The organism is Bradyrhizobium frederickii (assembly GCF_004570865.1).
In the GTDB taxonomy this organism is placed as follows: domain Bacteria; phylum Pseudomonadota; class Alphaproteobacteria; order Rhizobiales; family Xanthobacteraceae; genus Bradyrhizobium; species Bradyrhizobium frederickii.
On record NZ_SPQS01000002.1, the window covers coordinates 1 to 54,646 of the forward strand.

Below are 54,646 nucleotides of genomic sequence, written 5' to 3' on the forward strand. Positions count from 1 at the left end.
TACGGCAAAACCGTGTGGTCCTGGCCGTCGTTGCTACGGTCAAGCCGGATCGAAGATGCGCGCGAGCCCAACCGGGTGGACGGCATCGCCAATTCGACCGGCGAGGGAGGCCAGAAGGAAAGTTCGGCTCCCGGGAGAGCACGGCATAAGCCGTCCGACCACCGCGCAGGGAAGGCCGAGTGATTGGCCACACCTGTATGCTGCTGTGCGGTTCTTTCTGCGTGTGCATTTCGCGCAGCGGACCGCGGGTGCGAGCTGGCACCCGGCCTTCCCTGCGCCCTCTTGGCTTTGAGAGGGTAGCGAGACGAAGCAAAGCTCGGGCGAATTGCGCCGCGAGAATGCGAAGGCATGTCTTCTCTAAAAATCTCAAAAATTGATGATGCGAGCCCAAACTCATGACCGTCACCCTGAGGCGCGCGCTCTGCTGCGCGCAGCGCTGCAGAGCAAGCCTCGAAGGGCGACGGCCCGGCTACATCGGGGCCGCTCATCCTTCGAGGCTCCCCATGGGACGCGTTGCGTCCCATGCCTCGCACCTCAGGATGACGGATTTTGTAGTGTCGTCATCGCGAGCAGCCATTGCGACGCTCGCGATGGCGTCGTGCGCCACCCTCCGCTCGTGCCCCGGACGCAGCGCAGCGCCGCTTTGGCGGTGCGCTGCAGAGCCGGAGCCCATGTCGCGGCATTGTACCGTGCCGCCCTGGGTCCCGGCTCTGCGCCGCAACGCCAAGAGGCGTTGCAGCTTGTCCGGGACACGCGCATCCCAGTCAGCCTGCAAGCCTCCCCGAGCGGTGCTTTGCGGCTTGTTTACCAATCCCGTCGCGCTGCAATTTCCATCTCGCGGTCTGCTTGCGGCCGTAGTACTTTCGTCTCAAGCACGGTTAACGGGCGGCAGGGGGAGGCTGATGAGGCGTGCGGGGCTGCTTGGCGTACCCTGGGTACGGCCATGGTCGTGGCAGGCGTTTCTGCTCGCTTGCATCGTTATCGCAATATCGGCTGTGTTTCAGGGCATCTGCGTCGCGCTCGGCGCGAAATTCTATTTTGCAGCGTTCCTGCCCAGCCTGTTCGTGCTCGGCCTCGTGGCGGGCACGCCGGCGGCGGGGTTCGCCGCGCTGTTCACCATTCCGCTGGTGTGGTGGGCGTTCATTCCGCCCGTCTTCGAGTTCAACGCGCTATCCGCCGCGAATGCCGATTCCATCAACCTGTTCTGCCTGCTGGCGGTGCTGCTGATCGGCCTTGCCGATCTCTGCCGCGAGACGATGAAGATCGTCAGCCGCGGCGGGCTGAAGCCCCCGGGCGAGAGCGCGGCAACGAATCCGCAATAAATCGCTCTCGACCTCGTCCCGGCACCACGAGGCGCGTTGCCTGCGCGCAACAATCCGGCAACCATCCGCGAGCTTGCCGCGCGCCGCTAACTTTTCGAAAAAGATTTGGCCGCAATTTCTCTCCCGGGAATGACGAGGGAGTTTTCGGACATGAACGGTCACGCCATCTTGGAGAACGTGCGACGCTATCGCGGCATCGCATCGCTCTATCGCCAGACCGCTGCATTCCGCCCGGGCCAGAGCTGGTCGCTGTTGGAGCAGGCAAGGGAGTGGGAAGCGCGGGCCCTGTCGGAGCTGGAAGCCTATTTCGCGACGCGCATGGACCACGCCGCGCCGCTCGCGGCCTGACCGCTAGCGACCGGCGCGGCCGCGAATCGGCCCGCCGCAGGCGCGATCGCGCTCGTGGCAATTACGGAGTTGTCTCGCCGCCCGCCTGTGCTAGCAACGGGCCGATCGAAATCTCCTCCACGCCGGCCGGGGCAAGCAATGACCACCTTCAACCGCATCTTCACGACGCAGCGCCTGCTCCAGATCATCGCGATCCTGGCGGCCACCGTTGCCATGAAGCTGATGAGCTGAGCGCCGGCGGCTCAGCGTCCTTCGAGCTCGGGCAGGTCGGGCAGGTAGTTCGACCCTTCCGAGCCCAGAAAATCGAACATCGCCTGCGCCGGCGGCAGCAGCACCTTGTCGCTGCGGCGAATCACGTACCATTGCCGCACGATCGGCAGGCCCGCGACGTCGAGCACGACGAGCCGGCCCTCGGCGAGCTCATGCGCCACCGTGTGGGCCGAGATGAAGGCGATGCCGAGCCCGGCGATCACCGCCTGCTTGATGGTCTCGTTGCTGCTCATCTCCATGCCGATGATCGGCTCGAGGTCGGATTTCTGGAACATGCCCTCCATCAGCGTCCGCGTGCCCGAGCCGGGTTCGCGGGTGAGGAAGGTCTCGTGCACGAGATCGGTCAGGCTGAGGCCGGAATCCTGCTCGAGCCAGTGCCCCTTGCGCGCGACGATGATGTGCGGATTGCGCCCGAGCTGACGGACGTCGACGGAGACGTCGGCCGGCGGCCGACCCATCACCGCGAAATCGAGGTCGTAGCCGTGCATGGCCCCGCGGATCTCCTCGCGATTGCCGATCGTCAGCTTGATCTCGATCTTGGGATAGCGCTTGGAGAACGCCGCGATCGCGTGCGGCACGAAATATTTCGCGGTCGAGACCGCGCCGAGATGCACCGTGCCGCCGGTCCGTCCCGCCAGCAGGTCGAGCGCGCCCTGGCAGTCCATGATGGCGGCCTCGACCCGTTCGGCCAGCGTCAGCACCTCCTTGCCCGCCTCCGTCAGCAGCATGCCGTCGCCGGTCCGCTGCACCAGCGGCAGGCCGGCGAGGTCCTGAAGCTGCCGCAGCTGCTGGGTCACGGCCGGCTGGGTCAGCCCGAGATGGCCGGACGCCGCCGTCACGCTGCCCTTGGCCGAGAGCGCCGCAAGGGAGCGCAGCTGCCGGATCGTCAGATGCCGGAGCTGAGCCGCCGCATGGCCGGGACCATTATAAGAAAATTCTTTGAGGCTCATTATGATTAGAAATTTTCCTTATTAAGCTGCCCCTGTCAATCTCCTGATGCCGGGACTGACCGCACCAACCTCCAGCGGGGAGGCAATTGGAGCGGCGCCGGCAAAGGGGATGGACGCAGATGACCGGGCAACTCAGGCTGGACGATCACCTTCAACGGTATTCTGAGACCGCGCCGCACGCGCTGGCCGTGGCAGCCGCGGTCGATGCCATCGCGGCGGCGGCCATCGAGATCGCCGACCTCATCGCCACCGGCGATCTCGCCGACGCCTCCGGCCTGACCACCGGCCGCAACAGCGACGGCGACCTCCAGCGCGATCTCGACGTGCAGGCGGATGCGATCCTGCGCCGTTGCCTCAGCCAGCTGCCGATCGCAGCGCTCGCCTCGGAAGAGATGCGCGAGGCCCAGATCGGCGACCGCGAGGGCCGCATCTGCGTCGCGATCGATCCGCTCGACGGCTCCTCCAACATCGACATCAACATGACGGTGGGCACGATCTTCTCGATCCTGCCCGCCCCGGACGACCTTACGCTCGCCTTCCACCAGCGCGGCTCGGCGCAGCTTGCGGCGGGCTTCGTCACCTACGGTCCGCAGACCTCCCTGGTGCTGACGCTCGGCGAGGGCGTCGACATCTTCACGCTCGACCGCAAGGCGGGCTGCTTCCGCCTCGCGCGCGGCGGCGCGCAGATCGCCGAGACCGGCGAGGAATTCGCGATCAACGCGTCGAACCGCCGGCACTGGGACCCGCCGGTGCGCGCCTTCATCGACGAATGTCTCGCCGGCGTCGAAGGGCCCGCCAATCACGATTTCAACATGCGCTGGGTCGGCTCGCTGGTCGCCGAGGCCTATCGCATCCTCACCCGCGGCGGCGTCTTCCTCTACCCTTCCGACGCGCGTCCCGGTTACGGCGACGGCCGCCTGCGCCTCGTCTACGAGGCGCACCCGATGGCCATGATCATCGAGCAGGCCGGCGGCTCCGCCACGACGGGACGCGAGCGCATCCTCGACCTCTCGGCGCAGAGCCTGCACCAGCGCGCGCCGCTGATCATGGGCTCGAGCAACGAGGTGCGCCGCGTCGAGGAGCTGCATTGCGATCCCCTGCTGGTCGCCAGCGTCTCCGCACCGCTGTTCGCGCGGCGCGGATTCTTCCGGCTCTGAGCGAGGCGTCCCATGTCCAGGAAGCACCCGATCATCTCCATCACCGGCTCCTCCGGCGCCGGCACCACCTCGGTGAAGAAGACGTTCGAGCAGATATTTTTCCGCGAGAAGGTCAACGCCGCCTATATCGAAGGCGACGCGTTTCATCGCTACGACCGCGCCGAGATGCGCGCGCAGATGGCCAAGGAAGCCGATCGCGGCAACAAGCATTTCAGCCATTTCAGCCCCGAGACCAACCTGTTCGAGGAGCTGGAGCGCGCCTTCCGCGACTACGGCGAGACCGGCACGGCGGTGACGCGGCACTACGTCCACGACGCCGAGGAATCGGCGCTGCACGGCGCGGCGCCCGGCACCTTCACCGATTGGGAGAAGCTGCCGGAGAACTCGGACCTGCTGTTCTACGAGGGCCTGCACGGCGCCGTGGTCACCGACAAGGTCAATGTCGCGCGCTATGCCGACCTCAAGATCGGCGTCGTCCCGGTCATCAATCTCGAATGGATCCAGAAGCTGCACCGCGATCGCAGCGCGCGCGGCTATTCGACCGAGGCGGTCACCGACACCATCCTGCGGCGGATGCCCGACTACATCCACTACATCTGCCCGCAATTCACCGAGACCGACATCAACTTCCAGCGCGTGCCGACGGTGGACACCTCCAATCCGTTCATCGCGCGCTGGATTCCGACGCCGGACGAATCGATGGTGGTGATCCGCTTCAAGAACCCGCGCGGCATCGACTTCCCTTATCTGCTGTCGATGCTGCCGCAGAGCTGGATGTCGCGCGCCAATTCCATCGTCTGCCCCGGCGCGAAGCTCGACCTGGCGATGCAGCTGATCCTGACGCCGCTGATCATGCAGCTCATCGAGCGCAAGCGGAACCTGAAGTGACGCACACCAACGACAATGGGAGGATCCGATGAACATCTCGGTTCATGCCGAAGCCGACCTCAATGCGGTCTCGCACAATGATCTCGCCAACGCCGTCCGCTTCCTCGCGGTCGATGCCATCGAGACGTCGCAGTCGGGCCATCCCGGCCTGCCCATGGGCATGGCGGATGTCGCAACCGTACTGTTCTCGCGGTTCCTGAAATTCGACTCGGCGCATCCCAATTGGCCGGACCGCGATCGCTTCGTGCTGTCGGCCGGCCATGGCTCGATGCTGCTCTATGCATTGCTGCATCTGACCGGCGGCGACGTCAGCCTCGACGACATCAAGGCCTTCCGGCAATGGGGCTCGAAGACGCCGGGCCATCCGGAATACGGCCATACGCCGGGCGTGGAGACCACGACGGGGCCGCTGGGGCAGGGGATCGCGACCGCGGTCGGGATGGCGCTCGCCGAGCGCATGGCCAATGCGCGGCATGGCGACGGCCTTGTCGACCACTTCACCTATGTCATCGCGGGCGACGGCTGCCTGATGGAAGGCATCAGCCAGGAGGCGATCTCGCTTGCCGGCCATCTCGGGCTCGGCCGACTGATCGTGCTGTTCGACGACAACGGCATCTCGATCGACGGACCGACCTCGCTGGCCACGTCCGACGATCAGCTCGCGCGCTTCGCCGCCTCTGGCTGGTCGGTGCGCAGCATCGACGGGCACGATCCCGAAGCCGTGGCACAGGCGATCGCAGAGGAGCGGGAGACTGCAAAACCGTCGCTGATCGCCTGCCGCACCATCATCGGCTACGGTGCGCCAGATCGACAAGGCACTGAGAAGGCGCATGGCGCGCCGCTCGGCACTGAGCAGACGGCCGCGGCGCGGCGGGCTCTCGGTTGGGACTATCAACCCTTCGTGGTGCCGATGCCGGTGCTCAAGGCCTGGCGGATGATCGGGCAGCGCGGGCAGGTCGACCGCCTCTCCTGGCTCGACCGCTATGAATGCGCGAGGCCGGAGCAGCGCGATCTGTTCGTCGAGGGCAAGGCCGTCGCTCTGCCTGCCGCCTATGCGCTGGCCGCCGCGAAATTGCGCGAGCGCTTTGCCAGCGAGCGTCCGAAGCTCGCGACGCGGCAGGCCTCGCAACAGGTGCTCGACGGTATCGCCGGGACCATCCCCGGCCTGGTCGGCGGCTCCGCGGACCTCACGCATTCGAACCTGACGCATGCCAAGGCGCAGGCTCCCGTCAAGCGCGGGGCGTTCGCCGGCGACTACATCCACTACGGCATTCGCGAGCACGGCATGGCCGCCGCGATGAACGGCCTCGCGCTGCATGGCGGCTTCATTCCCTATGGCGGTACGTTCCTGGCGTTCTCCGACTACAGCCGGCCGGCGATCCGCCTTGCGGCGCTGATGCGGCTACGCGTGATCCATGTGATGACGCACGACTCCATCGGACTAGGAGAGGATGGCCCGACGCACCAGCCGGTCGAGCATCTGCCGGCGCTGCGCGTCATTCCCAACCTGCTCGTGTTCCGGCCGGCTGATGCCGTGGAGACGCTGGAGGCCTGGGACTGTGCGCTTACGGCGGAGCATCGTCCGTCCGTGCTGTGCCTGTCGCGGCAGGCGCTGCCGACCTTCCGCAGCGATGCGCGCGGCAGAAACCGTGTCTCACGCGGCGCCTATCTCGTCGTCTCGCCGGACGGCGGCCGCGACGTGACATTGATGGCAACCGGCTCGGAAGTCTCGATCGCGCTGGAAGCAGCCCGCCTGCTTGCGACCGAGCACGTCCGTGCGGCGGTGGTGTCGGCGCCCTGCTTCGCCCTCTTCGAGGAGCAGCCGGACGATTACCGCGCCACCGTGCTCGGCACGGCGCCGCGCGTCGGTGTCGAGGCAGCCGTCGCCGGCGACTGGCATCGCTGGATCGGCCCGGACGGCGAATTCGTCGGCATGCGCGGCTTCGGCGCCTCGGCGCCGGCACCGGTGCTGTACCGGGAATTCGGCATCACGCCGCAAAGCATTGCGGAAGCGGCCCGCCGGGCGATCGCCCGCAAGCGTCAATAAGGAGGACCAATCGTGGCTCGTATCACCCTTCGCCAACTGCTCGATCACGCGGCCAGCCACGGCTACGCGGTGCCGGCATTCAACATCAACAATATGGAGCAGGGCATCGCGATCATGCAGGCGGCGGCTGAGGTCGACGCGCCCGTGATCATCCAGGCCTCGCGCGGCGCGCGCAGCTATGCCGGCGATCTCATGCTCTCGCACATGATCGACGCGCTGGAGCGGACCTATCCGGACATCCCGCTCTGCATGCACCAGGATCACGGCAATGACGAAGCGACCTGCGCATCCGCGATCGCCCATGGCTTCACCTCCGTCATGATGGACGGCTCGCTCAAGGCCGATGCCAAGACGGCGGCCGATTACGACTACAATGTCGCGATCACCCGCCGTGTCGTCGATCTCGCCCATTGGGTCGGTGCTTCCGTCGAAGGCGAGCTCGGCGTGCTCGGCTCGCTGGAGCACGGGGGCGGCGAGCAGGAAGACGGCCACGGCGTCGAGGGCAAGGTCAGCCACGACCAGCTGTTGACCGACCCTGATCAGGCCGTCGATTTCGTCCGTGCCACCAAGGTCGATGCGCTCGCCATCGCGATGGGTACCTCGCACGGAGCCTACAAGTTCAGCCGCAAGCCGGACGGCGATATCCTGGCGATGCGGGTGGTCGAGGAGATCCACCGCCGGCTGCCGAACACGCATCTCGTCATGCACGGCTCCTCCTCGGTGCCGCAGCCGCTGCAGGACATGTTCAACCAGTTCGGCGGCGAGATGCCGCAGACCTGGGGTGTGCCGGTCGAGGAGATCGTCCGCGGCATCAAGAGCGGCGTGCGCAAGGTCAATATCGACACCGACTGCCGGCTGGCGATGACCGCGATATTCCGCAAGGTCGCGGCCCAAAATCGCAATGAGTTCGATCCACGCAAATTCCTCAAGCCCGCGATGGACGCGATGCGCGAGCTCTGCCGCGAGCGCTTCGAGCAGTTCGGCACCGCAGGCCATGCCAGCAGGATCAAGGCGGTCCCGATGAGCGAGATGGCGCGGCGCTATCGCGCCGGCGAGCTCGATCCGCGCGTCGACGCCCGCGAGTGCGTGGCTGCCTAGTCAATCAGAAGAGCAGAGAAAAGAGCAGGAGAGAGACATGAACGCACATGCAGGCACCGTCCGCGGCAAAGAGCGCTATCGCTCGGGTGTGATGGAATACAAGCGCATGGGCTATTGGGAGCCCGACTACACGCCGAAGGACACCGACGTCATCGCGCTGTTCCGCGTGACGCCGCAGGAAGGCGTCGATCCGATCGAGGCCTCTGCGGCGGTGGCCGGTGAATCCTCGACCGCGACCTGGACCGTGGTGTGGACTGATCGCCTCACGGCCGCCGAGAAGTATCGCGCGAAATGCTACCGCGTCGATCCGGTGCCGGGCACGCCGGGCTCGTATTTCGCCTATATCGCCTATGACCTCGACCTGTTCGAGCCGGGCTCGATCGCGAACCTCTCGGCCTCGATCATCGGCAACGTGTTCGGCTTCAAGCCGCTCAAGGCGTTGCGGCTGGAGGACGTGCGCTTCCCCGTCGCCTATGTGAAGACGTTCCAGGGGCCGGCGACCGGCATCGTGGTCGAGCGCGAACGCCTCGACAAGTTCGGCCGGCCGCTGCTGGGCGCGACGGTGAAGCCGAAGCTCGGGCTTTCGGGCCGCAATTACGGCCGCGTGGTTTATGAGGCGCTGAAGGGCGGGCTCGATTTCACCAAGGACGACGAGAACATCAACTCGCAGCCCTTCATGCATTGGCGCGATCGTTTCCTCTACTGCATGGAAGCTGTGAACCGCGCGCAGGCCGCCTCCGGCGAAGTGAAGGGCACGTACCTGAACATCACCGCGGGCACGATGGAGGACATGTACGAGCGTGCCGAGTTCGCCAAGGAGCTGGGGTCGTGCATCGTCATGATCGACCTCGTGATCGGTTACACCGCGATCCAGTCGATGGCCAAATGGGCACGGCGCAACGACATGATCCTGCATCTGCACCGCGCCGGGCACTCGACCTATACGCGGCAGAAGAGCCACGGCGTGTCGTTCCGCGTCATCGCGAAGTGGATGCGGCTTGCCGGCGTCGACCACATCCATGCCGGCACGGTGGTCGGCAAGCTCGAAGGCGACCCCAACACCACGCGCGGCTATTACGACGTCTGCCGCGAGGACTTCAATCCGGCCAAGCTCGAGCATGGCCTGTTTTTCGACCAGTCCTGGGCGAGCCTCAACAAGATGATGCCGGTTGCGTCCGGCGGCATCCATGCCGGCCAGATGCATCAGCTGCTCGACCTCCTGGGCGAAGACGTGGTGCTGCAATTCGGCGGCGGCACCATCGGCCATCCCATGGGCATTGCCGCCGGCGCGATCGCCAACCGCGTGGCGCTGGAAGCGATGATCCTCGCTCGCAACGAGGGCCGCGACTACGTCCACGAGGGCCCGGAGATCCTGGCCAGGGCGGCCGAGACCTGCACGCCGCTGAAGGCGGCGCTCGAAGTCTGGAAGGACGTGACCTTCAATTATCAATCCACCGACACGCCGGACTTCGTGCCGACCGCGCTCGAAACCGTTTGAGGAGATTTGACATGAAGCTGACTCAAGGCTGCTTCTCGTTCCTGCCCGATCTCACCGACGATCAGATCACCAAGCAGGTGCAATATTGTCTGACCAAGGGTTGGGCGGTGAATATCGAGTTCACCGACGATCCCCATCCCCGCAACACCTATTGGGAGATGTGGGGCCTGCCGATGTTCGACCTTCAGGACGCCGCCGGCGTGATGATGGAGCTCGCCGAATGCCGCAGGGTGTACGGCGACCGCTACATCCGCATCAGCGGCTTCGATTCCAGCCATGGCTGGGAATCGGTGCGGATCTCCTTCCTCGTCAACCGGCCGCCGCAAGAGGCGGAGTTCGAGCTGGTGCGGCAGGAAGTCGGCGGCCGCGCGATCCGTTACACCACGGTGCGCAAGCCGGCCGCCCACGCCACTCAATAACCATTCTCCTCCGCGCGGAGCTCTCCCTGCTCCGTATCCTTGGCGGACCACTGCTTCGCCGCTCCCCGCGGCGAAGCTCCTTTCTTCGAGGGTAGCTATGCTGGATGTTCCCCACGCAGCCACGACCGAGCCCGGCGAGACCCATTTCGATCTCCGCAAGGAGGCCGAAGCGGCTGGGATCACCGACACGCTGCAGCAGCTCGAGCAGGAGTTGATCGGATTGAAGCCGGTCAAAAGCCGCGTGCGCCAGATCGCGTCATTGCTGCTGATCGAGCGCATCCGGCAGCGTGCGGGGCTGGCGTCCGCGCCACCGACGCTGCACATGTCGTTTACCGGCAATCCCGGCACCGGCAAGACCACGGTGGCGCTGCGCATGGCCAAGATCCTGCACGGTCTCGGCTTCGTGCGGCGCGGGCAGGTGATCTCCGTGACGCGCGACGATCTCGTCGGCCAATATATCGGCCACACCGCGCCGAAGACCAAGGAGATCCTGAAGAAGGCGATGGGCGGCGTGCTGTTCATCGACGAAGCCTATTACCTGCATCGGCCCGACAACGAGCGCGACTACGGTCAGGAAGCCATCGAGATCCTGCTCCAGGTGATGGAGAACCAGCGCGAGGACCTCGTCGTGATCCTCGCCGGCTATGGCGAGCGCATGACGAACTTCTTCGCCTCCAATCCCGGCTTCCGCTCGCGCATCGCCCACCACATCGAATTTCCCGACTATGCGGAGGCCGAGCTGCTCGTCATTGCCGAGCTGATGCTGAAGGAGCGGGGTTATCGCTTCTCGGCGGCGGCGCGCGAGGCGTTCGAGAAATACATCGCGCTGCGCCGGACCCAGCCGTTCTTCTCCAATGCACGCTCGATCCGCAACGCCGTCGACCGCATCCGGCTGCGGCAGGCCGATCGCCTGGTGTCCGATCTCGACCGCATGCTCGATGTCGCCGACCTCGAAACCATCGATCCCATGGACATCCTGGCGAGCCGCGTCTTCAGCGGCGGCGCCGATGCGCGGAGTGCAAAGCCATGACCGGAGAGATCGTCATTGCGCCCTCGATCCTGGCTGCGGATTTCGCGCGTCTCGGCGAGGAGGTCGCGGCAATCGACACCGCCGGCGCCGATTGGATCCATTGCGACGTCATGGATGGACACTTCGTGCCGAACATCAGCTTTGGCGCCGATGTCATCAAGGCGATCCGGCCGACGACGAAGAAAATCTTCGACGTGCATCTCATGATCGCGCCTGTCGATCCTTATCTCGAAGCGTTCGCAAGGGCCGGAGCGGACGTCATCACGGTGCACGTTGAAGCCGGCCCGCATCTCGACCGTTCACTCCAGGCGATCCGTGCGCTTGGCAAGAAGGCCGGCGCCAGCCTGTGTCCCGCCACGCCCGAGAGCGCCATCGCCTACGTGCTCGATCGGATCGATCTCGTGCTGGTGATGACGGTCAATCCGGGATTTGGCGGCCAGTCGTTCCTCGAATCCCAGCTCGAGAAGATCGAGCGGATCAAGGCCATGATCGGCGACCGGCCGATCCGGCTCCAGGTCGACGGCGGTATCACGCGCGACAATGCCGCTGCCGTGGCGGCGGCGGGCGCGGATACGCTGGTAGCGGGTTCCGCGGTGTTTCGCGGCAACAGCGTTGCCGACTATGCCGCAAATATCCGGGCCATCCGCACCGCCGCCGAGACGGGACGGGTTGCAAAGCGGCAAGATAATGGTGTCCAGCCGATGCGCCTCGGCGAAGGCGCGCGCACCCGGTAGATTACGGGCTGGCACATAAGTTGACGGCTCGGCGCGGGAACTTCCCGGAGTCTTACGGAGAATCTTGGCGCGACTCGGCAATACGCTTCATGCCGGGGTAACCAACGGTGTCGAACGACGCGCGCGATTAACAGCGACGCAATGCGCCGTCTCACAATCTGTGGTTCAAGGCTGCAGAGGGCGTGGGATGCAGATTCAATACCTTCACTGGAATGCTGCCCATGGCTGGCGCCGAGCGGACGCCTTTCGCGAGCCTCCCCAGCTCGTGCTCTATTTCGGCAGCCGTGAGCAGCTGCTGGACGGCCAACGTTATCGCGAGTTGCGCGGCCTCTATCCCGATAGCCATATCGTCGGTTGCAGCACCGGCGGACAGATCCATGGCGACGACATCCGCGATGATGAAGTGGTCGCGGTCGCCCTGCGCTTCGCCCACACGCAAGTCCGGCTGGTGCAGGAAGTCGTCGAAACGCGCGATGCGTCGCGGGCCTGCGGCGCGCGTCTTGCCCGGCAGGTACTGGCGGTGGATCTGGCCGGCCTGTTCGTCCTGTCGGATGGATTGGCGGTGAATGGGGGCGAACTGCTTGCCGGACTCACTGAAGTCCTGGGGCCGGATTTGCCCGTCACCGGGGGGCTCGCCGGCGATGGAACCCGATTTGAACAGACGATCGTCGGAGCCGACGCGGAGCCGTCGCCGAACCGCGTCGCCGCGATCGCATTCTATGGGGCTTCGTTCCGTTTCGCGCACGGCTGCGCCGGCGGCTGGGATGTGTTCGGGCCCCGCCGCAAGGTCACGAAGGCGCTGGGATCGGTGGTCGTGGAGCTCGACGGCGAGCCGCCGCTGGAGCTCTACACCCGCTATCTCGGCGAGGAGGAGGCCGAGGCGATGCCGGGTTCGGGTCTGGCATTCCCCTTGCGCATTCACGACGAGGCTGAGCCGAACCGGCAGATCGTGCGCTCGGTGTTCGCGGTGGACCGCAATGCCCGCACCCTGACGTTCGCCGCCGACATTCCGGAAGGATGCACCGCGCAATTGATGCGCGCCAATTTCGACAGCCTCGCCGCCGGTGCAGGCGAGGCCGGCAGGCAGGCGCGCAGCGCACTCTCGGACGGGGTCGACGGCGACAAGCTGGCGATCCTGGTGAGCTGTACCGGCCGCCGCAGGGTGATGGGGCAGCGCACGCAGGACGAGCTGGATGCCGTTGCCGCCGAACTCGGCGAGGATTTCGTCCGGATCGGATTCTACTCCTACGGCGAGTTCGCCCCGCCGACCGGGTCCGGCCGCTGCGAACTGCATAACCAGACCATGACGGTCACCGTCATCGGGGAGGCGGCAGCTTGACCACGCATCGGCTGCTCGCAAGACAGATCCGCCAGGCGACGGACGAATCCGGACAGGTCGATCTGACCAGGCTCGGTGAACTCGTCAGCGCGGCCTATGAGGAGAGCGATCGCGACCGCCGCCGCACCGACCGTGCGATCAAGCTGATGATCGAGGAGCTCGAGCAGACGCATAAGCGCGCCGAACAGGATCTGCTGCGGGCGCGCGAATTCCTCGACAGCATCATCGAGAATATCCCGATCGCGGTATTCGCCAAGGATGCGAAGGACTCCCGCTACGTTCTGCTCAACCGCGCCGGCGAAGAATATTACGGAATGCCGCGCGAGGCGATGTTGGGCAAGACTCCGGCGGAGATCTTCCCGGAGAATATCGCCCGCCTCGTCAACGAGCAGGATCGCGGCGTCGTCGATAGCGGTACGCCGCTGTTCCTGGAGGGGCATCTGCTCGATGTCGGCGGCAAGGGCCGCGATCGTCTCGTCAATTCGCGCAAGCTGCTGATCAGGGACGGTGCTGGTGCGCCGCAATATCTGGTCGGCGTGATCGAGGACGTTACCGAGAGGATCACGAACGAGGCGCGGATCAGCCATCTTGCGCATCATGATGCGTTGACCGACCTGCCGAACCGCAGCGCCTTCAACGCCGCGCTCGGCGAGCGATTGGAGCTGGCCCAGGAGGCGGCGACCAGTTTTGCCGTGCTCAGCCTCGATCTCGACCGCTTCAAGGAGGTCAACGACGTGTTCGGCCATCCCGTCGGCGACATGCTGATGCGGTCGGTGGCGGACCGGCTCGCCGCGGAAGCCGACGGCGCCTTCGTCGCCCGTATCGGCGGCGACGAGTTCATGATCCTGATGCCTGACCACGTCAGCCGAGAGGACGTTCAGGCGCTCGCCGAGCGCCTAATCGAGACGATCGGCAAGGAGCTCGAGGTCGACGATTATCTCCTCCATGTCGGCCTCAGCGTCGGCATTGCGTTTTATCCGGACGACGGCGTCAATGCCGCCACGCTGCTCGCCAACGCCGATTCGGCCCTCTATCGTGCCAAGCGCGAGGGCAGGGGGCGGGTCCGCTTCTTCGAATCCGAGATGGACCAGGAGCTGCGCGACCGCAGGCTGTTGCAGCACGATCTGCGACAGGCGCTGGAGCAGAACCAGTTCGTGGTCTACTTCCAGCCGCAGGCGCGGATCGATGGCGAGGTCATCGGCTTCGAGGCTCTGCTGCGCTGGAATCATCCGACGCGTGGCTTCGTGCCGCCGGACCGGTTCATTCCGCTTGCGGAGGAGAACGGCCTGATCGTCGAGATCGGCGAATGGGTCTTGCGCGAAGCGTGTCGCGAGGCGGCATCCTGGCCGCGGCCGCTGCAGGTCGCGGTCAATCTGTCGCCGGTCCAGTTTCAGGCCGGCGATCTCGAGCGTTCGATTCACCAGATCCTGCTCGAGACGGGGCTGACGCCGACGCGGCTCGAAGTCGAGATCACCGAGGGGGTGCTGATCGGCGATTTCACCGGCGCGCTCCATCTGCTGCGGCGGCTGAAGGCGCTCGGCATCCGCATTGCGATGGACGATTTCGGCACCGGCTATTCCTCGCTGTCCTATCTCCAGTCGTTCCCGTTCGACAAGATCAAGATCGATCGCGGTTTCATCTCCAATCTGGAGGCCTCGCCGCAATCGGCCGAGATCGTCCGCGCGGTCCTGAGCCTCGCGCACGCCCTGAATATCCCGGTCATTGCCGAAGGGGTGGAGACGGAAGCGCAGCGTGCCTTCCTGGCGCGCGAGGCCTGCGAGGAGATGCAGGGCTATCTGGTCGGCCGGCCCGACCTGATCGAGCGCTATCTCGACCTGGTCGGAATGACTGTAGAGCGCCGGCACTATGCCTAAAGCGTGATGCGATCAGGATGAATCGTCATCGCGCTTTAGGGTGTTGTTCAGCATGATCTTCTCGGAAAACCGCTGCGCACGTTTCCGGATCGTGCTTTAGTCCTCAGGTCCGGCGACGCGGTTCCGGGCGTCAGCCGGCACCGTTTGGAACTTTGGCCCGGACATATATTTCCTACCAGCGAGGCCAGGCGCGCGGTGGGCGCAGCAAATCTTTTGCATAGCCGCCATCGGCCTGACGCAAATAAGGGCAATAAGCTCTGCAAATGCGAGGGAGGGTCTCATGGAGAACGTACGTCGCTACCGGGCGCTGGCGTCCCTCTGTCGTCAGCAGGCAGCCTACCGGCCGCTTCAGAACTGGGAACTCCTCGGCCAGGCCGAACATTTCGAATATCTCGCCGAGGTCGAGCTCAAGGCGCATTTCGACGCGTGCAACGTGCAACATGACGAGGGCGCCGCAACGCCCCCGACATGGAAGACCCCGGTTGCGGCGTGACGGCGCCTGTTGGTCTCAGTGCGACATCAGCGTCGGGACCGTCATGGCTTCCAGCATGGCGCGGGTGACGCCGCCGAGAACGCGTTCCTGCAGTCGCGAATGGCCGTAGCCGCCCATCACCAGGAGATCGAGCCCCTCGTCGGCCGCCAGCGACAGGATGGTCGGCTGGATGTCGGCGCGCGTCGCCGACAGGGCGACCGTGCGGGTCGACAGTCCACGCCGGCCGAGATGTCTTGCCAGACTGCTCGCTGAAGCTTCGTCGGAGACCGCGTTCGACTCGTTGATGGTGATGATCACGATCTCATCGGCGCGCGCCAGGAACGGTGCTGCGTCGTGCACGGCGCGGGCGGCGACGCGGCTGCCGTCCCAGCAGATGCCGACCCGCTCCGCCTTGAACGCTCCGTGGAAAGTGTAAGGCAGGAACAGCACCGGGCCGCCCGACTGGAACAGGATCTCGCCCGGCACGTCGTTGTCGAACGCGCCCTGCGCCGGATCGGGCTGAAGCACGACGCTGAGGTCGTGCAGCCGCGCCATTTCGCCGAGCGAGCCGGCTGCGTCCACCGGGATCGCGCCGAGCGGGCGGCAGGCGTAGGAGATGCCGGCATTCGCCGCTTCGATTTCGAAGACTGAGAGCGCGGCCTCGGCCCGCTCCACGGCGCGCTCGCGTTCCAGTTCGAACACGGCCGCTACCGCGGCGCCGCCCTCCATCACGTAGGCTGCACTGGTCGCGACATAACCGACCGCGACCGCGTCGAGATGGGCGTTGAACTGCGCCGCGAGCGAAATCGAGCCATCGATCGCGGGACGCATGGGACGTTCGGTGGGGATGTGGACGAGAATGTCTGTGTACATGGGGCGCCTCCGATGGCCATCATCCGGTGGCCGCAGTCTTTCACTGCCCGGCAGACCCGCGTTGAGCTGCATCAAATGCGAGGGACGACCTCGCCGCAGCCATCGCTTGTTCTTTGCCAAGATTTAATCGGATGGACGGGACGTCGTAAGGTGACGACGTCCATGTTGGACGCAAGGCGACAATTACCCAACATGGACATTACGACATGAACGATCGCGCCAATTCCGACAACCCGACATCCCGCAAGATATTGAGGCCGCGCCGGCTCGCGCTGCTCGGCACCGTGGCCGCGCTCGGCGTAGCCGTGCTGGCGGCTTCTCCCGGCTCTTCAAAGTTCGGTCCGAGCTCCTTCATCGCGCCGGCCCAGGCCGCCGAATCCGCCGCGACGCCGCCGGGCTTCGGTGACCTGGTCAGCAAGGTCAAGCCCGCCGTCATCTCGGTGCGGGTCAGGATCGACCAGGACAACGACAAGAGCGCCATGCTGCAACAGAACCGGATGGATCAGGACGGGGAGACGCCGTTCGACCAGTTCTCGCGGCAGTTGGGCTTCCGCTTCCCTGGCGGCCCGAACGGCATGCCGCGCCAGCGCCATCAGATGGTCACCGGCGAAGGCTCCGGCTTCTTCATCTCCGCCGATGGCTATGCCGTGACCAACAACCACGTCGTCGACCAGGCCGCGTCGGTGCAGGTGACGATGGATGACGGCACGAGCTACACCGCGAGGGTCGTCGGCACCGACCCGAAGACCGATCTCGCGCTGATCAAGGTCGACGGCAAGACAGACTTTCCGTTCGTCACATTCTCCGACCAGAAGCCGCGCATCGGCGACTGGGTGGTCGCGGTCGGCAATCCCTTCGGTCTCGGCGGCACGGTGACCGCCGGCATCGTCTCGGCCAGCGGCCGCGACATCGGCAACGGTCCCTATGACGACTTCATCCAGATCGACGCGCCCATCAACAAGGGCAATTCCGGGGGCCCGGCCTTCGACATGAGCGGCAAAGTGATCGGCGTGAACACCGCGATCTTCTCGCCCTCAGGCGGCTCGGTCGGCATCGGCTTCGACATTCCGGCCTCGACCGCAAAGCTCGTCGTCGCGCAGCTGAAGGACAAGGGCGCGGTGACCCGCGGCTGGCTCGGCGTGCAGGTACAGCCGGTGACGGCCGACATCGCCGACAGCCTTGGCCTGAAGGAGGCGCGCGGCGCCATCGTCGACAATCCGCAGGACGGCAGCCCGGCGGCGAAGGCCGGCATCGCGGCGGGCGACGTCATCACCGCCGTCAACGGCACCGCGATCAAGGACTCCCGCGAGCTCGCCCGCACCATCGCCACCCTGGCCCCGGGCAGCTCGGTGAAGCTCGACGTCTTCCGCAACGGCACGACCAAGACGCTGACGCTCGCCCTCGGCGAGTTGCCGAACGAGCGGCAGGCCAAAGCAAATGGCGGTGCCGACCAGGGCCGAGAGCAGCCGAGCGCCGGCACGCCACGTCTCGGGCTCAGCCTTGCTCCGGCCGGCGAGGTCCAGGGCGCTGGCCAGAAGGGCGTTGTCGTCACCGAGGTCGATCCGCAAGGACCGGCGGCGCAGCGCGGCATCCAGACCGGCGACGTCATCCTCAATGTCGGCGGCAAGGCCGTTGCCAATGTCGGCGACGTCCGCTCGGAGCTGGCGGAGGCCAAATCGTCCGGCAAGCGCAGCGTGCTGTTGCAGGTCAGAAGCGCCGAGGCGACGAGGTTCGTCGCGGTGCCGCTCGCCTGAGGCGAACATCCATCGGCAGAAACCAAAAAGGCGGCCCTCGGGCCGCCTTCTCCGTTCGCCGACAGAATTGCGACGCCAATCGATAACATTCTCGTTAACGGCAGGGATGGTGACCCGGTTCATATGAAAAAGCCGTGTTCGCACATCACACTTCGAACGTGTTCAAGGTTCGCCGCGGCAATGACGCCGCCGAGACCGGGTTGCAAGCGTGGAACTTCGAACCTGCCGCCGCTTTGTGGAACTGGCCGGTGGTTCGGATTTGATCGGTGCCGACATGGATCGATTGAAGCTCTCGCTGAGGGGGGCGCTGCTTGCGGCGCCGTTGCTGCTCTGGGGTGGAACCGCGCTCGGTCGTGACGACGGCCGCTACGCGAACTCGCCGCTCAAGCCGTGGTTCGACAGCCTGCGCAGCCACCTCGGTCCGTGCTGCTCGGACGCCGACGGTTTTGCCGTCGCCGATCCCGACTGGGAATCGCACAACGGACATTATCGCGTGCGTCTCGACGGCGAGTGGATCGAAGTGCCGGACGAAGCCGTCATCACCGAGCCGAACCGCGCCGGCCGCACCATGGTGTGGCCGGTGAAGACCGCTTTCGGGGTCTCGATCCGCTGCTTCATGCCGGGCAGCATGATCTGAGCCGGGACTGCGTCAACGCTTGCTGGATTTGCGCTTCGAGGATTTCTTGGACGATTTCTTGGCCGCCTTCTTGGTCGTCCGCTTCTTGGAGGACTTCTTCTTCGCAGCTTTCTTCGGGACCTTCTTGCCCTTCTTGCGGGCCTTCGACAGCCCGATCGCGATCGCCTGCTTGCGACTCTTCACGCGTCCGCCACGGCCTTTGCGACCGCTCTTGGCCGTGCCCTTCTTGTAGCGGCGCATCTCGCTTTCGACGTCGCTGCCGGAGCTGCGCGAGTAGCGGCGCTTCTTTGCCTTGCGTGCCATGCATGTTCTCCCTTGGCCGGGGAGAACCATTCGACACGGGCATGGTTCCGAGGCGGCGCACGACGTTCCAGGCGAAAGCCTAGAGCGCGATGAGATGAGGAAGAATCGTCATCGCGCTCTAGGTTATTGTTTGCGCATGATCTTTTCGGAAAACCGCTGCGCACTTTTCCGGATCATGCTTTAGAAGGAGTTCGCCAGCTCGATCTCCGCTTCCAGCACCTGGATGCGCCGCGCGGCCTCGGTGGAGGACAGATCGCGCGCATATTGTGCGGGCTGATAGGCCTCTTCGCTCAACCGTTTCAGCCTCAGCCCCTGCGCCCGGGTCATCTGCTCGGCGAGAAAGATCCTGGCGTCGTATTTACCCTGAACCTGCATCCGGCTTCTCCGTCTTCAAATCGTGGCTTGACTATATGTTCTTATTTTGTTCTAACAAGTCATGGACAACAGAATTAATGAAATTCGACGTAAAATCAGCGCCTTGAGGCTGGAGATGGCCGACGTCGAGGCTTCCGTGCGTGATCGCATCAACGGGGATCGCGATTGCACCGAACAGGCTCTGGCGCAGCTGGATCTGCGCCGAAAGATCAACTTGCTGATCGGCGAATGGAAGGCGGCCGGCGGCGGCGATGTCCTGCCCGACGTCCACGACCAGGTGCGCCTTCGCCTCGTGAAGACAGTCGGTATTCCCGGGCGCGCGGCCATGCGCCGCTGATATCTTTGAGGGGGCGCCGTGGATGAGGGCCCGGACACTTACCGGATCTTGAGGTTACGCGCCGAGATTCTCGAATTGGGCTCTGCCATCCGGCAATTGCAGCGCGCGGGTCTCGACGATGCTACGGCCCAACTTCTGATCGGACGCAAGCGTGCCCAGCTCGAGCATCTCGTGAAGACGAATGCTGCGAGCCGCGGGCTCAGCACTGAAACACGCCGGCCGCAATGAGCTGGCGTCCGCCCTGGTCTGATCCGGTGAGTTAAATTGACGCAGGTAGCCAACCGCCACTCAGGCAGGAGTTCCCAGCAAAGGTTCGCTCCGCGCCTCAGGCCCGCTTCAAGATTGCTTGTCCTCGGCGAGGATGAACACGACGCCGGTGAGCGTCGCGCCGATCGCGAAGGTCGTCACCAATGTGAGAGCGAAGACGATTGCGGCCTGGCTTCCGCCGTTATTCAGCAGGCTGGCGACGGCGGGATTGCACAGGATCAGCGCGAGACTGAAGGCGAGGCCGAGGGCGGCACCCATCAATGTATGCGTCATCAGCTTGATGAGGCCGGTCGCAGAAATCAGGTCTGACGATTTCTTTGTGCGCATGGGAACTGCATCCCGATTTGGCATGCAAACGCGGACGACAATTCGCTGGTTCCAGATGAATGAAGGGAATTGTCATCGCCGGCTTCATCCGACGTTCATGCCGGGTTTGCGAGGATAAGGTCCGGCAACATGGGGAGCATCGATATGGGTAAGGTGGTCTTTCTTTACCGCTCGCTGGCCTATCGCAACGCGGCCGCGGACATTCTTCGCAAGGCCCGCAAGCTGCCGCGCGGGGCGGAGCGAAGCGCGGCGCGCCGCTATGCCAGGGCATTACGCGATCTCGCCCAGACGGAAGCCTGGCTCGAGGGACGGGTTGCGCGCGAACCGCGGACGCCGCGACGCATGACGAGCGCCGCGTCCGGCTAGCTAGCCGGATGCGCGCTGCAATTCGGCCGAGCCGGTGTCCTCGAACTTCTCGGATGGGGGCGTCGCCGCCGGCTTGCGGGTCAACGGCACTTCCAGGCGACACAACAGGCCCTCGGCTCGCCAATCGAACCGCGCTTGTCCGCCGAGCTGGGACTCCACGCTCGCCAGCAGGCTCCGCGTGCCGAAGCCGCGCGATTTCGGCGTCATGACGAGCGGACCGCCCGATTCCTCCCAGCTCAGCGTCAGCAATTGGTCCTCGACCTGCCAGCCGATCGTGAGCCGTCCCGACCTGGTCGAGAGGGCTCCGTACTTGGCCGAGTTGGTGAAGAGCTCGTGCAGGGCGAGCGCCAGCGTCTGGGCCGTGGCCGGCAGCAACTGGACCTGCGGACCTGCCAATATGATCTGGCCGCCGAGCGAATAGGGCGCCAGCTCCTCGTCGATCAGCCTGGAGAGCTCGGCACCCTGCCAGCTCGACAGCGACAGGATGGTGTGCACGCGCGCCAGCGCGTTGATGCGTCCCTCGACGGCGTTGACATAGGCCTTGACCTCGTCGGCCCGGGTGAGACGCACGATCGACTGCGCCAGCGCCAGCGCGTTCTTGGCGCGATGATCGACTTCCCGCGCCAGCAGATTCTGCCGTTCCTCGGCACGCTTGCGTTCGGTGATGTCCACGGTGACGCCGCTGACGCGGACGACCCGACCGCTATCGTCCACCGTCGCCGCCGCCGTGCCGACGCACCAGCGCACTTCTCCGTCGGGCCGCATGATGCGGAACTCGGTCTCGTAGGCCCGCGTGCCCCTGTTGAACTCGGCGATCGCCTTGCGCAACTGATCGACGTCGTCGGGATGCAACAGCGCTTGAACGTTGGCCGGGTTGACCTCGAAGCTCTCGGGGCTGACGCCGAAGATGCGATACTGTCCTTCGTCCCACATCCAATCGCCGCTGATCCAGTCCCAATCCCAGGATCCCATCTTGCCGGCCGCGATCGCCATGCTGCGCCGTTGTTCGCTCTCGCGCAGCTTCGCGGTGGAGTTCTCCAGTTCCGCCGTGCGTGCGCGGACGCGATCCTCAAGCTCCTGGTTCAGCCGTTCGAGCTCGCGGGTCTTGCGGTAGAGCTCGGCAAACACCTTGATCTTGGCGCGCAGTACTTCCGGCACGACCGGTACCGGCACGTAGTCGACCGCGCCCATCTCGTAGCCGCGCAACCGGTCGATGTCGCTGACCTGGATGGCGGAGATGAAGATCATCGCGGTCTTCTGGAAGCGTGGATGCTCACGGATCATCGCGGCGAGCTCGAAGCCGTCGAGCTCGGGCATGCAGACGTCGACGAGGATCACCGCGATCTCGGTCTTGAGCAGCACCTCCAGCGCCTCGCGCCCCGACGAGGCGATCACGAGGTTCTCGCCGAGATCCTTCAAGATCACCTCATAGGCGAGCAGCTTGGCGGGCTGGTCGTCGACGAGGAGGATATTGACCTTTTCGTGGTCCATATGCGGATCCAACTCAGCGGTGCAGCCACATGCGGATCGCAAGCAGCAATTGATCGGTGTTGACGGGTTTGGCGAGATAGTCGGACGCGCCGGCCTCCAGACACTTCTCACGATCACCCTTCATCGCCTTGGCGGTCAGCGCGATGATCGGAAGGCGAGCGAAAGCCGGGTTTTCGCGAATGACGCCGATGGTCTGATAGCCATCCATCTGCGGCATCATGATGTCCATCAGCACGATGGCGATTTCCGGATTGGATTCGACCAGCGTCACCGCCTCGCTGCCGGTCGTGGCCGTCAGCACCTTCATGCCGCGCCGTTCCAGCACGCTCGACAGCGCGAAGATGTTGCGGGCGTCGTCGTCGACGAGCAGGGCCGTCTTGCCGATCAGGTCCTCGTCGGAACTGTTCAGCTTCTCCAGCATGCGCTGCTTCTCGACCGGAAGCTCGGTGATCACGCGGTGCAGGAACAGTGCGGTCTCGTCGAGCAGCCGTTCCGGCGATTCCACGCCCTTGACCACGATGCTGCGCGCCATGGTGTGGAGTTCCGCGTCCTCCTCGGCCGAAAGCTCACGGCCGGTGAAGACGACGACCGGAACGTTCGACAGCGCCTCGTCGTTGCGGATCTGATCCAGCACCTCGAAGCCGCTCATGTCGGGCAGGCGGAGGTCCAGCACCACGCAGTCGCAGGGCGTCTGGCGCAACGTCGAGAGCGCACCGGCGCCCGTCTCCGTCGTGACGATCTCGATGTCGTCGTGATGCAGCAGCTCGCGGATCGAGAGCTGCTCGGCCTCGTTGTCCTCGACGATCAACAGCCGCTTGCGCCGCGGCCGGGCATATTCCTTGATCTGAGTCAGCGCCGCGGAAACGCCTTCGGTCGTCGTCGGCTTGTTGACGAAGGAGAACGCGCCACGCGCCAGCGCATGCTGGCGGTCCTCGTCCAGCGTGATGATCTGCACGGGGATGTGGCGGGTCAGCGGATTGTGCTTGAGCTGGCTCAGTACGGTCCAGCCGAGCATGTCAGGCAGGAACACGTCGAGCGAGACGGCTCTCGGCTGGTATTGCTTGGCGAGCTCGAGCGCTTCCGCGCCGCGGGCGGCGACAAGCACCTTGAAGCCCTTGTCGCGGGCCAGATCGACCAGCACGCGGGCGTAGTGCGGATCGTCCTCGACGATCAGGAGGATGGTGTCACCGGGTTCGAGGTTGAGCCGGTCGTCGGGAAGCTGCTCGATGACGCGCTGCTGATCGGGCGCGGCCGTCTGTAGCGCCGGCGGCTGGCTGTGTTGCTGTGGCGCGGGCGCCGCGCGCGGCGCGAGCGTCGGGCCGGAATATTTCAGCGGCAGATAAAGCGTGAAGGACGAGCCCTTGCCCGGCGAGCTGCGCAGATGGATCTCGCCGCCGAGCAGGCTGGCGAGTTCGCGGCTGATCGCAAGTCCGAGACCGGTGCCGCCGTATTTGCGGCTGGTGCCGGCGTCGGCCTGCTGGAACGCCTCGAAGATCAGCTTCTGCTTCTCCAGGGGAATGCCGATGCCGGTATCGGACACTTCGAACGCGATCACGGCCGGTGCGGAGTTCAGCACCGGGTGATCCGTTCCCCAGCCGCCGACCGCGGCGGTGACCTTCAGGCGCACCTCGCCTTCGGCGGTGAACTTGAAAGCGTTGGAGAGCAGGTTCTTCAGCACCTGTTGCAGCCGCTTGGAGTCGGTGACGATGCTGCGCGGAAGGGTCGGATCGACGTCGATCTTGAACGACAGATTGCGGTTGTCCGCCTCGTGCCGGAACGGCCGTCCGACGGTCTCGAGCAGGTTGGCGGTCAGGATTTCCTCGGCGTCGACCGTCACCGTGCCGGATTCGATCTTGGACAGATCCAGAATGTCGCTGATGAGGTTGAGCAGGTCGGTGCCGGCGCCGTGGATGGTGCGGGCGAATTCGACCTGCTTGGCCGTGAGGTTGCCGTCCGGATTGTCGGTGAGCTGCTGTCCCAGGATCAGGATCGAGTTCAGCGGCGTGCGCAGCTCGTGGCTCATATTGGCGAGGAATTCGGACTTGTACTTCGAGGTCAGGGCGAGCTCGGTCGCCTTCTCCTCCAGGGCGCGGCGGGCCTGCTCGATCTCTTGGTTCTTGCGTTCGACCTCGACGTTGCGCTCGGCAAGCTGCTGCGCCTTCTGCTCGAGCTGGTCGTTGGTCTGCTGCAATTCGCGCTGCTGGGTCTGGAGCTCGCCGGCGAGCTGTTGCGACTGCTTGAGCAGGCCTTCGGTCTGCATCGTCGCTTCGATCGAATTGAGCACGATGCCGATGGAGTCGGTGAGCTGCTCCAGGAACGTCATCTGCGAGGTCGTGAAGGAGACGAGCGAGGCGAGCTCGATCACAGCCTTGACCTGGCCTTCGAACAGCACCGGCAGCACGACAAGGTTCTTCGGCGCGACGCGGAACAGCGCCGAGTTGATCGGCACCACATCGGATGGAATCTCGCCGACGACGCGCGGCCGCTTGTCGAGCGCGCACTGGCCGATCAGGCCTTCGCCGAACTGCAGCACGCGGGGATACGGATAGACGCCGTCGCTGGCATAGGAAGCCAGCAGCAGGAGCTGCGGATTGTCCTCGCTCTCGACCTGGTAGATCACGCCGGTATGCGCGTTCACCAGCGGCGACAGCTCGGTGAGCAGCAGCCGGCCGACGGTGGTGAGATCGCGCTGGCCCTGCAGCATGTTGGTGAATTTCGCCAGATTGGTCTTGAGCCAGTCCTGCTCGGTGTTCACGTCCGTGGTGAGACGGAGATTCGTGATCATCGTGTTGATGTTGTCTTTCAGCTCGGCCACCTCGCCGCGGGCGTCGACCTGGATCGACCGCGTCAGGTCGCCCTTGGTGACGGCGGTCGCGACCTCGGCGATCGCGCGCACCTGCGAGGTGAGGTTGGCGGCGAGCAGGTTGACGTTGCCGGTGAGGTCCTTCCAGGTGCCGGCGGCGCCCGGCACGTTGGCCTGACCGCCGAGCCGGCCTTCGACGCCGACTTCGCGCGCCACCGATGTCACCTGGTCGGCGAAGGTCGCGAGCGTCTCGGTCATGTTGTTGATGGTGTCGGCGAGGGCCGCGACCTCGCCCTTCGATTTGACCGTGAGATTCTGCTTCAGATCGCCGTTGGCGACGGCCGTGACGACCTTGACGATGCCGCGCACCTGCTCGGTGAGGTTGGCCGCCATGAAGTTCACGGTGTCGGTGAGGTCCTTCCAGGTGCCGGCGACGCCGGGCACCTGGGCCTGGCCGCCCAGCTTGCCTTCGGTGCCGACCTCGCGCGCCACGCGCGTCACTTCGCCGGCGAAGGCGTTGAGCTGGTCCACCATGGTGTTGATGGTGTTCTTCAGCTCGAGGATTTCGCCCTTGACGTCGACGGTGATCTTGCGGGAGAGGTCGCCGCGCGCGACCGCCGTGGTCACCTCGGCGATGTTGCGGACCTGTGTGGTGAGGTTCGCCGCCAGGAGGTTGACGTTGTCGGTGAGGTCCTTCCAGGTGCCGCCGACGCCGGGCACGACGGCCTGGCCGCCAAGGCGGCCCTCGGTGCCGACCTCGCGGGCGACGCGCGTCACTTCGGCGGCGAAGGAGCGGAGCTGCTCGACCATCGTGTTCAAGGTGTCCTTGAGCAGCAGGATCTCGCCGCGCACGTCCACCGTGATCTTCTTCGACAGGTCGCCGCCTGCGATCGCGGTCGCGACCTCGGCGATGTTGCGGACCTGGGCGGTGAGGTTCGAGGCCATGAAGTTGACGTTGTCGGTGAGGTCCTTCCAGGTGCCGGCGACGCCGGGCACCTCGGCCTGGCCGCCGAGCTTGCCTTCGGTGCCGACCTCGCGCGCCACGCGGGTCACCTCGCCGGCAAAGCCGTTGAGCTGGTCCACCATGGTGTTGATGGTGTTCTTGAGCTCGAGGATTTCGCCCTTCACGTCGACGGTGATCTTGCGCGACAAGTCGCCGCGCGCCACGGCGGTGGTCACTTCGGCGATGTTGCGGACCTGGGCGGTGAGGTTGCCCGCCATCGAGTTCACGCTGTCGGTCAGGTCCTTCCAGGTGCCGGCGACGCCGGGCACGTTGGCCTGACCGCCGAGGCGGCCTTCGGTGCCGACCTCGCGCGCCACGCGCGTCACCTCGCCCGCGAAGCGGTTGAGCTGGTCGACCATCGTGTTCAGCGTGTCCTTGAGCTGAAGGATCTCGCCGCGCACGTCCACGGTGATCTTGCGCGACAGGTCGCCGCCGGCGATCGCGGTCGCCACTTCTGCGATGTTGCGGACCTGGGCGGTGAGGTTGCCCGCCATCGAGTTCACGGAATCGGTCAAGTCCTTCCAGGTGCCGGCGACGCCGGGCACGCCGGCCTGGCCGCCGAGCTTGCCGTCGGTGCCGACCTCGCGGGCGACGCGCGTCACTTCGCCGGCGAAAGCGTTGAGCTGGTCCACCATGGTGTTCAGGGTTTCCTTCAGCTGAAGGATTTCGCCCGATACGTTCACCGTGATCTTCTTCGACAGATCGCCCTTGGCGACCGCGGTCGCGACCTCGGCGATGTTGCGGACCTGGCCGGTCAGGTTGGAGGCCATCGAGTTGACGCTGTCGGTGAGATCCTTCCAGGTTCCGCCGACGCCGCGCACCACCGCCTGGCCACCGAGCTTGCCTTCGGTGCCGACTTCGCGGGCAACGCGCGTGACTTCGCCGGCGAAGGCGTTGAGCTGGTCCACCATGGTGTTGATGGTGTCCTTCAGCTCCAGGATCTCGCCGCGCACGTCCACCGTGATCTTCTTCGACAGGTCGCCGCCGGCGACCGCGGTCGTCACCTCGGCGATGTTGCGGACCTGCGCGGTCAGGTTCGACGCCATCGAGTTGACGCTCTCGGTAAGGTCCTTCCAGGTGCCGGCGACGCCGAGCACGTTGGCCTGTCCGCCGAGCCGGCCCTCGGTGCCGACCTCGCGGGCGACGCGCGTGACTTCGCCGGCGAAGGCGTTGAGCTGGTCGACCATGGTGTTGAGCGTCTCCTTCAGCTGAAGGATTTCGCCCGAGACGTTCACCGTGATCTTCTTCGAGAGGTCGCCGCTCGCGATCGCGGTGGCGACGTCGGCGATGTTGCGGACCTGCGCGGTCAGGTTCGAGGCCATGAAGTTGACGTTGTCGGTGAGGTCCTTCCAGGTGCCGGCGACACCGGGCACCTGGGCCTGGCCGCCGAGCTTGCCTTCGGTGCCGACCTCGCGCGCCACGCGCGTCACTTCCGAAGCGAACGAGTTGAGCTGGTCCACCATGGTGTTGATGGTGTCCTTCAGCTCCAGGATCTCGCCGCGCACGTCCACCGTGATCTTGCGCGACAGGTCGCCGCGCGCCACGGCGGTGGTGACGTTGGCGATGTTGCGCACCTGTGCGGTCAGGTTGCCGCACATCGCGTTGACGGAGTCGGTGAGGTCCTTCCAGGTGCCGGCGACGCCGGGCACGATGGCCTGGCCGCCGAGCTTGCCGTCGGTGCCGACCTCGCGCGCCACGCGCGTCACCTCGGAGGCGAACGACCGGAGCTGGTCGACCATCGTGTTGATGGCTTCCTTGAGCTGCAGGATCTCGCCGCGGACGTCGACCGTGATCTTCTTGGAGAGGTCGCCGTTGGCGACCGCGATCGTCACCTCGGCGATGTTGCGAACCTGGTTGGTCAGGTTGTTCGCCATCGAGTTGACGCTCTCGGTGAGGTCCTTCCAGACGCCGGTCACCTCAGGCACCTGGGCCTGGCCGCCGAGCTTGCCTTCGGTGCCGACCTCGCGCGCCACGCGCGTCACCTCGGAGGTGAACACGCCGAGCTGCTTGATCATGGTGTTGACGATGGTCGCCGACTGCAGGAACTCGCCGCGCAGCGGGCGGCCGTCGACGTCGAGCTTGACGGTCTGGAGCAGGTCGCCCTGCGCGACGGCCGCGACCGCGCGCGTCACCTCGCGCGTCGGCCACAGCAAATCGTCGATCAGCGTGTTGACGGACCCTTCCATGTCGGCCCAGGAGCCCGAGGCGAGGCCGAATTTCACGCGCTGCCGGGTCTTGCCTTCGCGGCCGACCACCTGGCCGACCAGCTCGAGCTGCTGCGCCATGCGCTGGTTGGCGGCGATGATTTCGTTAAAAGTGTCGGCGATCTTGCCGTCGATGCCGAGGTAGTCGCCGCTCATGCGCACCGAGAAATCGCCGCTGCGCATGGCCTGCAGGGCCAGCAGCAATTCGGCCCGGGAATCCGGATCAGACAAACCATTGGTTTTTGGCTTTGGGACGCGACGACCGGAGCGTGATGCAGTTCCGGGATCGAGGTCGCTCATACTTATTTTCCCCCGCAGGCGTCGCCCGAATCCAAGGCAAGACGCAATTGGTCAAAATAGAGCGTCAGCCAAATTCGAAATCAAGCGCCAAGGTTGCGGCGCGAGGAAATGGAACCTGTCTTGCTCAGCCCAACGGCACTAACCGCAAACCCCTGATTTGGTTCCACACGGCTTCGAAAAGAGACGATTCCGGCGGCCTGCGGTGTCACCGGTCCCCCTTCGGAACGGAGCGCCGCGCCTCGCGGTTAGCCCGCGCGCAGAGGGAGAATGGACATGAAAGCAGGACTTGCCGCGATGATCGTCGTGCTGTTTGCCGGGGCGGCCTTGGCCCAGGGCGGCGCCCCCAGCGGTCGCGGGGCGGTGACCGGCGACCCCGCCGCCAGCTCGGCCAACCCCAAGGCGGATTCCCCGACCACGGGGAGGGCAGCCCGCTCCAACCCTAGCGGAAGCGGGACCTCATCTTCGGGCGGCAAGGACGACAATGGCGATGCGGGCCGGGACAAGATGCCGGAGAGCAGCACCGTGCGACCAGAGAGCCAGCAGCATCATCCGAACGACAAATAGGGGGACTACTTGTCCGCCATGGTCCGCTCGGCATCCTTGACCTGCGCGCGCAGCACCGGCAGCAGCTCGCGCGCGAAGGCCGCGAGCGCAATGTTGTCGGGCGCCTTCAGATAGCTTTCGAGCAGCTCGATGGCCGATTCATATTCGGGAATCTGCGAGGCATAGAAGCTTCGGACGTAGCTTGGTCCGTCCGAAGTTTCGGGCTCGATCAGGCTGGCGGCGACGGACGTCGTCTTGCCGACGCGGGGCTCAGCGCCGATCGTCTCCTGAATCTGCTTCAGCGCCTTGTCGCGTTTGGCCGCTTCCTCGGCGCGCAAGGCGGCGAGGTGCTTGACCTCGGCGTTGCCCTTCAGATCGGTGCTCTCCAGCAGACCCTGCTGAAAGCGGCTGAAATTGTAGAGGCCGCTGATGACCTCGGTTGCGCTCGGCGGGCGGTCGAGAGGCTTTCGTTCACCGGTGCTGTCGGCAAGCGCAACAGTGCTGATGAATGCCATCATGATGGCGACGAGAACTCGCATCGATATCAACTGCGGATGGCGGGCGAAGTTCCCTGAACGTTACGATGCGGTAAGGGCATTGCGGCCCGGGAGTTCCGTCCCCACGTCCTTCCCATGAAACAGTCTGACATCTTCAGAGACAATGCCGACAATTGCCTTCAGCTCGCCGAGCGTGCGGAAGGACAACCCGCGCACAAGCGCTATTCGCGTATGGCGGACGCCTGGACGGCCCTGGCTCACGAGCAGGATTGGCTGGATGGCGAGGTCCCGCCCGTTCCGGGTCGCTTCCCTCAACAGCGGGACGCGTAAGCGTTCTCCGCTTGGTGAATCCGCGTGTGAGACCGCTCACGGAATGCAAGCGACCAATCCGGGATGATCGGGAATAGTCAATCGCGTCGGTTTTCGATTCCAGTAGGAGGTTTGCGATGGCTCCACGTCTGGCTCTGCTTTCCCTGATTTTCGCCTTTGGCGTCTCGGTCGCGTTTGCGACGGTGACGACGGTGCGCCAGGTGCATCTGGGGAGTGCATCGGCCGCGGTCCATGCGACGCACAGCTAGGACCAAGCCGGAACATTCGACGCCGCAGTGCGTAAGCGCTTCGAGACATCACGAGAGGCGAAGGCACATCATGGCCCATTCCGACCACGGCATAGTCAAGGACAAGCGCGCGGAGGAGCAGCCCCGCGACAAGCAGCGTGCACAGTCCGTGCACAAGGCGGATCCGAAAGGTTCCCCCTCGCGGGAAGCGACGCGCGATCCGAAGCTGAACGATAACAGCAAGACGCCCGGCTCCGGCATGACGCCGGATGATTCCGGCGGCGCGCCGAGCGGCTAGACCGAACTCCAGCTTTCGCGCGGGGAACGAATCCCCGGGCGTGGAGTCGACAGGTTGCTTCCGGTTTGCATGCCCCCGGTGCACCGGAAGCAATCTCCAAGGACGGCCCTGGCGCCCACCGTGCCGGGGTCGTTTGCTTGTGGCCGGCGTCTACGGCTCAGTCCCGTTGCCGCCCTCGGGATCTCCGTGGGTATGTCCTTCCGGTCCCCGGCCGAATACGCCGAAGCTGCTCGACTTCACGCCAGCCGCCGCCTCGACGCCCGCGGCGGCCAGTCCGAACCTGAGCAGCTCGCGCACCGCTGCCGCCCGGGTGGGCATGCGGTGTTTGAACCGGAAATCGTCAACGGCGGCCAATTCTTCCGGCGAGAGCATGACCTGAAGGCGCTCAGCGCGAAGCTCGTTCATGGTCGATCACACAAATTGAGTAGGTTGAGTAGGTTACTCAACGAACTAACCCGGCGCGGGTTCCATGAGGGGGCGAGAAGGTCTCCAGACGAGTAAAAAATCCGAGTATAATCAATAAGGTAGGCTTGAAACGAGTGACCCGGTGGCGCATTTTCCTGGAAAAGGGAGAGAAGCCATGACGGACGAAGTCAGGTTGCCCCGCAAGCTTTCCGAAGAGCCGGAAGCCTCCAAACCGGTTCGTCCAAGCCACCAGAAGGTCATCGAGCAAGTCGAGCGCTGGGCCAACAGCCCGGGCTGCAACCCCGCGGACGGAGGATGCGAAGACGGTCTGAGCCGAGACGTTGATGCTACGGGACGGTGCCGCGGCGCCTCGCTGAATGCGCGATGCGCTCGGTCTGCGCGGCGCGGGAGGTGATGCGAAGCTTTCGCCTCAACCACCACGCCGAGACCGCAACCGCCGCCCATACCAGAATGGCGGCGACGAATGCGCCGATCGCGGTGGTCGACACCACGACGTAGAAGACCGCGGCGAACGCTGCGAGACCGATGCTTCCGAGGCCGGCACCCGCAGCATCGAGCGCCGCGGCCTGCTGCCCGCGCCTGCCTCCGCTGAGGCCGGCCTTCTCCTTGGCGCGGCGTTCATGGCTTTCGATCAGCGTGGCGCTGGCGCAGAAGATGGCGGGAAGCGCGAGGAAGAGCCCGCCGACGGAGACGCCGAAACGTGAGCTCACGACCCCCGTAACGACCGTTGCCAGCCCGCCGAGCAGAAAGCGAACACCATACTCGTACCATCGCGTCTGTTTGAGCGCCGATGAAGACAGCTTGACCAGCATCAGGCCGCACCTCCGAAGCCAGCGAGCAGACCGAAGGCGACGACGAGCCATACCGCAAAAGCGACGACGGTGGCCGGCAATGCGGCGAGATGAAACCTCATCAGGAGATGGCAGACGGCGAGGCCGTAACAGGCGAGTGCGATGGCGCCGTAGATCATCGTCCAGCTCTCGGCGGCGGCATATTGCGGGCCGTGCTGGACGACGGCGATGCTGAGCGTGGCCAGCGCGACCGACGGCGCCGCGCCGAGCAGCCCGGCAAAACTCTTCGGTCGCAGCATGTCGCCCAAGATCGCGAAAGCGGAGACGATCAGACCGCCGGCGATGAAGCGCACGAGATATTCGGTCATGGCCGTATCCACGAGGCTTGAGGCGGCCGCTTCGCCAGCGTGAACGGCCTCAACAGCCGCTCGACGATCACGCCAAGCGCGAAGCCTGCCACCACGTCGCTGGTCCAGTGCGCGAGCACCACGACGCGCGTCAATGACAGGGCCACGGCAGTTGAGCGCACCAGCCGGCGCGGGACGGAGTTCAGCAGCCCGGCCGCCGAGGCCAGCGCGCCCATGTGCAAGGCATGGCCGGAAGGGAACGCATCGCGGGACCGCCCCGAAATGGGAACGCCGTGTGCATGACCGAGCAGCGTCAGTCGGTCGGGCCTGATCTGGTCAAACAGGGACTTCAGCAGGTGCGGCAGCACCGCACTTGCCAACGAGACTGCCAACACATGGTTTGCCGCAGGGCGCGCTTCGGGCCGCCGGATCTGGGCGTAAAGCCATCCAGCCGCAGCGAGCGCGAGCAGCACGTGCTCGTCCGCAGCCCAGGTCAGAGTCTGGGCGGCTTGCTCGATGCCTGAATTGGTGTCGCGCGCAATTTCGCTTGCGATCGCCTGATCGATCCGCGTGGGTTTTACTTTTACAAGTGCCATCGGTCTGGCGAGATATTTTTCGTGACCGTCGTGTAAATTCTGTATGACAATGAATGTTCCGGTGACGTGCCGTGTCGCGTATCCCTCGTTGGCGGGCATCGTTGCGGGACGAGGAGGACGCCGCGCGGCGGCCTCCCCGGTGAACCCCGTTACTTGGACTGGCCGACGCTCGGCGCCTTGCCCAGCTCCTTGGCCATGTCGAGATGGTGTTTCAGGGCGGGGAGCGTCTTGCCGGCCCAATTCTTGAGTTCGGCATTGTCGCCGCCCTTGGCGTAACGCTCGAACAGCGACACGGCGTCTTCATGGGCGCTGACCTGATAGGAATTGTAGTCCGAGCTGAAGTCCTTGCCGTTCGCGCTCTTGAGCTTGTCGAGCTTGCTCTGGTGTGAGCTGTCGAGCTCCGTCGGAAGCGTCGCCTGGATCTTCTTGTCGCCGACCAGGCCCTTGAGCTCGGTGCTGGTCTTGGTGTGATCGGTGATCATCTGCTGCGCAAAGCTCTTTTCCTGCGCGTTGCCCTTCTGCTGGGCAAGCTTGCTCGACTCGATCTCGAACATGTCGCTGATCGCGACCTGCTTGATGAAGTCGGGGGTGGACGGTGCGACGCCGAGCGCCGAATTGACGCCGGTCTTCTCGCCCAGCGATTGGGCGAGCGCAGGGCCCGCGAAGAGCACGCAGGCGAGGGCGATGACGGCACGTCTCATGTTTGGTCCCTCCTATCGGGTGCGCGGCCTCATGCCGCGCGATCTTGGCGCCGATCAACACGTCGCAGGGGCCGTGGTTCCTAACGGCTAATCTGCGGGATGCCGCCCGGTGCGCGGATTGATGGGGTCGGTCGGTTTGCGTCGAAGCCGCTCCGGCAGAAACGGCTCGGCGGCGTCGGCCGTGGCGTCGGCACGCACGTCGGCATGGCGCTGCGCGCGCTGGTGCGGCGTCGTATTGTCGTTGAAGTGGTGTTTCACGTCGACGCCATCGACGGGATCGTTGACACCGTGCTGGATATCGCGGAAGTCGCTCATGGTTCACCTCATTCCTTTCCGGGCAGGATCGTTTCGAGCACCTGCCGCGCCGCTCCCTTGATCATCCCGCCTTCGTTCGGATCGCCCTTCAGCAGGGCGAGGGAAAAGTTCTTGGCCTGTTGCAGCGTGATATGCGGCGGCAGCGGCGGCACTTCGGGATCGGTCTTCACCTCCAGCACGACGGGCATCGCGCTCGCCAGTGCCTGCTCCCAGGCCGAGCCCAGCTGCTCCGGGCTGTCGACGAAGATGCCGTGCAGGCCGATCATTTCTGCGAACCGGGAATAGGGGACGTCCGGAATGCGCTGCGAGGCCTCGAACTTGGGATCGCCATTGATGACACGCTGCTCCCAGGTCACCTGGTTGAGATCCTCGTTGTTGAAGACGCAGACGATGAAGCGCGGATCCTTCCAGTTGCGCCAGTACTTCGCCGCGGTGATCAATTCGGCCATGTTGTTCATCTGCATCGCGCCGTCGCCGACGAGGGCGATCACTGGCCGATCCGGATGGGCGTACTTCGCGGCGAGCGCATAGGGCACGGCGGCACCCATCGAGGCGAGGCCGCCGGAGAGCGAGGCAATCATGCCGCGCCGCATCTTCAGGTCGCGCGCGAACCAGTTCGCGCAGGAGCCGGAATCGCTGGTGACGATCGCGCGCTCGGGCAGGCGCGGGGACAATTCCCAGGCGACGAGCTGCGGATTGACCGGCGCCGCCGGCTGATGTGCCCGGCCATCCAGCGTCTTCCACCATTTGGCGACGTCATCTGCGATCCGCTGGCGCCAGGCGCCGTCGGCCTTGGCTTGCAGTCGCGGCAACAATGCGCGCAGTGTCTCCGCGGCATCGCCGACGAGGCCGACCTCCATGGGAAAGCGGATCGACAGCATGCTGGCGTCGATGTCGATCTGCACGCCGCGTGCGGCGCCTTCCTTCGGCAGGAATTCGGCATAGGGAAAGGCCGAGCCGACCATCAGCAGCGTGTCGCATTCCATCATCATATTGTAGCTGGGCTCGGTGCCGAGCAGGCCGATCGCGCCGGTGACCCACGGCAGATCGTCGGGCAGCGCCGCCTTGCCGAGCAGTGCCTTGGCGCAGCCGGCCGACAGCCGGTCGGCGACGGCGATCACCTCGTCGGTGGCGCCAAGCGCGCCGGCGCCGACCAGCATCGCAACCTTCTTGCCGGCATTGAGGACCTCCGCGGCGCGATCGAGATCGGCCTCGCGCGGCGTGATACTGGGCGCGCTGTAGCCGATGCCGGAATGCAGCGTGCCGTGTGCGCGCGGCGGGCTTTCGTATGGCTCCTCCTGCAGATCGTTGGGCAGGATGATCACGGTGGGGGTCCGCCGCGCCAGCGCGATCCGAACCGCGCGATCGATCAGGTGCCGCACTTGTGCAGGCGAGGATGCCTGCATGACGTAGGCTCCGGCGACGTCCTTGAACATCGAGAGCAGGTCGAGCTCCTGCTGGTAGTGCCCGCCGAGGGCATTGCGGGCCTGCTGACCGACGATCGCCAGCACCGGCTGGTGATCGAGCAGCGCATCGTAGAGCCCGGTGATGAGATGCGAGGCGCCGGGGCCCGAGGTCGCAATGCAGACGCCGAGTTCCCCTGAAAATTTCGCGTAAGCGGTGGCCATGAAGGCCGACATCTCCTCGTGCCGGGCCTGGATGAAGCCGATCTTGCCTTCGGCCCGGTTCATCGCGCCGAACACGCCGTTGATGCCGTCGCCGGGATAGCCAAAGACGTGGCGCACGCCCCATTGATGCAGACGCTGGACGATGAAGTCGGAGACGGTCTGGGACATCGCGCGAACCCTGGCTGAGTGTGTGAACTCAGAGAACGGCTCCTTTCCTGCGATGTTCCTGGCGCGCTCCGGGAACACGCCCGGAACGATCGCTGCCCCCTCGCGATTGATTCACATATGGCTGAGTGGAGAATGACGATGCTGAATCAGGGCGAACTGGACCGCGACGAAATGGGCCGGCTGATCGGAAGCGACAAGGTCGAGGGAACATCGGTCTTCGGGGCCGATCGGAACAAGATCGGTTCGATCGAACGGGTGATGATCGACAAGATCAGCGGCAAGGTCTCCTACGCGGTGCTTGGTTTCGGTGGATTCCTCGGCCTCGGCAATGATCATTATCCGTTGCCCTGGCAATCCTTGAAATACGACACCGAACTTGGCGGCTACATTACCGCGATCACGGCCAAGGATCTGGAAGGTGCTCCGAGATACGGCGAGAAGACCGAATGGAACTGGCGCGATGAAGCGGCCGTGCGCGGTATCAATGCCTATTACGGCGTCCCGTTCGCGTAGCAGAAGGATCAACCGATGAGCAAGGAACGCCCTACCGACGATCCCCGTGATCAGAATGATTGGGGTTCGCACAGACAGACGGACAAGCCCTGGAAGGGCAACCCGGAAAAGGAGCAGGGATCGGACGAGGTGAAGCCCGATCTCGAGAAATGGCATCGGACGAAGACCCACTGAGATAGCTGCTTGCCCGCCGCCGCTTGCGTCATTGCGAGCGCGGCGAAGCAATCCAGATTCCCTCGGCGGAGAAGATTCTGGCTTCGTCGCGAGGGCTCCTCGCAATGACGGTATCGAGAGCAGCGCCGGCCGCCGCAACGGCGACATCCATGTCGTCCATCTCATTATCGATTCCGGCGTCGACACCGAATGGGTACGGCAGCGCCGGCTGGAGGCGCTCGGGCCCGATGCGCTTGATAATCCCGATCTCTTGATGCCGCCGTCCTCGGTCGCGGACGCCTATTGGCAGCTCTACCGGCAGCCGAAGAGCGCCTGGACCTTTGAAATGGAGAGCCGCCCATTTGGAGAGAAATGGTGACCGCGTCGCAAAAGTCCGGCTAGACTGCCCCCCAACACAAGCGAATTCCGGGAGGAGAAAGCAAGTGAAGACAGCGATCACCGAGCTGTTCGGCATTGAACATCCAATCATCCAGGGCGGCATGCATTTCGTCGGCTTTGCCGAGCTGGCCGCCGCTGTGTCCAATGCCGGCGGGCTCGGCATCATCACCGGTCTCACCCAGAAGACGCCGGAGCTGCTCGCCAAGGAGATCGCGCGCTGCCGCGACATGACCGACAAGCCGTTCGGCGTGAACCTTACCTTCCTGCCGGCCTTCTCGGCGCCGCCTTATCCGGAATACATCGCCGCCATCGTCGAGGGCGGCATCAAGGCGGTGGAGACCGCCGGCCGCAGCCCTGAAGCCTACATGCCGGCGCTGAAGGCCGCCGGCATCAAGGTCATCCACAAATGCACCTCGGTCCGCCACTCGCTGAAGGCCGAGCGCATCGGCTGCGACGCCGTCAGCGTCGACGGCTTCGAGTGCGGCGGTCATCCCGGCGAGGACGACATTCCCAACATGATCCTGCTGCCGCGCGCAGCGGAGGAATTGAAGATCCCATTCGTCGCCTCCGGCGGCATGGCCGACGGGCGCAGCCTGGTCGCGGCATTGTCGCTGGGCGCAGCCGGCATGAACATGGGCACGCGCTTCATCGCCACCAAGGAGGCGCCGGTGCATCAGAACGTGAAGAATGCGCTGGTCGCAGCGACTGAGCTCGATACCCGCCTGATCATGCGCAGCTTGCGCAATACCGAGCGCGTGCTCAGAAATGCCAACGTCGATCGCCTCATCGAGATCGAGCGCGAGAAGGGCGACAAGCTGAAGATCGACGACATCCACGACCAGGTTGCGGGCGTCTACCCCAAGATCATGCTGGAAGGCCAGATGGACGCCGGCGCCTGGAGCTGTGGCATGGTCGCAGGGTTGATCCATGACATCCCCTCCTGCAGGGAACTCATCGATCGGATCATGGAAGAGGCGGAACAGATCATTCGCAGCCGCCTGATGGGTTTCCTGGATGGGACGGGGGCGGCGCGAAAGGTCGCCTGACACCGCCAAACTTCTTAACCACGGCGGCACTTGGCCGCTGGAATTGCGCGCGACGCCTCCTAAATAGGGGTAAATTACCCCTTTCATACTGGAATTTCAGGAGGTGTCCGTGGTCCTGAAAAGCGGTTCTTTTGCAATTGCCGTTGCCCTCGTCATCGCATGGGGCGGCATCGCCCGCGCCGACGACTACAAGCCAGACGAATATCTCGGTCTCGATCTCTCCAGGGCCGTGCTGTCGCCGAAGCGTCTCGGGCCCGAGACGCAGTTCGCACCCGTCGCCCTCGAAGCGCGCGGCGGCAACGAGGCGCAGGCGCGCGCGGAGCCCCTCGACGTGCCGAAGAAGCTGGCCGCCGAACGCGTCCGTGTGGCCGAGCCGAAGGCCGCGCATGCGAAGAGCGCGCAGCCGCGCGGCGCAGCCCGCGCGAAGCTGGCGCATCGTCACGGCAACCCGCTCGACGCACAGGCGATGGACACCCGCATCCAGACCTGGCCCTGCCGCACCGGAGGCATCTGCAACTGGAAGCGCTAGGCGTGATGGGATCAGATTTGATTGCTCCAAGGCAGGTGCGCTCCCTCTCCCGCTTGCGGGAGAGGGTCGGGGAGAGGGCTGTATCCTCAAAGGGACAATCTCCAAGAGGAGAAAGCCCTCTCCCGGCGCTCCGCGCCGACCTCTCCCGCAAGCGGGAGAGGTGAACGACCCCCGGCAGTCGATCTAACCTAAACCCATTCCGCACTAGGCAGCGACGCTGCGGCCGCTTCACCTCGCCCGTCATCTCCGCGTCGCAAAACCGTCGGCGGGGAGTCAACAAACTGTAAGCTGGAAGTTAAGGAGCGCAGGCACCTTCCGTCGCGATTCGACGAAGGTTTCTGAATGGCAACGCTCCGCGCTTCGCGCGCATGGACCCGGCGGCAATTCCTGGTCCGCTCGACTTCAAGCCTGGCGGTTGCCTCACTCGGCACCCTCGCAACCCCGTATCTCAGCCGCGCCGCCGACCGTCCGCAGGTCGCCGGCGGGATTCAGTCCGGCGACGTCTGCGATGGCTCCGCCGTGGTCTGGGCGCGCGCGGACCGGGCCGCACGGATGCATGTGGAGTGCTCGACCATCGAGAGTTTCAAGACCATCATTGCGTCGGCTTCGCGCGATGCGCTGGCGGATGGCGATTTCACCGCAAAGCTGCTGCTGAACGATCTGCCGCCGGGACAGGACGTCTTCTACCGCGTCCGCTTCGACGATATCGCAACCGGCCTTCGCGGCGAAAGCCGCATCGGCCATTTCCGCACTGCGCCGGCCGCCGGCCGGTCGATCTCGTTCGTGTGGTCCGGCGACGTCGCGGGCCAGGGCTGGGGCATCGACATCGCGCGCGGCGGCTATCGCGGCTATCGCACCATGCTCGACAACCGCCCCGATTTCTTCATCCATTCCGGCGATCACATCTACGCCGACTGCACGATTCCGTCAGAGCAGAAGCTGCCGAACGGCGAGACCTGGCGCAACCTCGTGATCGAGGAAAAGTCCGAAGTCGCGCACACGCTGGCGCAGTTTCGCGGCAATTACAAATACAACCATCTCGACGAGAACTTTCGCGCCTTCCACGAGGAAGTGCCGATGCTCGCGCAATGGGACGACCACGAGGTCACCAACGACTGGTCGCCGACCGGCAGCTACGATCACGCAGGCTTTGAAGATGACGGCACCCCGCGCCTGGTCGCGCGCGCCCGCCGTGCCTTCTTCGACTTCATGCCGATCCGCGATATCGGCGCGCAGCAGGGACGGGTTTATCGAAAGATTGCCTACGGCCCGCTGCTCGACATCTTCATGATCGACATGCGCAGCTATCGCGACGATAACTGGAACAAGGGCAGCGAGCGGCGCGGCTGGATCTTTGGTGCCGAACAGCTCGCCTGGCTGAAGCGCGAGCTTGCCGCCTCGCGCGCGACCTGGAAGGTGATCGCGGCCGACCTGCCGATCGGTCTGATCAGCCTGGATGCCGTCGCGCTCGGCGACGGGCCGCCCGATCGGCGGGAGCACGAGATCGCCGATCTTCTCAGCTCCGTCAAGCGCGCCGGTGTGCGCAACATCGTCTGGCTCACCGCCGACATGCATTACACCGCCGCGCATCATTATGATCCGAACAGGGCGCAATTCCAGGAATTTGAGCCGTTCTGGGAGTTCGTCTCCGGCCCGCTGCATGCCGGGACCTGGGGCCCGGCCGAGCTCGACAACACCTTTGGACCCGTCGCGATGTACCAGAACGGCTGCAGCGCGGCGCAGGGTGAAAATCTGGCGCCTTGTTTCGGCCTGCAATTCTTTGGCCGTGTCGACATCGACGGCCGCAGCGGCGTCATGACGGTGACTTTGAAGGACGTCGATAACCGCAGCCTCTGGTCGGTCGACATCGCGCCGCAGCCGCAAGCGCGACCGGCCATGGTGGCGCAGCATTCGTAGGTCGCTAACCCGATCTTGATTGGCCGCGCCGCCCTCGTCGGGCTATGCTGCTTGCTCCCGCCATCTCTTTTCCATCACCGAAAGATCTGCTCACGCGGCCTCGCCGCGCGGCCGGCGGGATGCAATACCTCAGGAGCCTGTTCATGGACAATCTGAAGACCCAGGGCATCAGCATGCCCAAGCTCGGCCTCGGCACTTTTCGCATGCAGGGCGATGCCTGCCGCGCCGCGGTCGAGAGCGCGCTATCGATCGGCTATCGCCACATCGACACCGCGGAGATGTATGCCAATGAGGAGCCGATCGGATCGGCCATCGCCGCGTCCCGCCTGCCGCGTGGCGAGCTTCACGTCACGACCAAGGTCTGGCACGAGAACCTCACGCCTGACGCGATCCGGCGCGCCTTCGACGCCAGCCTGAACAAGCTCCGGCTCGACCATGTCGACCTCTATCTCGTGCACTGGCCCTCAAAATCCGCGAACTGGGGCGCGGTGTTCGAGACCTTGATCAAGCTGAAGGAGGAGGGCCGCACGCGCGCCATCGGCGTCGCCAATTTCACCACGGCGCTGCTCAAGATCGCGGTCGAGGACGTCAAGGCGCCGATCGCCTGCAACCAGGTCGAATATCACGCCATGCTCGATCAATCGAAGGTGCTGGCCTATCTCACGGCGAAATCGATCCCGCTCGTCGCGTATTGTCCGCTGGCGCAGGGGCGGGTTGCCTCGGATCCTGTGCTGGCCGAGATCGGCGCCAGGCACAACGCGACCGCCGCGCAGGTCGCGCTGAAATGGCTGCTCGACCAGGACGGTGTCGCCGCGATCCCGAAGGCCTCGCGCCGCGAGAGCCAGCAGGCCAACCTCGATGCGCTGAAGATCACGCTCGACGATGCCGACCGCAAGAAGATCGCCGCGTTGCCGAAGGACAGGCGTTGCGTCAATCCAGGCTTCGCGCCGGCGTGGGATTAGCTCGCGTGCTTGGGCAATAGAAATGGCCCCGTGAGGGGCCATTTTCATTCGCGTTGCGCATTAGTCCCAGTGATGATGGCGGTGGCTGCGCTTGATCACCACGACCTTGTCGCGATGGTGACGCCAGCCGCGATGCCAGCCATGGTCGCGATGCTCGCGGAATTCGGCGCGGGCGCCGTACGGGCCGTGATGATGATGGTGATAGCCGCGCTTGATCACCACCGTCTCGGCGCTTGCCAGCGTCGGCGCCGCGATCACAAGCGCGCCCACGGCCGCAACCACATAACCAAGCTTCTTCATGATGTCCTCCTCCAATCGAATGCCAATCTAAACCGGGCATTCACGCGAACGTTCCGGGAGAATCGCAGGAGAATTCTGAACAGCTGTTCAGGTGACTAATCGCAACGTTGTTGCGTTGGCGTCGGTGCGCCCGTCGCGACGTACTTGCCGTCCCGGATCGTGTACTCGCCGCGTTCGCTGCGATTGTAGATCGCGCGCAGACTGCCGTCCTTCAGGAGCACCAGCCCGAACTCACGCGCCTGGTGCAGCGAGGGGAAGTACACCATCACATTGAGCAGACCCTCGGCGCCGACCGTGGCCGACACCACCTCGTTCTCGTCCTTGGCGTCGCCGAAATTGCGCCGGTACATCACCCGGCCGTCCTTCTGGATCTCGTAGGTCAGCAGCGCGCCCTTGTCGCGGTCGGGCTTCGCTGCGCAGTCGACCGCCCATGAGCCGAGCAGGCCCCATTGCTCGATCGTCGCGGCCAGCGTCTCGGCACTGGCCGCAGGCGCGATCGCCGCCCACAGCAGCGCAGCCGCGATCCAGCGGCTCAAACAACGCGTCATGTCCTAGAGAACCCCGCCTCGAAGAATTCCAAAGTGTAGCATCCCGCCCGCTTCCGTCCATGGCGGCCGCCGATCACTCGCGAATTTGATCCGCGTCAATGAGCCCGGTCTTTTCCGGGGTAGGATGGCGTTTCCCGAAGGCCAACCTGGATACACCAATGCTGAATCAAGTCATGGATTTTGCGGGCGAAGTGCTGCCGGGGAGCTGTGCCGTGCCGCCTTATTCCGAGACCGAGTTTCTGACCGAGCTGGGCGATCGCCTGCGGTCCTCGCGCATGCGCTGCGACCTGTCGCGCCGCGAGCTGGCCCGCCGTTCCGGGATTTCCGAGCGCTATATCGCCCAGATCGAGGCCGGCAAGGGCAACGTCTCGATCGTGCTTTTGCTGCGGCTTGCCTCCGCAATCCACGGCAGTCAGCCCCAGGCGGCCTGACGCTTCGAGGGGACCGCCATGGGGCAGCTCGTACTCGCCGCCAAGGTCACCCACGTTCCATCGTTGATGCTGTCGGAGCAACCCGGCAGCCCGTTGCGTGCCGCGCGCGAGCCGGCGGTCAGGTCCCTGCGCGAACTCGGCCGGCGGGCGAAAGAGCGCGGCGTCACCTGCTTCGTGGTGTTCGACACCCACTGGCTCTCCAATTTCGGCTACCACATCAATGCCAATGCGAGGCATCGCGGCTCGTTCACGAGCCACGAGGCGCCGCAGATGATCCAGGATCTGCGCTACGATCTGCCGGGTGATTCGCCCCTGGCGGAGGCCATCGCTGATAGGGCCGGAGAGGCGGGCCTGAACGTGATCGCCCATCAGGTGGCGAGCCTCGGGCTCGAATACGGCACGATCGTGCCGATGCACTACATGAACCCGGACGGCTTTGCGAAGGTCGTCTCGGTCGCCTCGCCGCTGTTCACCTCGTTCGAGGAGAGCCGGGTCCTCGGCGAAGCGACCCGCCGGGCGATCGATGCATCCGGCGAGCGGGTCGCCGTCCTCGCCAGCGGCTCGCTCTCGCACCGGCTCTGGCCGAACAAGAAGCTCGGCCCGGAGGCGTGGACCTCGGTCGCCAGCGAGTTCAACCGCCAGGTCGATTTGCGCGTGCTCGAGCTGTGGCAGAGCCGCCGCTACCGCGAATTCCTCGACATGCTTCCGGACTACGCCACCAAGTGCAACGGTGAAGGCGGCATGGCCGACACCATCATGCTGTTCGCCGCGCTAGGCTGGCACGACTATCGCGGCGCCGCTGAGCAGCTGTGTGACTATTTCCCGTCCTCCGGCTCCGGCCAGGTCAACGTGGAATTTCACGTCGAGGCGTAAGGCGGCGGCCTCAGGCCCGTTTCTCCACATTGGCGCTGCGGGCCGGCACTCCGAATTCCTTGCGGCAGACCTCGGCCAGCACGGCGACGCCCTCGCGGATCTGCTGGTGCGTGGGGCTTGCGAAGCACAGCCTGAGCCGCGAGCTGGAACGGGCCTTGTTGGTCGACCATTCCGGTCCCGGATTGATCGAGACGCCGGCGGCGAGCGCGGCCTGATACAGCTTCAACGTATCGACCTGCTCGGGTAGCTTCACCCAGAGGAAGATTCCTCCCTTGGGCTCCTCGAATTCCGCCGCCGTCCCGAACTGCTCGTTCAGCGCCTCCATCAGCGTGTCGAGCTTGGTGCGCAGCGCCTTCGTCAAAGCCGGCACGTGGGTCGAAAAATGCGGCTTGCAATAGGTGGCGAGCACCATCTGCTCCAGCGCACCGGAGCCCGCGTCCGTCTTCAGCGCCAGCATCCGCGACATCACCTCCCAGGGCGCGACGATGAAGCCGACGCGCAGCGCCGGCGCGATCGATTTCGAGAACGAGCCGATATGGATTACGCCGCCGGTCGGGCTCATCGCGTAGATCGCCGGTGGCCGCTGCCCCGACCAGACCAGGTCGGCATAGCAATCGTCCTCGAAGATGGGCACGCCATATTCGGCCGCAAGCCGCACCAGCTCGGCGCGGCGGCTCTCGGGCATGATGCTGCCGGTCGGGTTCTGCACCGTCGGAATGGTGTAGATGTATTTCGGACGGATGCCACGGCTCTTCAGGTCGGCGAGCGTGGAGGCCAAGAGGTCCATCCGCATGCCGTCCTTGTCGAGGGGGACGCCGACCACGTTGACGCCGAGCCGCGCCAGGCGGGTCAGGGAGCCCTGATAGCTGTCCTGCTCGAAGATCACGGTATCGCCGCGGGTCAGCAGCGTCGCGTTGACGAGATCGAGCGCCTGCAGCGAGCCGGAGACGATCAGGAGATCGTCGACGGTGCAGGTGATGCCGGCATCGCGCTTGAGCTTCGTCACCAGGAATTCGCGCAGGGGCAGGTAACCCTGCGGCCCATGCGCCAGCCCGTAGGTGGCGAGCGAGCGGCCCTCGCGGCGCAGCACTGTGCTGGTCGCTTCGATCAGCTCGTCGAGCGGCACCTGCTCGGAATCGTTATTGCCGCCGACAAAACTGTATTTGGCAAGGCCCGTCCAGCGCGCGGAAGGGGCCGGCAGCCCTGCCGGAAACAGGGGCGCGAAATCGAAGCTGGACGTCATGGGGGCGTTCCTCGTTTTCTGTTCTTGTTGAGCCAGCCGGCGTTGCACCGGCCGCCTTACTTCTTGCCGGCGGTCCTGGTCGGACGGCGTTACTTCTTGGTCGCCGTCCTGGTCGGACGGCCTTGGCTGATGAAAGCGTAATGCGCATTGGCGATGCCGCCAACCATGAGGGCCTCGACCACGGGCTCGGCGATCTCGCCCGTGGCGGCCCAGTCGACCAGGAAATTGGCCCCGGTCCCGCCGCGCACGTCGTCGGTCGGAATGAAGATCGAGATCGTGGCCAGCGGTTTCAGGGCCACCTGATCCTTCAGGTAGGTCTCGACCTGCTTGCCTGCGGTGTCGAAATAGGCGATGCGTTTGATCACCAGCGGCTGGGTCTCGGAGGCGTTGTGAACACTCAGGGTCACCGAGAAGTCGACGCGCAGCTTGCCCTGGCTCATCGCCACGCTGGAGTAAGCGGGCACGTAGAACCCGCCGGAGACGGCAAGCTCTTCCTTCGGCATTGCGGCGAGGGAATCGGCAAAGTTCTGTTCGATATTGACCTTGGATTGTGCGGCCGCGGGCACGGCAAAGGCGAGGGGGCATAGCAGCATTGCTGCGAGCAACCCCTTTCGCATGTGACGAATTGCTCGCTTGCCGCGCCGCAACCCGTCTCTAGGGTGCGGCAAAACGGACCAATTTGGTATGCACGAGCTCATTCGCGACATCACTCTCTCTATCCTCTTTGCCTGGATGCTGGGCCTGCTCGCCCATTTCTCCCGGCAGCCGCTGATCCTGGCCTACCTTATCGCTGGCTTCTGCATAGGTCCATTCGGCGCCGGCTGGGTCCACTCGCAGGAATCGATCAGCGTCATCTCCGAGCTTGGCCTGATCTTCATGCTTTTCATGATCGGCCTGGAGATCGACCTGAAGAAGATCGTGCGGGCAGGGCGGGTGATCCTGTTCGCGGCGGGCAGCCAGCTGCTCGGCGGCTGCCTGCTCGGGCTCCTGTTCTTCGTCGGCATCGGCCTGGCGCTCGGCGGCGGGCACTTCGATGCGGTCTATCTCTGCGTCGCCTGCGCATTGTCGAGCACCGTCATTATCGTCAAGGTGCTCTACGAGAAGCGCGAGCTCGACACGTTGCCGGGGCGCATCACGCTCGGCGTGCTGGTGCTTCAGGACATCTTCGCCATCCTGTTCCTGGCGGTGCAGCCGAGCCTTGCCAATCTGCAGGCCGTCGTCATCCTGCTCTCGATCGGCCGCGTCGCGGTGCTGGTCGCCGCGGCGCTGCTGGTCAGCCGCTACGTGCTGCCGCGGCTGTTCCACCAGATCGCCCGGCGCCCCGAGCTGATCCTGCTCGGCGCGCTGGCCTGGTGCTTTCTCGTCGCCGAAACCGCCGAACGGCTGTCGCTGTCGCGCGAGATGGGCGCCCTGATCGCCGGCGTCTCGCTCTCGACCTTTCCCTACGCCCTCGACGTCACCGCCAAGGTCACCACGCTGCGCGACTTCTTCATCACCCTGTTCTTCGTCGCGCTCGGCATGACCATTCCCGTACCGGGTCTCTCCGTGATCGGGCTGGCGCTGATGATCGCGGCGTTCACGGTGGTGAGCCGCCTCCTCACCACCTTCACGCCGCTCTACCTGATGAAGCAGGGCCTGCGCGCCAGCCTGTTGCCGGCCCTCAACCTCGCGCAGATCTCCGAGTTCTCGCTGGTGGTGATCCAGACCGGCGTCGCCGATCACCACATCGCAGCCGAGACGGCGAACGCCGCCTCCTTCGCCTTCGTGGTGCTGGCGGTGCTCTCGACCTTCGCGATGAGCCGCAGCGACGAGATCACCCGCTGGGCGATCGGCCCCTTGAAGCGGATCGGCCTGCGCGACCTCGATCACGGCAGCGGCCATGCCGAGGACGGGCACGAGGGCGGCCATGGCGAGGCCCGCCGCGTCGTCATCCTCGGTTTTTTCCGTGCCGCGAGCGCGCTGCTGGCCGAGATCGAGCGGCAGGCGCCGGTGCTGCTGGAGCAGATCACGGTGGTCGACTTCAACCCCAATGTGTACCAGACCCTGCTGTCGCGCGGCCTGCACGTGATCTATGGCGACATCAGCAATGTCGATACGCTGCTCCATGCCGGCATCGGCAAGTCCGAGATGATCATCCTCAGCGTGCCGGATTCGCTGCTGAAGGGTGCCACCAACGAGAAGCTGGTCCGCCACGTCCGCGCGCTCAATCCGACCGCCCTGATCGTCGCCACGGCCGACCTCCTGGCCGACGTCGGCGCCCTCTACGAGGCCGGCGCCAGCTACGTCACCGTGACCCGGCTCAGCGACGCCCATGAGTTGTTTACCGTGATCGAAGCCGCCCAGGCCGGCCTGCTCGCCGAAAAGCGTGCCGAACTCGATCAGCGGCTCGGCGAGCGGCGCGAGGTGCTGCCTTGACGGCATCCGGCCGCCTTCCTCTCCGGCTGTCTGCGCCTATATCCTGGTATCTTCGGTGCAAGCCGGCCTTCGATGGGCCCGCCGCCCGGAATATGCGGTTGCGTCCAGGACACTAGCGCCCCGGCCCAAGTCCGGCTAAGCCTCCCGGCATAACCGATAGAGATTGGGAAATGCCCGATAGCATTCAGGAAGTCTTGCAGGCCTTTGCCCGGGGGGAGCTCGTCGTCGTCACCGACGACGAGGACCGCGAGGGCGAGGGCGATCTGATCGTCGCCGCCTCGCTCTGCACCGCCGAGAAGATGGCGTTCATCATCCGCCACACCTCCGGCATTGTCTGCGCGCCTGTGACCGGCGATGACGCGCGCCGCCTGCGGCTCGATCCGATGGTGGCCCATAACGATTCCGCGCACACCACCGCCTTCACGGTGTCGATCGACTACAAGCCCGATGGCGGCACCGGCATCTCCGCCGAGGAACGCGCCTCCTGCTGCCGTGCGCTGGCCAATCCCAATGTCGGCGCCAACGATTTCGCCCGGCCCGGTCACATCTTCCCGCTGATCGCCAAGGACGGCGGCGTGCTCTTGCGCTCCGGCCATACCGAGGCCGCGGTCGATCTCTGCAAGCTCTCCGGCCTGCCGCCGGTCGGCGTCATCAGCGAATTGATGAACGACGACGGCAGCGTGATGAAGGGCGAGCAGGTCGCGCAGTTCGCGGCCAGGCACAAGCTGAAGCACGTCACCATTGCGGACATGATCGCCTACCGCCAGGCGCGCGAAAAACTGATCGAGCGGGTCTCGACCTTCGTTACCGAAAGCCCGATTGGACCCTTGCAGGGCTATGCCTACCGCTCGCCGTTCGATTCCATCGCCCATGTCGCCTTCGTCTATAACGGCGTCGGCGACGGCAAGAACGTGCTGACGCGCTTCCACAAGCCGAACATCGTCAAGGACACCTTCACCGGTCACAAGCGCATGGCGGCCGTGCTCGAGCATTTCAAGAAATCCGGCCGCGGCGTGCTGGTTTACTTGCGCGATGGCGCGGCCGGCGTCCCCGTGGCGCCGTTGTCGGACGAGTCGTCGACGGAGGCCGACCGCAACCGCCAGTGGCGCGAGGTCGGCGTCGGTGCGCAGATCCTGCGCGATCTCGGCGTCACCTCCATCCGGCATCTCACCTCCTCGGTGCACGACTACAAGGGCCTGTCGGGCTTCGGCATCGAGATCGTCGCCAACGAGCTGCTCGAGAGTTGACACGCGGTGTCATTCCGGGATGGCGCTGAAGGCGCCAGACCCGGAATCTCGATGTTGTAGAAACGAGATTCCGGGTTCGGCGCTCCGGACCGTGCTTACGCGGTCCCGTCGCGTAGCCCCGGAATGACCGAAACCAGGACGCAATTGCACTTGTTGCCGCGGCGCTTTAGTTTGTCGGGCAATTGTTGACGGAACCAGACGCGAAAGGACGTTTCATGAGCGTGCGCCCTCAGGCCAAGGACAAGCCGGCTGCGGCTTCTTTCCAGTGGGACGATCCGTTCCTGCTCGACGAGCAACTCACCGAAGACGAGCGCATGGTGCGCGACACCGCCCGCGCCTACGCCCAGGACAAGCTGCTGCCGCGCGTCGCCAAGGCCTATCTCGAAGAGAAGACCGACCGCGAGATCTTCAACGAGATGGGCGAACTCGGCCTGATCGGCATCACGCTGCCTGAGGAATATGGCTGCGCCAACGCGAGCTACGTGGCTTACGGCCTCGTCGCGCGCGAGATCGAGCGGGTCGATTCCGGCTACCGCTCGATGAACTCGGTGCAGTCCTCGCTGGTGATGTACCCGATCTACGCCTATGGCGACGAGAACCAGCGCAAGAAGTACCTGCCGAAGCTCGCCAGCGGCGAGTGGGTCGGCTGCTTCGGCCTGACCGAGCCGGACGCGGGCTCCGATCCCGCCGGCATGAAGACGCGCGCCGAGAAGGTCTCGGACGGCTATCGCCTCACCGGCAGCAAGATGTGGATTTCGAACGCGCCGATCGCCGACGTGTTCGTGGTCTGGGCCAAGTCGGCCGCGCACGACAACCAGATCCGCGGCTTCGTGCTGGAGAAGGGCATGAAGGGCCTCTCCGCGCCGAAGATCGGCGGCAAGCTCTCGCTTCGCGCCTCCATCACCGGCGAGGTCGTGATGGATGGCGTCGTGGTTCCGGAAGACGCGCTGCTGCCCAACGTCTCGGGCCTGAAGGGCCCGTTCGGCTGCCTCAACCGCGCCCGCTACGGCATATCCTGGGGCGCGCTCGGCGCGGCCGAGGACTGCATGCATCGCGCCCGCCAGTACACGCTCGACCGCAAGCAGTTCGGTAAGCCGCTCGCCGCAACCCAGCTCGTGCAGAAGAAGCTCGCGGACATGGAGACCGAGATCGCGCTGGGTCTTCAGGGCTCGCTTCGCGTCGGCCGCCTGATGGACGAGGGCAAGTTCGCGCCCGAGATGATCTCGATCATGAAGCGCAACAATTGCGGCAAGGCCCTCGACATCGCCCGCACCGCCCGCGACATGCACGGCGGCAACGGCATCTCGATCGAATACCACGTCATGCGCCACGTCCAGAACCTCGAGACGGTCAACACCTACGAGGGCACCCACGACGTCCACGCCCTGATCCTGGGCCGCGCCATCACGGGCATTCAGGCGTTTTTCTGAGCGGAAGCGTGAGGCACGAGAACTCTCCAACTGCGTCATGGCCGGGCGTGTCCCGGCCATCCACGTCTTAGGCCACGCGAAGAGCGTGGATGCCCGGCACAAGGCCGGGCATGACGAAGTCAGCAGGGAATGAGCAAGCCATGTCCGACAACGACGACGTCCCGTTCAACCGCAATTTTCCGCTGAAGCCCGGCATCGTCGAGGAAGTCCGACCCGGCGTGCGCCGCGTGCTCTGCAACAATCCGAGCCCGTTCACCTTCACCGGCACGGTCAGCTACATCGTCGGCCGAGGCAATGTCGCGATCATCGATCCAGGTCCGGACGATGAAGCGCATGCGGCTGCGCTGCTCGATGCCGTGCGCGGCGAGACGGTGAGCCATATCTTCGTCACCCACACCCATCGCGACCATTCGCCCAACACGGCGCGGATCAAGCAGGCGACGGGGGCGCCGGTCTACGCCGAAGGCCCGCACCGGGCCTCGCGCCCGCGTTTCGAGAGCGAGAAGCACAATCCGGAATCCGGCGCCGATCGCGATTTCGCACCGGACGTCAGCGTTGCACATGGCGACGTCGTCGAAGGAGACGGCTGGCGGCTCGAGGCCGTGGCGACGCCGGGACACACCGCCAATCATCTGGCCTTCGCCTGGCCGGAGCGGAAGTTCAACTTCGTCGGCGATCACGTGATGGGCTGGTCGACTTCGATCGTGGCGCCGCCCGACGGCTCGATGATCGACTACATGGCTTCGCTCGACCGGCTCGCCGCACGCGAGGAAGACCTCTATTTCTCGGGCCACGGCCCGGAGATTCCCGATGGCCAGCGCTTCGTGCGCTTCCTGATCCGGCACCGCAAGGCGCGTGAGGCCTCGATCCTGCACCGCCTCGCCAAGGGCGAGACCGACATCCCGACCATGGTCCGCGCGATCTATATCGGCATCGATCCCAGGTTGACGACGGCCGCCGGCTATTCCGTGCTGGCGCATCTGGAAGATCTGGTCGCCCGCGGCGTGGTCGCGACCGAGGGCGATCCCGTGATCGGCGGGACGTATCGGATGGCGAACGCCTGACTCGCTGTCATTCCGGGGCGCCGCGAAGCGGCGAGCCCGGAATCCATCGGGCCTCAGCGTTGGTGGATGAATGGATTCCGGGCTCGCGCTAACACGCGCCCCGGAATGACGGTGGGACTATTTCTTCACCGTCTTTGCCGGGGCCTTCGGCGGCGTCACCGGCGTCTTCTTCACCGGCTTGAGCGCGTCGGCATCGGCGGCGGTATTGAGATCGTCGATGAATTTCTTGATCCGCGCCGCGTTGCTGCCGAGATCGCTGTCGAAATTGCGCGAGGCCGAGCGGATATCGACGCGGGAATCATCGCCGTCCGCCACGAACCTCATCGAAATGTCCTCGCGGAAACCCATGATCGGCGTGCGCGCCACCGCCTCGATGCGGCCGATGCGGCGCGGCGGCTGCGGTGCACGCTCGTCGATGACGATCCATTTGCGCTTGTTGACGAGCTGGAGGGCGATCGCATAGGCGCGATCGACGGAAATCTCGAGCTCGACGGGCTCGACGTCGGGATAGAAGTGGCGCTGCTGCTCCGCCGAATAGAGGCCGGCATAGACCGCGGGATTGGTGCCCTCGCCGGTGCGCAGGCGTGCCAGCGCCTCGAAACGCGGCGGGTCGATCGGGTCGGTGGTGATGTCGTAGATCGCCGGCAGCTTGCGATATTGCAGGGCGAGATAGGCAGGATAGGCGAGGATCGCCCCGTCGATCAGGAAAGCGAGCAGGATGCGCGCCATGCCGCGCGAGCCGTTCTGCCAGATCGCGGCAAAGCCGGCGAGCCCGAACAGGATCGAGAGACCGGCGATCGCGAGCCCGCCCAAGAAGGTCGCAAGCGCCGGCTTCGGCTCCAGGAAATCGAAGCGGACGATGATGATCGACACCACCACCGCCACCACCGCGAACACGGCCAGATTGCGCGCCCAGCTCGCGAGGCTGGACACGGGCTCCGACTGATAGGGAGCGGAAAACCTGCGGGCCATCGAGTGAGCTCTGCCGGGGTTGGCGATGCCGGCCGATTTGGCGCGACGACGAGCCGTTGAGACCACGGCGCGGCGGCAAATTCAAGGGTTCCGCCATCCCTCTCGCCGTCATGGCCGGGCTTGTCCCGGCCATCCACGCCTATCTTTCTTCAGGTCAGAACGTGGATGCCCGGGCCTTCGCCTCGCCGAAGCGGCTTCGGCCGCGCAGGCGGGACAAGCCCGGGCATGACGGCCGTGGTGACTTACGCCGCCGCGTTCGGGAAGCGATAATCCTTGAACTGGTCGCGCAGCGCCGTCTTCAGGATCTTGCCGGTGGCCGTGTGCGGAATACCTTCGACGAAGGCGACGTCGTCGGGCATCCACCATTTGGCGATCTTGCCGTCCATGTACTTCAGGATCTCCTCGCGGGTGGCCTGCTGGCCCTGCTTGAGCTGCACGATCAGCAGCGGGCGCTCGTCCCATTTGGGGTGGAATACGCCGATCACGGCGGCTTCCGCCACCGCCGGATGGCCGACCGCGAGGTTTTCGAGGTCGATCGAGGAGATCCACTCGCCGCCGGACTTGATCACGTCCTTGGAGCGGTCGGTGATCCGCATGTAGCCGTCCTCGTCGATGGTCGAGACGTCGCCGGTGTCGAAGAAGCCTGCCTCGTCGAGGATGTTGCTGTCGACGCGGTAATAGGCCTTGGCCACGGCAGGCCCGGAGACCTTCAGCCGGCCGAAGGTCTTGCCGTCCCAGGGCAGCTCCTTGCCGGCATCGTCGGTGATCTTCATCTCGACACCGAAGGGTGCATAGCCCTGCATCTGGAGCACGTCGAGCTTGGCATCGCCGGTGGCGTTGTGGAACGGCGGCTTCAGCGCCGCGACGCTGCCGATCGGGCTCATCTCGGTCATGCCCCAGGCGTGGCGCACGTTCGAGCCCATGTCGAGGAAGGCCTTGATCATCGAGCGCGGCATCGCCGAGCCGCCGCAGATCACCATCTTCAGATCCGGCAGCTTGAGATTATTGGCGGACATGTGCTGGAGCAGCATCAGCCACACCGTCGGCACGCCGGCGGTGTGCGTCACCTTCTCGGTCGAGAGCAGCTCATAGACCGAGGCGCCGTCGAGCTTGGCGCCGGGCATGACCAGCTTGGTGCCCTGCGAAGGCGCGGAGAAGGCGATGCCCCAGCTGTTGGCGTGGAACAGCGGGACCACCGGCAGCATTGTCTCGGACGCACTCGTGCCGAGGGCGTCGACATTGTTGGCCATCAGCGCGTGCAGCACGTTGGAGCGATGCGAATACAGCACACCCTTGGGATCACCGGTGGTGCCGGAGGTGTAACACATCGCGGCTGCCGTGTTCTCGTCAAAGTCCTTCCATTTGAATTTGCCGTCCGCCTGCGCGATCCAGTCCTCGTAGGCGATCACGTTCTTCAGCGTGGTCTCAGGCATGTGCGCCTTGTCGGTGAGCACGACGTAGCGCTCCACGCTCGGCAGCTTGTCGGCGATCTTCTCCAGGATCGGAATGAAGGTGAGGTCGGTCATCACGATGCGGTCTTCCGCATGGTTGATGATCCAGGCGATCTGCTCGGGGAAAAGGCGGGGATTGACGGTATGGCAGATGGCACCGATCCCCATGATGCCGTACCACACCTCGAGATGGCGCCAGGTGTTCCAGGCGATGGTCGCGACACGGTCTCCGAGCTTGATGCCGTCGTGCTCCAGCATCTGCGAGACCTTGAGCGCGCGCTTGTGGATCTCGGCGTAAGTGGTGCGATGGATCGGTCCCTCGACCGAGCGTGTGACCACCTCCTGCTTGCCATGAATTTTGGCGGCGTGTTCGATGATCCGGTGGCAGAGCAGGGGCCAATCTTGCATCAAACCAAGCATTCCGACGTTCCTCCGAGAAGTCGCTGGGCGCGTTGTCGCTCTCAGCGTTGGGCCAAAGATTGCCATGACTTTTAGCCTGCCGGACTTTCGCCGCAAATGGTCTTGTCGCGGCTATATGTCCGCTGGCGCGGCAATAGTTACCGCTGCGCTCGGGCTATCCCTTGTGCTCGTCGACCGGGCAGAGGCGCGAAGGCAGACATCCCCCCTGGATATCTTCGGTATCGCCGCACCCCGGCCGCGTCCGGCGGTTCATTCCGCCAGGATTCCGCTGCCGAGACCGCGCCCCGAGGAGGCTCCCAAAGCGCCGGAAGCGGCGCCGGCGGAGGTCGAGGATAAACCTTCCCGGGACCGGCCGTCTCCCGACAAGCCGGAAGCCGACAAGCCCGCAGAGGCCGCGGCGCCGCCCGAGAAGCAGGCCTCGGCCTGCCGTCTCGCGCTGACCGAGGAGATCGCGATCGCGCCCTCCATTCCGGATATCCGCGGCCCCGGCGCCTGCGGCGGCGAGGATCTGGTGCGGCTGGAAGCCGTCGTGCTGCCGGACAAGCGCAAGGTGACGGTCAAGCCGGCGGCGATCCTTCGCTGCACCATGGCGTCCGCGATCGCCGATTGGCTGCGCAAGGACATGGTGCCGTTGGCCAGCAGCCTCGGCTCGACCATCAGCGACCTCGATAATTTCGATTCCTTCGAGTGCCGCGGCCGCAACCGCGTCGCCGGCGCGCTGCTTTCGGAGCACGGCAAGGCCAACGCCATCGACGTGCGCGCCATCAAGCTGGCCAACGGGCAGTCGATCGGACTCACCGACCGTACCATGCCGCGCGACGTGCGCGAACGCGTGCTGCACTCGGTCTGCGCGCGGTTTTCCACCGTGCTCGGCCCGGGCTCGGACTGGTACCACGAGGACCATATCCATCTCGACCTGGCGCAGCGGCGCAACGGTTACCGGATTTGCCAGTGGAATGTCTGGGATCCGCTGCCACAGGTCGCCCCGCTGCTGCCGGCGGAACGTCCCGAGGAAGCGCCGCCGCGCGAGGTCGCGGCCAAGCCTGAGGCCAAGCCCGAGGTCAAGCCTGATGCACGGGAAGGCGATGACGAGGAGGCGGCGGAGAAGGCTCCAGCGCCTGCGGAGAAGTCGGCGGCCAAGGGCGGCAAATCCCGGCCGCACAAGCCGGCAACAAAAAAGCGCCGGTGAAGCCGGCGCTTTTGGATGTCAGGAAGATCAGGCGGCGATCAGTAGCTGCCCGGCTGGTTGCCGCCAAGCGCAAGCCGCGAGTTGTAGGGCGAGTCGCCGTGCTTCGGCTCAAGCACCACGACGAGGGTGCCGACCTTGACGCGATCATAGAGATCGATCGCGTCCTCGTTGGTCAGGCGGATGCAGCCTGA

58 protein-coding genes and 1 pseudogene (1 of these 59 cut by a window edge) are annotated in these 54,646 nt (G+C 65.1%); 37 read left to right on the forward strand and 22 right to left on the reverse strand.

Features of this window, described 5'->3' with window-relative positions; all coding sequences use genetic code 11:
- The 3 genes from E4K64_RS40855 to E4K64_RS02790 all read left to right on the forward strand — a co-directional run.
- Positions 1–183: hypothetical protein (locus E4K64_RS40855; protein ID WP_209311934.1), on the forward strand; the 183-nt coding region annotated here is incomplete at its 5' end.
- A 719-nt stretch (positions 184–902) separates the two neighbouring features.
- Positions 903–1,322, forward strand: a complete 420-nt coding sequence (locus E4K64_RS02785) for a DUF4118 domain-containing protein (protein WP_135162082.1) — start codon at positions 903–905, stop codon at positions 1,320–1,322.
- Positions 1,323–1,472: 150 nt separating this feature from the next.
- Positions 1,473–1,670 carry a hypothetical protein gene (locus tag E4K64_RS02790; RefSeq protein ID WP_135162083.1) on the forward strand — a complete coding sequence of 66 codons (198 nt, stop codon included), beginning with the start codon at positions 1,473–1,475 and terminating at the stop codon, positions 1,668–1,670.
- A 242-nt stretch (positions 1,671–1,912) separates the two neighbouring features.
- Here E4K64_RS02790 and E4K64_RS02795 read toward each other — a convergent pair whose 3' ends face one another.
- A complete protein-coding gene (locus E4K64_RS02795) occupies positions 1,913–2,890 on the reverse strand; it encodes a LysR family transcriptional regulator (protein ID WP_126256730.1) in 978 nt (325 codons plus the stop codon).
- Positions 2,891–3,009: 119 nt separating this feature from the next.
- Between E4K64_RS02795 and E4K64_RS02800 the strand changes: the two genes are divergently transcribed.
- The 11 genes from E4K64_RS02800 to E4K64_RS02850 all read left to right on the forward strand — a co-directional run bounded on the left by E4K64_RS02800 (position 3,010) and on the right by E4K64_RS02850 (position 15,467).
- Positions 3,010–4,047, forward strand: a complete 1,038-nt coding sequence (locus E4K64_RS02800) for a class 1 fructose-bisphosphatase (RefSeq protein WP_135162084.1) — start codon at positions 3,010–3,012, stop codon at positions 4,045–4,047.
- 12 nt (positions 4,048–4,059) lie between these two features.
- A complete protein-coding gene (locus E4K64_RS02805; RefSeq protein WP_135162085.1) occupies positions 4,060–4,935 on the forward strand; it encodes a phosphoribulokinase in 876 nt (291 codons plus the stop codon).
- A 28-nt stretch (positions 4,936–4,963) separates the two neighbouring features.
- Positions 4,964–6,982 (forward strand): transketolase, encoded by a 2,019-nt coding sequence (tkt, locus tag E4K64_RS02810; protein ID WP_135162086.1) that lies wholly within the window; start codon positions 4,964–4,966, stop codon positions 6,980–6,982.
- Positions 6,983–6,994: 12 nt separating this feature from the next.
- Positions 6,995–8,080 (forward strand): class II fructose-bisphosphate aldolase, encoded by a 1,086-nt coding sequence (gene fba / locus E4K64_RS02815; protein ID WP_135162087.1) that lies wholly within the window; start codon positions 6,995–6,997, stop codon positions 8,078–8,080.
- 37 nt (positions 8,081–8,117) lie between these two features.
- Positions 8,118–9,578: a form I ribulose bisphosphate carboxylase large subunit gene (locus tag E4K64_RS02820; protein WP_135162088.1), complete on the forward strand. Its 1,461-nt coding sequence runs from the start codon at positions 8,118–8,120 to the stop codon at positions 9,576–9,578.
- Between the two features lie 11 nt (positions 9,579–9,589).
- Positions 9,590–9,997: a ribulose bisphosphate carboxylase small subunit gene (locus E4K64_RS02825; protein ID WP_126256724.1), complete on the forward strand. Its 408-nt coding sequence runs from the start codon at positions 9,590–9,592 to the stop codon at positions 9,995–9,997.
- 97 nt (positions 9,998–10,094) lie between these two features.
- Positions 10,095–11,027: a CbbX protein gene (cbbX, locus tag E4K64_RS02830; RefSeq protein WP_135162089.1), complete on the forward strand. Its 933-nt coding sequence runs from the start codon at positions 10,095–10,097 to the stop codon at positions 11,025–11,027.
- Positions 11,024–11,761 carry a ribulose-phosphate 3-epimerase gene (gene rpe, locus E4K64_RS02835; protein WP_135162090.1) on the forward strand — a complete coding sequence of 246 codons (738 nt, stop codon included), beginning with the start codon at positions 11,024–11,026 and terminating at the stop codon, positions 11,759–11,761. The genes cbbX and rpe overlap by 4 nt, the downstream gene beginning before the upstream one ends.
- A gap of 187 nt (positions 11,762–11,948) precedes the next feature.
- Positions 11,949–13,100: an FIST signal transduction protein gene (locus E4K64_RS02840; RefSeq protein WP_135162091.1), complete on the forward strand. Its 1,152-nt coding sequence runs from the start codon at positions 11,949–11,951 to the stop codon at positions 13,098–13,100.
- Positions 13,097–14,974: a putative bifunctional diguanylate cyclase/phosphodiesterase gene (locus E4K64_RS02845; RefSeq protein WP_135162092.1), complete on the forward strand. Its 1,878-nt coding sequence runs from the start codon at positions 13,097–13,099 to the stop codon at positions 14,972–14,974. Before E4K64_RS02840 ends, E4K64_RS02845 begins: the two co-directional genes overlap by 4 nt.
- Positions 14,975–15,254: 280 nt before the next feature.
- Entirely contained in the window at positions 15,255–15,467 is a 213-nt protein-coding gene (locus tag E4K64_RS02850; RefSeq protein WP_135162093.1) for a hypothetical protein, read from the forward strand.
- A 15-nt stretch (positions 15,468–15,482) separates the two neighbouring features.
- Here E4K64_RS02850 and E4K64_RS02855 read toward each other — a convergent pair whose 3' ends face one another.
- Positions 15,483–16,319, reverse strand: coding sequence for a universal stress protein (locus E4K64_RS02855; RefSeq protein ID WP_167771781.1), 837 nt, complete (start codon positions 16,317–16,319; stop codon positions 15,483–15,485).
- A 206-nt stretch (positions 16,320–16,525) separates the two neighbouring features.
- On the opposite strand from E4K64_RS02855, the gene E4K64_RS02860 reads away from it, so the two are divergent.
- Both E4K64_RS02860 and E4K64_RS02865 read left to right on the forward strand, forming a co-directional pair.
- Positions 16,526–18,073: a Do family serine endopeptidase gene (locus E4K64_RS02860; RefSeq protein WP_135162094.1), complete on the forward strand. Its 1,548-nt coding sequence runs from the start codon at positions 16,526–16,528 to the stop codon at positions 18,071–18,073.
- 274 nt (positions 18,074–18,347) lie between these two features.
- Positions 18,348–18,710, forward strand: coding sequence for a hypothetical protein (locus E4K64_RS02865; protein ID WP_135162518.1), 363 nt, complete (start codon positions 18,348–18,350; stop codon positions 18,708–18,710).
- A gap of 12 nt (positions 18,711–18,722) precedes the next feature.
- On the opposite strand, the gene E4K64_RS02870 is transcribed toward E4K64_RS02865, so the two are convergent.
- Positions 18,723–19,013, reverse strand: a complete 291-nt coding sequence (locus E4K64_RS02870; RefSeq protein WP_126256715.1) for a DUF6496 domain-containing protein — start codon at positions 19,011–19,013, stop codon at positions 18,723–18,725.
- A gap of 180 nt (positions 19,014–19,193) precedes the next feature.
- The gene (locus tag E4K64_RS02875; RefSeq protein WP_135162095.1) at positions 19,194–19,388 is read right to left on the reverse strand and encodes a DUF3072 domain-containing protein; all 195 of its coding nucleotides are present in this window, start codon (positions 19,386–19,388) and stop codon (positions 19,194–19,196) included.
- Between the two features lie 115 nt (positions 19,389–19,503).
- Between E4K64_RS02875 and E4K64_RS02880 the strand changes: the two genes are divergently transcribed.
- Entirely contained in the window at positions 19,504–19,725 is a 222-nt protein-coding gene (locus E4K64_RS02880) for a hypothetical protein (RefSeq protein ID WP_135162096.1), read from the forward strand.
- Positions 19,726–19,743: 18 nt separating this feature from the next.
- On the forward strand, positions 19,744–19,953 hold the full coding sequence (locus E4K64_RS41045) for a hypothetical protein (RefSeq protein WP_135162097.1): 210 nt from the start codon (positions 19,744–19,746) through the stop codon (positions 19,951–19,953).
- A 108-nt stretch (positions 19,954–20,061) separates the two neighbouring features.
- On the opposite strand, the gene E4K64_RS02890 is transcribed toward E4K64_RS41045, so the two are convergent.
- A complete protein-coding gene (locus tag E4K64_RS02890) occupies positions 20,062–20,319 on the reverse strand; it encodes a hypothetical protein (protein ID WP_135162098.1) in 258 nt (85 codons plus the stop codon).
- A 144-nt stretch (positions 20,320–20,463) separates the two neighbouring features.
- Here E4K64_RS02890 and E4K64_RS02895 point away from each other — a divergent pair, with 144 nt between their 5' ends.
- Positions 20,464–20,685, forward strand: coding sequence for a hypothetical protein (locus tag E4K64_RS02895; protein ID WP_135162099.1), 222 nt, complete (start codon positions 20,464–20,466; stop codon positions 20,683–20,685).
- Here E4K64_RS02895 and E4K64_RS02900 read toward each other — a convergent pair whose 3' ends face one another.
- On the reverse strand, positions 20,686–22,176 hold the full coding sequence (locus E4K64_RS02900) for an HWE histidine kinase domain-containing protein (protein WP_135162100.1): 1,491 nt from the start codon (positions 22,174–22,176) through the stop codon (positions 20,686–20,688). It abuts the gene before it with no gap.
- Positions 22,177–22,189: 13 nt separating this feature from the next.
- Positions 22,190–28,486, reverse strand: coding sequence for a HAMP domain-containing protein (locus E4K64_RS02905; protein ID WP_135162101.1), 6,297 nt, complete (start codon positions 28,484–28,486; stop codon positions 22,190–22,192).
- A 273-nt stretch (positions 28,487–28,759) separates the two neighbouring features.
- Here E4K64_RS02905 and E4K64_RS02910 point away from each other — a divergent pair, with 273 nt between their 5' ends.
- Positions 28,760–29,050 (forward strand): hypothetical protein, encoded by a 291-nt coding sequence (locus tag E4K64_RS02910; RefSeq protein ID WP_135162102.1) that lies wholly within the window; start codon positions 28,760–28,762, stop codon positions 29,048–29,050.
- Positions 29,051–29,055: 5 nt separating this feature from the next.
- Here the strand turns inward: E4K64_RS02910 and E4K64_RS02915 are convergent, their stop codons facing one another.
- Positions 29,056–29,568: a DUF4142 domain-containing protein gene (locus tag E4K64_RS02915; protein ID WP_135162103.1), complete on the reverse strand. Its 513-nt coding sequence runs from the start codon at positions 29,566–29,568 to the stop codon at positions 29,056–29,058.
- Between the two features lie 93 nt (positions 29,569–29,661).
- Between E4K64_RS02915 and E4K64_RS41050 the strand changes: the two genes are divergently transcribed.
- The 3 genes from E4K64_RS41050 to E4K64_RS02925 all read left to right on the forward strand — a co-directional run bounded on the left by E4K64_RS41050 (position 29,662) and on the right by E4K64_RS02925 (position 30,381).
- A complete protein-coding gene (locus E4K64_RS41050; RefSeq protein ID WP_126256773.1) occupies positions 29,662–29,856 on the forward strand; it encodes a hypothetical protein in 195 nt (64 codons plus the stop codon).
- 116 nt (positions 29,857–29,972) lie between these two features.
- Complete coding sequence (locus E4K64_RS41585; RefSeq protein WP_283812308.1) at positions 29,973–30,104, forward strand: hypothetical protein; 132 nt, start codon at positions 29,973–29,975, stop codon at positions 30,102–30,104.
- Between the two features lie 70 nt (positions 30,105–30,174).
- Positions 30,175–30,381 (forward strand): hypothetical protein, encoded by a 207-nt coding sequence (locus tag E4K64_RS02925; RefSeq protein ID WP_126256706.1) that lies wholly within the window; start codon positions 30,175–30,177, stop codon positions 30,379–30,381.
- A gap of 150 nt (positions 30,382–30,531) precedes the next feature.
- Here E4K64_RS02925 and E4K64_RS02930 read toward each other — a convergent pair whose 3' ends face one another.
- The 7 genes from E4K64_RS02930 to E4K64_RS02960 form a co-directional block, all read right to left on the reverse strand.
- A complete protein-coding gene (locus E4K64_RS02930) occupies positions 30,532–30,786 on the reverse strand; it encodes a hypothetical protein (RefSeq protein ID WP_167771782.1) in 255 nt (84 codons plus the stop codon).
- Between the two features lie 347 nt (positions 30,787–31,133).
- Positions 31,134–31,619, reverse strand: a complete 486-nt coding sequence (locus E4K64_RS02935) for a hypothetical protein (protein ID WP_135162104.1) — start codon at positions 31,617–31,619, stop codon at positions 31,134–31,136.
- Positions 31,619–31,966: a DUF3147 family protein gene (locus E4K64_RS02940; RefSeq protein ID WP_135162105.1), complete on the reverse strand. Its 348-nt coding sequence runs from the start codon at positions 31,964–31,966 to the stop codon at positions 31,619–31,621. The genes E4K64_RS02935 and E4K64_RS02940 overlap by 1 nt, the downstream gene beginning before the upstream one ends.
- Positions 31,963–32,541, reverse strand: coding sequence for a phosphatase PAP2 family protein (locus E4K64_RS02945; protein WP_135162520.1), 579 nt, complete (start codon positions 32,539–32,541; stop codon positions 31,963–31,965). Before E4K64_RS02945 ends, E4K64_RS02940 begins: the two co-directional genes overlap by 4 nt.
- Before the next feature lie 149 nt (positions 32,542–32,690).
- Positions 32,691–33,242, reverse strand: a complete 552-nt coding sequence (locus E4K64_RS02950; protein ID WP_135162106.1) for a DUF4142 domain-containing protein — start codon at positions 33,240–33,242, stop codon at positions 32,691–32,693.
- Positions 33,243–33,329: 87 nt separating this feature from the next.
- Complete coding sequence (locus E4K64_RS02955) at positions 33,330–33,557, reverse strand: hypothetical protein (RefSeq protein ID WP_135162107.1); 228 nt, start codon at positions 33,555–33,557, stop codon at positions 33,330–33,332.
- Between the two features lie 8 nt (positions 33,558–33,565).
- Positions 33,566–35,353, reverse strand: a complete 1,788-nt coding sequence (locus E4K64_RS02960) for a thiamine pyrophosphate-requiring protein (protein WP_135162108.1) — start codon at positions 35,351–35,353, stop codon at positions 33,566–33,568.
- Positions 35,354–35,491: 138 nt separating this feature from the next.
- Here E4K64_RS02960 and E4K64_RS02965 point away from each other — a divergent pair, with 138 nt between their 5' ends.
- From E4K64_RS02965 to E4K64_RS02990, 7 genes and pseudogenes are all read left to right on the forward strand, one after another.
- A complete protein-coding gene (locus E4K64_RS02965) occupies positions 35,492–35,866 on the forward strand; it encodes a PRC-barrel domain-containing protein (RefSeq protein WP_135162109.1) in 375 nt (124 codons plus the stop codon).
- 15 nt (positions 35,867–35,881) lie between these two features.
- The gene (locus E4K64_RS40165) at positions 35,882–36,040 is read left to right on the forward strand and encodes a hypothetical protein (RefSeq protein ID WP_164718484.1); all 159 of its coding nucleotides are present in this window, start codon (positions 35,882–35,884) and stop codon (positions 36,038–36,040) included.
- A 142-nt stretch (positions 36,041–36,182) separates the two neighbouring features.
- A pseudogene (locus tag E4K64_RS02970) lies at positions 36,183–36,398 on the forward strand (short-chain dehydrogenase); the annotation flags it as partial.
- Positions 36,399–36,462: 64 nt separating this feature from the next.
- Complete coding sequence (locus E4K64_RS02975; protein WP_135162110.1) at positions 36,463–37,464, forward strand: NAD(P)H-dependent flavin oxidoreductase; 1,002 nt, start codon at positions 36,463–36,465, stop codon at positions 37,462–37,464.
- A gap of 109 nt (positions 37,465–37,573) precedes the next feature.
- On the forward strand, positions 37,574–37,993 hold the full coding sequence (locus E4K64_RS02980; protein WP_135162111.1) for a hypothetical protein: 420 nt from the start codon (positions 37,574–37,576) through the stop codon (positions 37,991–37,993).
- A 342-nt stretch (positions 37,994–38,335) separates the two neighbouring features.
- Positions 38,336–39,910, forward strand: a complete 1,575-nt coding sequence (locus E4K64_RS02985; protein ID WP_135162112.1) for an alkaline phosphatase D family protein — start codon at positions 38,336–38,338, stop codon at positions 39,908–39,910.
- A gap of 143 nt (positions 39,911–40,053) precedes the next feature.
- Positions 40,054–40,872, forward strand: coding sequence for an aldo/keto reductase (locus E4K64_RS02990; RefSeq protein ID WP_135162113.1), 819 nt, complete (start codon positions 40,054–40,056; stop codon positions 40,870–40,872).
- 60 nt (positions 40,873–40,932) lie between these two features.
- Here E4K64_RS02990 and E4K64_RS02995 read toward each other — a convergent pair whose 3' ends face one another.
- Positions 40,933–41,172, reverse strand: a complete 240-nt coding sequence (locus E4K64_RS02995; RefSeq protein WP_135162114.1) for a hypothetical protein — start codon at positions 41,170–41,172, stop codon at positions 40,933–40,935.
- Positions 41,173–41,267: 95 nt separating this feature from the next.
- Entirely contained in the window at positions 41,268–41,720 is a 453-nt protein-coding gene (locus E4K64_RS03000; protein WP_135162115.1) for a hypothetical protein, read from the reverse strand.
- Positions 41,721–41,878: 158 nt separating this feature from the next.
- On the opposite strand from E4K64_RS03000, the gene E4K64_RS03005 reads away from it, so the two are divergent.
- Both E4K64_RS03005 and hpaD read left to right on the forward strand, forming a co-directional pair.
- Positions 41,879–42,151 (forward strand): helix-turn-helix domain-containing protein, encoded by a 273-nt coding sequence (locus E4K64_RS03005; protein WP_128916759.1) that lies wholly within the window; start codon positions 41,879–41,881, stop codon positions 42,149–42,151.
- 18 nt (positions 42,152–42,169) lie between these two features.
- A complete protein-coding gene (gene hpaD, locus E4K64_RS03010) occupies positions 42,170–43,024 on the forward strand; it encodes a 3,4-dihydroxyphenylacetate 2,3-dioxygenase (RefSeq protein WP_135162117.1) in 855 nt (284 codons plus the stop codon).
- Positions 43,025–43,034: 10 nt separating this feature from the next.
- Here hpaD and E4K64_RS03015 read toward each other — a convergent pair whose 3' ends face one another.
- On the reverse strand, positions 43,035–44,267 hold the full coding sequence (locus tag E4K64_RS03015; RefSeq protein ID WP_135162118.1) for an aminotransferase-like domain-containing protein: 1,233 nt from the start codon (positions 44,265–44,267) through the stop codon (positions 43,035–43,037).
- An 89-nt stretch (positions 44,268–44,356) separates the two neighbouring features.
- On the reverse strand, positions 44,357–44,884 hold the full coding sequence (locus E4K64_RS03020) for a DUF3124 domain-containing protein (RefSeq protein WP_167771783.1): 528 nt from the start codon (positions 44,882–44,884) through the stop codon (positions 44,357–44,359).
- 67 nt (positions 44,885–44,951) lie between these two features.
- Here E4K64_RS03020 and E4K64_RS03025 point away from each other — a divergent pair, with 67 nt between their 5' ends.
- From E4K64_RS03025 to E4K64_RS03040, 4 genes are all read left to right on the forward strand, one after another.
- Positions 44,952–46,682, forward strand: a complete 1,731-nt coding sequence (locus E4K64_RS03025) for a cation:proton antiporter (protein WP_135162120.1) — start codon at positions 44,952–44,954, stop codon at positions 46,680–46,682.
- Positions 46,683–46,852: 170 nt separating this feature from the next.
- Positions 46,853–47,929 carry a 3,4-dihydroxy-2-butanone-4-phosphate synthase gene (gene ribB / locus E4K64_RS03030; RefSeq protein ID WP_135162121.1) on the forward strand — a complete coding sequence of 359 codons (1,077 nt, stop codon included), beginning with the start codon at positions 46,853–46,855 and terminating at the stop codon, positions 47,927–47,929.
- A 215-nt stretch (positions 47,930–48,144) separates the two neighbouring features.
- Positions 48,145–49,359 carry an acyl-CoA dehydrogenase gene (locus E4K64_RS03035; protein ID WP_126256685.1) on the forward strand — a complete coding sequence of 405 codons (1,215 nt, stop codon included), beginning with the start codon at positions 48,145–48,147 and terminating at the stop codon, positions 49,357–49,359.
- A 140-nt stretch (positions 49,360–49,499) separates the two neighbouring features.
- Entirely contained in the window at positions 49,500–50,423 is a 924-nt protein-coding gene (locus E4K64_RS03040) for an MBL fold metallo-hydrolase (RefSeq protein WP_135162122.1), read from the forward strand.
- Positions 50,424–50,540: 117 nt separating this feature from the next.
- Here E4K64_RS03040 and E4K64_RS03045 read toward each other — a convergent pair whose 3' ends face one another.
- Both E4K64_RS03045 and E4K64_RS03050 read right to left on the reverse strand, forming a co-directional pair.
- On the reverse strand, positions 50,541–51,395 hold the full coding sequence (locus E4K64_RS03045) for a DUF1499 domain-containing protein (RefSeq protein WP_135162123.1): 855 nt from the start codon (positions 51,393–51,395) through the stop codon (positions 50,541–50,543).
- 242 nt (positions 51,396–51,637) lie between these two features.
- Positions 51,638–53,266, reverse strand: coding sequence for a fatty-acid--CoA ligase (locus tag E4K64_RS03050; RefSeq protein ID WP_135162124.1), 1,629 nt, complete (start codon positions 53,264–53,266; stop codon positions 51,638–51,640).
- A gap of 64 nt (positions 53,267–53,330) precedes the next feature.
- On the opposite strand from E4K64_RS03050, the gene E4K64_RS03055 reads away from it, so the two are divergent.
- A complete protein-coding gene (locus tag E4K64_RS03055; RefSeq protein ID WP_135162125.1) occupies positions 53,331–54,455 on the forward strand; it encodes an extensin family protein in 1,125 nt (374 codons plus the stop codon).
- Between the two features lie 38 nt (positions 54,456–54,493).
- Here the strand turns inward: E4K64_RS03055 and E4K64_RS03060 are convergent, their stop codons facing one another.
- Positions 54,494–54,646: the end of a L,D-transpeptidase gene (locus tag E4K64_RS03060; protein ID WP_135162126.1), read on the reverse strand. Its footprint extends 525 nt past the window's final position; 153 of the gene's 678 nt are visible here — the last part of the coding sequence; its start codon lies off the right edge, out of view; the stop codon is at positions 54,494–54,496.

Excerpts from the sequence above, each read along its gene's own strand:
- E4K64_RS02785 (WP_135162082.1), top strand. The coding sequence starts at position 903 with ATGAGGCGTGCGGGGCTGCTTGGCGTACCCTGGGTACGGCCATGGTCG.
- E4K64_RS02790 (WP_135162083.1), top strand. The coding sequence starts at position 1,473 with ATGAACGGTCACGCCATCTTGGAGAACGTGCGACGCTATCGCGGCATC.
- E4K64_RS02795 (WP_126256730.1), bottom strand. The coding sequence starts at position 2,890 with ATGAGCCTCAAAGAATTTTCTTATAATGGTCCCGGCCATGCGGCGGCT.
- E4K64_RS02800 (WP_135162084.1), top strand. The coding sequence starts at position 3,010 with ATGACCGGGCAACTCAGGCTGGACGATCACCTTCAACGGTATTCTGAG.
- E4K64_RS02805 (WP_135162085.1), top strand. The coding sequence starts at position 4,060 with ATGTCCAGGAAGCACCCGATCATCTCCATCACCGGCTCCTCCGGCGCC.
- tkt (WP_135162086.1), top strand. The coding sequence starts at position 4,964 with ATGAACATCTCGGTTCATGCCGAAGCCGACCTCAATGCGGTCTCGCAC.
- E4K64_RS02820 (WP_135162088.1), top strand. The coding sequence starts at position 8,118 with ATGAACGCACATGCAGGCACCGTCCGCGGCAAAGAGCGCTATCGCTCG.
- E4K64_RS02825 (WP_126256724.1), top strand. The coding sequence starts at position 9,590 with ATGAAGCTGACTCAAGGCTGCTTCTCGTTCCTGCCCGATCTCACCGAC.
- cbbX (WP_135162089.1), top strand. The coding sequence starts at position 10,095 with ATGCTGGATGTTCCCCACGCAGCCACGACCGAGCCCGGCGAGACCCAT.
- rpe (WP_135162090.1), top strand. The coding sequence starts at position 11,024 with ATGACCGGAGAGATCGTCATTGCGCCCTCGATCCTGGCTGCGGATTTC.
- E4K64_RS02840 (WP_135162091.1), top strand. The coding sequence starts at position 11,949 with ATGCAGATTCAATACCTTCACTGGAATGCTGCCCATGGCTGGCGCCGA.
- E4K64_RS02850 (WP_135162093.1), top strand. The coding sequence starts at position 15,255 with ATGGAGAACGTACGTCGCTACCGGGCGCTGGCGTCCCTCTGTCGTCAG.
- E4K64_RS02855 (WP_167771781.1), bottom strand. The coding sequence starts at position 16,319 with ATGTACACAGACATTCTCGTCCACATCCCCACCGAACGTCCCATGCGT.
- E4K64_RS02860 (WP_135162094.1), top strand. The coding sequence starts at position 16,526 with ATGAACGATCGCGCCAATTCCGACAACCCGACATCCCGCAAGATATTG.
- E4K64_RS02865 (WP_135162518.1), top strand. The coding sequence starts at position 18,348 with ATGGATCGATTGAAGCTCTCGCTGAGGGGGGCGCTGCTTGCGGCGCCG.
- E4K64_RS02870 (WP_126256715.1), bottom strand. The coding sequence starts at position 19,013 with ATGGCACGCAAGGCAAAGAAGCGCCGCTACTCGCGCAGCTCCGGCAGC.
- E4K64_RS02875 (WP_135162095.1), bottom strand. The coding sequence starts at position 19,388 with ATGCAGGTTCAGGGTAAATACGACGCCAGGATCTTTCTCGCCGAGCAG.
- E4K64_RS02880 (WP_135162096.1), top strand. The coding sequence starts at position 19,504 with ATGGCCGACGTCGAGGCTTCCGTGCGTGATCGCATCAACGGGGATCGC.
- E4K64_RS02890 (WP_135162098.1), bottom strand. The coding sequence starts at position 20,319 with ATGCGCACAAAGAAATCGTCAGACCTGATTTCTGCGACCGGCCTCATC.
- E4K64_RS02895 (WP_135162099.1), top strand. The coding sequence starts at position 20,464 with ATGGGTAAGGTGGTCTTTCTTTACCGCTCGCTGGCCTATCGCAACGCG.
- E4K64_RS02900 (WP_135162100.1), bottom strand. The coding sequence starts at position 22,176 with ATGGACCACGAAAAGGTCAATATCCTCCTCGTCGACGACCAGCCCGCC.
- E4K64_RS02905 (WP_135162101.1), bottom strand. The coding sequence starts at position 28,486 with ATGAGCGACCTCGATCCCGGAACTGCATCACGCTCCGGTCGTCGCGTC.
- E4K64_RS02910 (WP_135162102.1), top strand. The coding sequence starts at position 28,760 with ATGAAAGCAGGACTTGCCGCGATGATCGTCGTGCTGTTTGCCGGGGCG.
- E4K64_RS02915 (WP_135162103.1), bottom strand. The coding sequence starts at position 29,568 with ATGCGAGTTCTCGTCGCCATCATGATGGCATTCATCAGCACTGTTGCG.
- E4K64_RS41050 (WP_126256773.1), top strand. The coding sequence starts at position 29,662 with ATGAAACAGTCTGACATCTTCAGAGACAATGCCGACAATTGCCTTCAG.
- E4K64_RS41585 (WP_283812308.1), top strand. The coding sequence starts at position 29,973 with ATGGCTCCACGTCTGGCTCTGCTTTCCCTGATTTTCGCCTTTGGCGTC.
- E4K64_RS02925 (WP_126256706.1), top strand. The coding sequence starts at position 30,175 with ATGGCCCATTCCGACCACGGCATAGTCAAGGACAAGCGCGCGGAGGAG.
- E4K64_RS02930 (WP_167771782.1), bottom strand. The coding sequence starts at position 30,786 with ATGAACGAGCTTCGCGCTGAGCGCCTTCAGGTCATGCTCTCGCCGGAA.
- E4K64_RS02935 (WP_135162104.1), bottom strand. The coding sequence starts at position 31,619 with ATGCTGGTCAAGCTGTCTTCATCGGCGCTCAAACAGACGCGATGGTAC.
- E4K64_RS02940 (WP_135162105.1), bottom strand. The coding sequence starts at position 31,966 with ATGACCGAATATCTCGTGCGCTTCATCGCCGGCGGTCTGATCGTCTCC.
- E4K64_RS02945 (WP_135162520.1), bottom strand. The coding sequence starts at position 32,541 with ATGGCACTTGTAAAAGTAAAACCCACGCGGATCGATCAGGCGATCGCA.
- E4K64_RS02950 (WP_135162106.1), bottom strand. The coding sequence starts at position 33,242 with ATGAGACGTGCCGTCATCGCCCTCGCCTGCGTGCTCTTCGCGGGCCCT.
- E4K64_RS02955 (WP_135162107.1), bottom strand. The coding sequence starts at position 33,557 with ATGAGCGACTTCCGCGATATCCAGCACGGTGTCAACGATCCCGTCGAT.
- E4K64_RS02960 (WP_135162108.1), bottom strand. The coding sequence starts at position 35,353 with ATGTCCCAGACCGTCTCCGACTTCATCGTCCAGCGTCTGCATCAATGG.
- E4K64_RS02965 (WP_135162109.1), top strand. The coding sequence starts at position 35,492 with ATGCTGAATCAGGGCGAACTGGACCGCGACGAAATGGGCCGGCTGATC.
- E4K64_RS40165 (WP_164718484.1), top strand. The coding sequence starts at position 35,882 with ATGAGCAAGGAACGCCCTACCGACGATCCCCGTGATCAGAATGATTGG.
- E4K64_RS02985 (WP_135162112.1), top strand. The coding sequence starts at position 38,336 with ATGGCAACGCTCCGCGCTTCGCGCGCATGGACCCGGCGGCAATTCCTG.
- E4K64_RS02990 (WP_135162113.1), top strand. The coding sequence starts at position 40,054 with ATGGACAATCTGAAGACCCAGGGCATCAGCATGCCCAAGCTCGGCCTC.
- E4K64_RS02995 (WP_135162114.1), bottom strand. The coding sequence starts at position 41,172 with ATGAAGAAGCTTGGTTATGTGGTTGCGGCCGTGGGCGCGCTTGTGATC.
- E4K64_RS03000 (WP_135162115.1), bottom strand. The coding sequence starts at position 41,720 with ATGACGCGTTGTTTGAGCCGCTGGATCGCGGCTGCGCTGCTGTGGGCG.
- E4K64_RS03005 (WP_128916759.1), top strand. The coding sequence starts at position 41,879 with ATGCTGAATCAAGTCATGGATTTTGCGGGCGAAGTGCTGCCGGGGAGC.
- hpaD (WP_135162117.1), top strand. The coding sequence starts at position 42,170 with ATGGGGCAGCTCGTACTCGCCGCCAAGGTCACCCACGTTCCATCGTTG.
- E4K64_RS03015 (WP_135162118.1), bottom strand. The coding sequence starts at position 44,267 with ATGACGTCCAGCTTCGATTTCGCGCCCCTGTTTCCGGCAGGGCTGCCG.
- E4K64_RS03020 (WP_167771783.1), bottom strand. The coding sequence starts at position 44,884 with ATGCGAAAGGGGTTGCTCGCAGCAATGCTGCTATGCCCCCTCGCCTTT.
- E4K64_RS03025 (WP_135162120.1), top strand. The coding sequence starts at position 44,952 with ATGCACGAGCTCATTCGCGACATCACTCTCTCTATCCTCTTTGCCTGG.
- ribB (WP_135162121.1), top strand. The coding sequence starts at position 46,853 with ATGCCCGATAGCATTCAGGAAGTCTTGCAGGCCTTTGCCCGGGGGGAG.
- E4K64_RS03035 (WP_126256685.1), top strand. The coding sequence starts at position 48,145 with ATGAGCGTGCGCCCTCAGGCCAAGGACAAGCCGGCTGCGGCTTCTTTC.
- E4K64_RS03040 (WP_135162122.1), top strand. The coding sequence starts at position 49,500 with ATGTCCGACAACGACGACGTCCCGTTCAACCGCAATTTTCCGCTGAAG.
- E4K64_RS03045 (WP_135162123.1), bottom strand. The coding sequence starts at position 51,395 with ATGGCCCGCAGGTTTTCCGCTCCCTATCAGTCGGAGCCCGTGTCCAGC.
- E4K64_RS03050 (WP_135162124.1), bottom strand. The coding sequence starts at position 53,266 with ATGCTTGGTTTGATGCAAGATTGGCCCCTGCTCTGCCACCGGATCATC.
- E4K64_RS03055 (WP_135162125.1), top strand. The coding sequence starts at position 53,331 with ATGACTTTTAGCCTGCCGGACTTTCGCCGCAAATGGTCTTGTCGCGGC.